Origin of the sequence: Parabacteroides chongii (genome assembly GCF_029581355.1) — a bacterium.
GTDB lineage: Bacteria > Bacteroidota > Bacteroidia > Bacteroidales > Tannerellaceae > Parabacteroides > Parabacteroides chongii.
In genome coordinates this window covers 548,864-606,534 of sequence record NZ_CP120849.1, presented here as the reverse complement: position 1 = coordinate 606,534, position 57,671 = coordinate 548,864, and the positions used below count along the sequence as shown (strand labels likewise).

Below are 57,671 nucleotides of genomic sequence, written 5' to 3'. Positions count from 1 at the left end.
CGGAAGGTGCCCGTGAATGGGAGAAGATACTGGACCCGCGCCCCTGGTTGTACCAGACGCCGGAACAGATCCTGATCAAGGCTTCCAACGGTGCTTCCGATTTCGGTAACAAGTTCGGCCAGCCACTGATCTGCGGTTCGGTACTGACTTTCGAACATGAAGAGAACAATAAAAAATATGGGTACGATAAAGTGATCATGTTGGCAGGCGGTGTTGGTTATGCCAATATGCGCGATGCTTTGAAGGGTGATCCTCAGCCGGGTGAAAAGGTCGTACTGCTGGGTGGTGATAACTACCGTATCGGTATGGGCGGTGGTGCCGTATCTTCTGTAAATACAGGACAGTACACCAGCGGTATCGAGTTGAACGCCGTACAGCGTGCCAACCCGGAAATGCAGAAACGTGTATCGAACGTGATCCGTGCGATTGCCGAATCTGACAACAATCCGGTAATCTCTATTCACGACCACGGTGCAGGCGGTCACCTGAACTGTCTGTCTGAGTTGGTGGAAGCTACCGGCGGACATATCGATATGAGCCAGTTGCCTGTTGGCGACCCTACGCTTTCTGCTAAGGAAATCGTAGGAAACGAGAGCCAGGAACGTATGGGCTTGCTGATGAAGGAAGAAGACGTTGCCCGCGTACGCCGCATTGCCGACCGCGAACGCTCTCCGATGTATGTAGTAGGTGAAACGACCAACGATATGAAATTCGTATTCGAGCAGGCCGACGGTGTGAAACCGATCGACATTAAGCTGGAATATATGTTCGGTAAACCGCCTAGAACAATCATGACAGACCATACAGTGAGCGAAACTTATGCTCCTGTGGTTTACAAAGATTCAGAAATACATCATTACCTGGAAAACGTACTTCAGCTCGAAGCTGTTGCATGTAAAGACTGGTTGACCAACAAGGTAGACCGTTCCGTAACAGGTAAGATCGCCCGTCAGCAGTGTCAGGGTGAATTGCAGTTGCCGTTGAGCGACCTGGGTGCCGTAGCATTGGATTACCGCGGAAAGGCAGGTATCGCTACTTCCATCGGTCATGCTCCGCAGGTAGCAATGGTCGATCCGGCTGCCGGTTCGGTAATGGCTATTGCCGAGTCGTTGACCAATATCGTATTTGCTCCGCTGGCCGATAAGTTGGCCGGTGTTTCTCTGAGTGCCAACTGGATGTGGCCGTGCCGCAACGAAGGCGAAGACGCTCGTCTGTACACCGCTGTTCAGGCTGCTTCTGATTTCGCTTGCGAACTGGGTATCAATATCCCGACAGGTAAAGACTCTTTGTCGATGACACAGAAGTATGGCGACGACAAAGTAATTGCTCCGGGAACAGTTATTATCTCGGCCGGCGCTGAGGTAAGCGATATCCGCAAGATTGTTTCTCCGGTATTAGCTCACGAAAAGAATTCCTACATATATTATATAGACTTCTCGTTCGATACGATGAAGTTGGGCGGTTCTGCTTTTGCACAGGCATTGAACAAGCTGGGTAATGAAGTGCCGACCGTGAAGGATAGCGAATATTTCGCAGATGCGTTCAACGCCGTACAGGATGCGATCGAGAAAGGTCTGATCCTTGCCGGACACGATATTTCTGCCGGTGGTATGATTACTACCCTGCTTGAAATGTGTTTCGCAAACGTAGAAGGCGGTCTGGAAGTCAATCTGGATAAGCTGTCTGAAACAGACATCGTGAAGATCCTGTTCGCTGAAAACCCGGGTATCCTGGTACAGGTGAAGGACAAGAAGGCGTTCGAAAAGCTGATGGAAGAAGCCGGTGTCGGTTTCGCTATCATCGCCAAGCCGACTGCCGAGCGTCATATCCTGGTGGAAAAAGAAGGTGTTCAGTATCACTTCGGCATCGACTATATGCGTGACGTATGGTACGAATCGTCTTACAAGCTGGATATCAAGCAGAGCGGTAGCGTATGTGCAGGTAACCGTTTCGAAAACTATAAGATGCAGCCGCTGGAATTCAAATACGGCAAGAACTTTACCGGTAAGCTGGCTGACTACGGCCTGACTGCCGACCGCAAAGGTAAGAGCGGTATCCGTGCTGCTGTGATCCGTGAAAAGGGTTGCCAGTGCGAACGTGAAACATCTTACGCATTGTATCTGGCCGGTTTCGACGTGAAAGACGTTCACATGACCGACTTGGCTTCGGGACGCGAAACACTGGAAGATGTGAATATGATCGTATTCTGTGGTGGTTTCTCCAACTCCGACGTTTTAGGTTCTGCCAAGGGATGGGCCGGTGGTTTCTTGTATAACGAAAAGGCAAAGAAAGCATTGGATAACTTCTATGCACGTCCCGATACGTTGAGTCTGGGTATCTGTAACGGTTGTCAGTTGATGGCTGAACTGGGTGTGGTTTATCCGGAACACGAAAAGAAACATAAGATGTTGCATAACGACTCTCACAAACTGGAGTCTAACTTTATCTCTGTAGAGATTCCGAAGAACCATTCAGTGATGTTCGGTCCGATGAGCGGACAGAAGCTGGGTATCTGGATCACACACGGAGAAGGAAAGTTCAGCTTCCCTTACGAAGAGAAAGAATATCATATTGCTCTTAAGTACAACTATGAAGGCTATCCTGCCAACCCGAACGGTTCGCCTTGGTCGGTTGCCGGTGTCTGCTCACACGACGGACGCCACATGGCTATGATGCCTCACCTGGAACGTGCTTTGTTCCCATGGCAGTGCGGTTATTATCCTGCTGACCGTAAAGGTGACGAAGTAACTCCGTGGATCGAAGGTTTCGTAAATGCACGCAAGTGGATTGAAGAAAACAAGAAGTAAGAAAAAGAGAAATACTTTATAATAAGAATGAGAGAGTGGATTCCGGTTAGAGGAGTTCACTCTCTTCGTTTTTAACTGGTAATGAATTTACTCAGAGCGTCAGCTCTGTCCTCCCGGGCTTGCCCCGGGACAAAAAAGGTGAAACCTTATTCTATAACTTTTCTATCTCTTCTACCGGCAGCCCTGTACATTTTGCTATATCGGCTTCCCCCATTCCCATACGTTTCATGTTAGCCGCCGCTTGGCGTAGAGCTTCGACCTTTCTGGCTTCCCCTTCGGCAAGTCCTTTAGCCTCACCCTCAGCAAGACCTTCAGCTTTCCCCTCAGCGAGGCCTTCCATGCGGCCTTCCCATTTGGCTGTGTCGAGGACGTCGTTTTGGATCATGATTGTGTCCAGATGTTTATCGTAGGCATGACGTTCCTGTGTAGACATGGAGTAATATTTCAGTTTCTCTCGCGCTTCACGAAGGCCGGGCGCCGTCGTGTCGGGACGGATCGTACCGTCCTTCAGGTACGTGATCCACTCGTCGAGCGGCGTGGTGGCCACTTTGTCGAACTCGTTCACCCGAACCAGAATGTATTCAGGAAAGATCTCGGCAGGCAGGCGGGTAACGACGGCGTCGCGGTCGCGGGTGTTGATACGCAAGCGGTCGCCGGTATGCACGCCGATGAAATGGTTCTGGCCATGGTAGATATAGTCCGATCCCACACCCAGGTCAAAATAGAGGATGCTGATGGAGTAGACTTTCTTTACTTTCTGATAGCCTTCACCCAGCGAGATATGCTCGGTAATGGCTTTGGCTACGCCGTAGAGGATACGTTCGAGGTAATGCACTTCGCGGGTATTCTGGATTTCGACGATGATAATTTCGCCTTTACTGTTCAACGCTTTGATATCGACACGATTGAACTTGTCGTCGGCACTCTCCTGATTGCCTTCGCTTTCGAGTATTTCGAGGATCTTCACCTCTTCACGCAGCATGACGGTCAGGAAACCGTTGAGCACACCGAAGTTAGCCTTTTGGCGCAATAAACGCTTTACGGCCCAGTCAAATCGAATATATCGATCTTGCAACTCTTGTTTTTCAGTCTCTGCCATAGCTTTTGAATCTAATTCTTTCATAATTAAGTGTTTTATGTTAGTAACTTTGCAAATATACATAATTAATATAGGAATATACATCGTTAGTTCACTATTTATCAGATTTGAATATTACTTTTCCATCAAGGGAAAAGTAGGTTCAAAACTTTCTACTTCCGAGCGCGAAGCCCAATTGTCAATTGTCAATTAAAATAATCTCCTTTCTTTTTTGTCCGAAGGAAATAATCTATATCTTTGTCGCACCGCCTGTTATTGGGCGGCGACCAAAATTTATACGCTATGGGAAAGTTTATCAATCCTTTCACCGGATTTTCGGGCAGGAGGTACACAAAGAGTTATTAATCGATTTCTTAAATCAACTGCTGGAAGGCGAACGCCATATCAGCGATATCACCTTCCAAAACCCGATCCTCCAACCGGAAACGATCGAAGATCGGGGAGTGATATTCGATATTCATTGTAAGGATGATAAAGGCGGTTGGTTCGTAGTGGAAATGCAGAACGGAGCCCAGCCCTACTTTTACGACCGGGGTATCTATTACTTATCGCGGGCAATCAGTAACCAGGGGGAGAAGGGTAAAGACTGGAAGTTTAACCTCTGCCCGGTATACGGTATCTTCCTGTTAAACTATAAGATGGGAATGAACTCCAAATTCCGGACAGATGTTATATTGGCAGACCGTGATACCGGACAGATGTTTAGCGACAAGATCCGGCAGGTATATCTGGAGTTGCCCTGGTTCACGAAAGAAGCTGATGATTGCGAAACAGATTTTGAACGTTGGTTATATTTATTAAAGCATATGGATACATTAGACAGAATGCCCTTCAAGGCGCAAAAGGCCGTATTCGACAAACTGCTCGAAGTGGCGGATGTGGCTAATCTGAGCAAGGACGAGCGTGTCTTGTATGACGAAGCCCTGAAGCGTTACCGCGACTATAAGAATACGATCGACTATGCCGAGGAGAGAGGGATAGAAAAAGGACGCAAGGAAGGCGTCTATTCCGTGGCAAAAGCTATGAAAGAGAAAGGTCTTTCTCTCTTGACAATTGCAGAGGTAACCGGCCTCAGCGAGGCGGAGATAAAAGCATTATAATATTCATAATAAATAGGTTACTAAATAAGGCTGCTTCATTCGAGGCAGCCTTGTTTACGTTAGAAATCGGTTCAATTCTTTCTAATCTTGATGCATATTAATCCGCCAACGGGAATATAGTAAAGTCTTGTATGTGGAAATGAACGACACTCATCGGACACTTTCCCTGGAAGGCTTCCATTTTATAGGCTGCTGTGTATCTTGTCGTGTTTATCCCCAAAATCGGGGAATATGTTGCATAAATAGTGCTGTTTTGTTCTATAACCCATGTATTTTGGAAAATTATAAGCGTTTTCTCTTGTTGATTCGAAAAACCTCTTTACCTTTGCAACAGATTCCGTAGCGGGCAGCGGCTCGCGATAAACGGTATCGATTACATATTGTAAGCATTTTACGAAGATTATTCTTGTTCTAAAAATCTGGAAAATTTTTAAGCATAACGGAATAATGGACAGTAAATGCTTGCGCTTATTACGTATAAGTTCACCTACCATTTTTATGGGAGGATTGTTATTATATCGTAAAGGCGCGGGCTGTTGTTCTATTATTGTTATGCGGGCTTTTCCAGATGCCTTAGAGCAAATAATAGACAACGCCCGCGTTTTTTTATGTCCGTTCATAATCATTCGTGGGGTTGTTTCCCTTTCGTAAAATTAGTTGTTGGTTTTTTTACTCTATTTTATAAACAATTAATTTTAAGATTATGAACAAAAAGTTTTCTACGCTACTGGCAGCGTTCCTGGTTGCCGGTTTTTCTTACACGGTAGAAGCGGGGGTGGTGAAGGTGACCGACCCTACAAGTGGAAGATCTTATCTGATCGCCGCAGATGGTTTGAAGGATGTATCGACTAATGCTGTACTTCAGTTATTGCGTTCTACTGATGATATTAAATCAAATGATGCTTCTTCCGCTGCTGTACCGGTTGTATCTAATGATGCTCAGTGGATTTTCTCTGGCTCTCTTTCTTCTTTTACTTTGAAGAATGTAGGGAAGGCTGAATTTATGGAAGATTATAGTTCTACAGCTCGTTTTACAACAAATGGCTATAACTATTCTTATTCAGAAGATCAGATTATTCCGAATGGTGAAACTGCTAAGTCATTGCTCTTGACGACAAATGCTGCTGCAACCTTTACTGCAAAAGCTGCTGCAAATAAGGTTTACTTCTATGCCGTTACCAAAAAAGTAGCAGATGTAACCCTTACCCATTTGAAGTTTAATGGAAAGTGGTTGATTGCAAAGAATGCTACAGATGTAGAATTGGTGGATGATGCTACATTGGAAGCTTATAAAACGGCTAATCCAGAAGCTGCTCAGTGGAAAGTTACATCTGGCGATGGAAAATATGCGTCTGTCTCTCAGACCGGCAAATTCCTTAAGGTTGCTACTGGAGGCGGTTTTGCATTAGATGCTACAGCCCAAGCTACTGTCTTTGAAGAAAACACTGCAGAAGGCTTGTTTGGTGCAACAAGTACTTCTTCCAATGTATTTGAACAATTGATCCAGACAAACACTGGTGTTATTCTGTTAAAAGAGACTCCTGCCGATACAGATGTAAAACTGACACTGGAACGTGCAGAAGTAACTCCTTCTGCCGAAGCTGCTGCTTCTATTACTGTAGATGGTATAACTTATGATTTGACAGAAAGTATTTCTAATGAGTATTATTTATTGACAAGTAAGACTGCTGTCAGTGCTTATTATATTTCTCAGAAAAATGATAATACGGTACCACAGGCTGTAGCAGTATCTGTTGCTCCTGATAAGTATGCTTATTGGAAAATGTCAGGAAATAATGTTGATGGCTATACTTTCAAAAACCAGGCAGGCGTTACTTTAAAGGTGGATGGAGTTTCTTCATTCAAATCAGAGAATGCATATAACAATGGTTTTATTGTTTATGGCTTAGGTACTGATGGAACAACAAAGAACTATTTGAAATTTGTTGTAGGTGGAACATTGTCTCTGGCTTCAGGTGCTACAGGTAATGATAACGTTTTCGGTCTTTACAAACTGGGCGATCTGCCTTTCTCTGCCGGAGAACTGACAACAGCTTACAATACTTACTTCGACCTGTTATTGAAAGATACAGAAAACGGGACAGATGATTTGGAAGGTAATCCGTTTGCTGATTACAATCTGGTGCCGATGATGATTGAAGATGTAAAAGATGCCGTTACAGGTGCACATTTGTATTATGACTTGAAGGAAGCTACAAGCACTGAGACTTCTTACTTATTCAAGAGAAGCGATGGTTTCTATATCGTATTGGATCTGGATAAGACATGGTCGAAAGCCGGTATCAGTAATCATGTAAATCAGGGTGGTTACAAATTCGATATCTTATCAGCTGAAAACATGAATAAGTATATCAACGGTGTAGCTGCAACTGAATTGCAGAATCGTAACCTGGCGTATAAATTCCAGGCAACCCACGCAAATTTACTAAATGATATCAAATCGATTTCTGTTATCGACAAAAATAACAAGTATAACTATCTGGTGACTTTCAATGCAAATGGAAAAACTTACCTGACAGTTAATAATACATTGAAGAATGGTGTTTATGCCGCTCTGCAGAAAAAGACTTTGGTTCATGGTAGCGATAAGGAGAACAATCCGCTGAATGATCGTTATGTAAATATATCATTCGTTAATCACGAATCGATCAAGTATATTACTGAAAACAATTCCAGAGCGATATTGAATGGTAAAGTATTAGGTATGGATCGTCCGGGGGCTAATCCTATGCCGATGGATGCCGCTAAATTCCTGGCAGGCAAACCGGAAGGACAATGGTTTGTTCGTATGACTAACATCGGTAACAAGACTGCCGAAGAATTGAAGAACGGACAGGAACTGGATGCAGACAATGATGTTGCTTTCACATTTGTAAACCGTGAAAATTCGAACGTTACTTACGAGGTTGCTCGTATGTTTGCATTAGGTGACAATAAGTATGCTGTTGAATACAACTACGGTACTTCTTTCAGTCAATATGGTGCAGGCCGTGATACATTGTCTATTACTCCGGTCGATATAGATATGAATGCCCGCCAGATGGATGGTTACAGAGACTACAGTGACGAAGAAATTCTGGATGTGGAATATCGTTTGGCTGTTGCGTCTACAAGTGATGTAAATTACTATGTAACAGAAAATCACGCAGGTCGTCATTTGTTAGGTTTGAGCAAAGACGTAGAAGATGCAACAAACTGGAAGCTGGTACGCATGGATCGTGCACGTCAGATGGATAAAGACGGTTACTTCAAATATGCTACCGACTCTGTTTATGTAGTTAATCATCCGCAGTATTACAAAAACGGTAAATACTATGCAAGCAACGATACGGTTGCCATGGTTGCTTATGCTTTGCAGAATACAGCGAACGGTGAATATATGACTTATGAATCTCCTCAGAAAGAAGACATCTTGTCAATGGTTTGCTGGCCTAACTCTGAAAATTATGTAAAACATTCTACAGACAGAGTTGCTAACGAAGGTTTGTTAAATAGTGTCTTCCGTTTCGTTATTAAAGAAAAGGCTGACGGTAAAGTTAATTTACTGGGTGTAACCGGCTCTGAAACAGGTAATGCTAACTACTTCGTTAATTTGAATAACAAATTGTATGGTGCAACAACCGAAGGTAATGGTGCTGTTCAGGTAGAAGGTGCTTATACACAGATTAACTCTAACGATTTATTTGATATCCAGAAGGTAGAAGCTCCTGAATATCGCAAAAAAGCTCAGGGTGATGTAATTCGTATCTTCCGTGAAGAGAACGATCATGATGTAATGTATGAAAATGCTGAATTCCTGAACTTAGGTAATATCTCCCAGTTGACAGATATGACTCCTGGTTTGTATGTTGATACAGCTTATGTAAGCCGCGGTCATAACAATCGTTATCAGTATCTGCTGGTGGTTAATCCGAAATATGTTCCTGAAGAACCTTGTACAATTCCTGGTCACCCGACTATTCATCCGGATACTACTTATGGTCGCTTCCTGGTTAACTTGATCGACTCTGCTGTTTATACTAACAAGTATGGTGAAATTCATGCTAATAAATTTATTAACGATAAGGAAGCTGATGAAACTTACGTTAAGTTAGGATTTGTTTGGGGATACCGTACAGGTGATAATCTTTACCTGACCGAAGGGCAGAACTTCAAGAAAGTAAAATCTGTTATCGACCTGAACAGCCGTGACTTTAACATCGCCAAGTTTGCATTCCGTTACGTAAATGCTGCTTCTAACGATGAAAACGGAGCATTCAAGATCCAGACTCGTTACGTAGATTACAACTCTGCAATCAAAGTAAAAGATCAGAAAGACCGTCGTGAAAACAACAATGGTTATCTGAAGACTATCAATGGTGTGGTAGTTGTTACTGAAGGTGTTGCTCGTGGTGAAGAATTCAACCTGGCTGCAGAATCATCTGCTCCTGTTGCTAATGAAAACATCGATGCATCTGCTGTATCAGTAATTGCAAAAGAAGGTGCTGTCATCGTTAAGGGTGCCGAAGGTAAGAAAGTTATTATCAGTAACGTACTTGGTCAGACAATTGCTAACACAGTGATCTCTTCCGACAATGCAACAATCTCTGCTCCTGCAGGTGTAGTAGTAGTTGCCGTAGAAGGCGAAGCCGCTGTAAAAGCAATCGTAAAATAAGCAATTTTTTATAATCAAATAATTTTAAATTGACCGCGTATCGTAGGGGCGGTTCGTGAACCGCCCCATGATAATTACCCCGCGAGGGCGAACAAGCGATCAGTATTAATACTAATAATAGTGAAAATAAAGTTCTTCTGTTCTGACTCCTGTGAAGGGTGACGACAGGCAAAACAAGTTTCCTCCGGAAAAGCTCCGGGGGAAACTTTTCTGTTTATCAGCGAATTGTTCTCTTCTTACGGCAACTTCCCGGCTCATTTTAATATTCCGTTGCAACTTTTGAACCGTTGAAATCATCATATAGGTCTGGCTGATCTGACACCTTATGGGACCGATATGCGACTGGGATTGAATATCGGTGTTGCCGGTGAGTATCGTTTCTCGTCGTGTTTTGCGGTTTGGGAGACTCTATGTATGATGATACATCTAACAATGGCGTGATACAAATCAATGTCGGTTGGTATTTTAGTCTGAAATAAGAACTTCACAAAATATTTATTCGATCAAAAGCTTTGAATCCGGACAAAAGCAGTATGTTTACAATGTAAATGCAAATACCGGTGTTTTTAAAAAGATAAAACAATGAAGAAAAGATTAATCTTGTCCGTGCTGCTTACCGCTTTCCTTTGCGGAAGCAGCGCATTTTCCCAGACGAAAGTGATCGCCCATCGCGGCTATTGGGACTGTGAAGGTTCGGCGCAAAATTCTATCACGGCGTTGAATAAGGCACACGAAGTAGGTGTTTATGGTTCGGAGTTCGATGTTTTGATCACAGCAGACGGCATACCTGTTGTCAACCACAATGACAGTATCCAGGGATTCTGTATCGAAACCTCTCTGTATGAAGAGATAAAAGATTTGAAACTAAAAAACGGGGAAGTACTTCCTACCCTGGAAGATTACCTGATACAAGGCAAGCAGAATAAAGGTACGCAACTGATTCTTGAAATAAAGCCTCACAAAAGAGTAGTCAATGAAGACCGGGCGGTAACGGCTATCCTGGCCCTGGTACAGAAATATCAACTGGAAGACCATGTGGAATATATCTCTTTCAGCATGAATATCTGTAAGGAGGTGATCCGTCGTGCTCCGGCTGCACAGGTGGCTTACCTGCGTGGTGAAGTTTCGCCGGCCGATCTGAAAGTCTTAGGATTTACCGGTCTGGATTATCATTATAAGGTATTCGAGAAAAATCCAACCTGGATTCAGGAAGCAAAAAATGCCGGGTTGACCGTCAATGTCTGGACCGTGGATGATCCAGTCGTGATGCAGTCGATGATCGAACAAAATGTAGATTTCATTACGACCGACAAACCGGAACAATTGAAGGAAATAGTAAAGAAAAACAGATAGTATTAGATCATACACATAAAGATCGAACAAATAGCTTTCACCTTTCACGGCTTCCAAATGTTTGTATATCATGAAGTTGTAGTGAAACGTACTCTTTCGTGGAAAAAGCCTTGCAGTTTTCGCCCGCTACACAACGGAAACTGTCCGGATTGCAATGGGAGGCGGATGATGGATAACTGCCGCTGCCGAAAAGGACAGGTCTTTTGAAATGTTAAGACAGGACTTTTGACTTTAAAACAAGGGACTTTTGAAATCAAAAGACCTGTCTTTTTTCTGAAGAAACAGTTTTGTTTGTGTGAAACGGCTACCGTCACTGCAATTTGCTGTTTGTTAGCAAGATACACAAAGGTGACAGGTGAAGGGTATAGAGATCGGAGTGACCAAAGGACTAAAGGAAGGACGTAAAGAAGGCATTTATTCCGTAGCAAGAGCCATGAAAGAGAAAGGTCTTTCTCTCTCTCTTGACTTTAGTCACATCACGGTGTGTGTGAAAATCGGATTTGTGTGTTAATTAGGGCATTTGGTGCTGCTTTTGTCCCATTTGGATAAGATACTTTGATCGGATAATTAAAAAAGCTGAAAGTTTATTTATCATTAGAAAAAGTATTTATATATTTGTAACGATCAAAATATTAGATAGTTAACTATGTGCTGTCGGACCTGCGTCCTATGAAAATCAGGATAACAAGGAGAATTTATATAGAACTTTATTTTAGTATTACTTAAATTATTGATTTATGAGTAAAACAATTACTTCGTTAATTGCCAGTCTGTTGCTGGCTTTCAGTGTTACATCGAATGCATTGGCTCAGATAAATGAGGGAGGGCATAGAACTCTTTTTCGCCCTACTAATGTAATGAGTGCAGAAGATGTTGACAAAGGTGTAAATCATTTCGAAACAGGTAAGTGGTATCAATTGGTAAATGAAGAAGGTAAACTATTGGTACAGTATCGTCATTTGGCTTATGTCGGTGATGCTTCTAATGCATTGATCTTGAGGTTGGAAGAACCGGGTAGTGTTCCTGTCAACTATTCTTTATGGTCAATTAAGGTATCTGAAGATGGGAGTAGTGGGAAAAACTTTGTATTTGTCAATAAAGAAACAAATATGGAATTGGAGTATGGGCATGTAAAGGCTTATACTCAGGAAATGCTTGACAATAGTTACTATGGCGCTAAATCCTATCTTGGCGGTTGTATACAAAATTGGACCTGGTATTCAACAGATAAGCAAGTGGATGATTTTGATTATGCACCTTTATATTCTTATTTCAGTAATCAGGACTCGGTTGTTGTTTTACAAGAGAATATACATTCTTATGGAGGGGAAATCTTGGCCAGAAAGTTCTCAAAAAAGGAGGCCGGTGATAATATGAGCGATATTCTTAGTGATATTGTTAAAGTAAAACCGATCCTGGCAGGAGGTATAATTTTAACTGCCAATCTTGTAAATGAGATGGTGGATTTTCAGTATAGATATCCGTGGTTAGGAGCAACTAATACAGTACAATTTGATGCAACAGTTAGACCAACTGTAGAAAGTCCGTTATTAAGTAATAAATTTGTAGCGGTGGATAACGATGGTAGTTATTTTCCGGGAATAAATAATGAAGATGTAAAGTTAGGGCTTGAAAATAATGAAGGTTGGCAATATGTGAGATTGCAGGTCCCGGGTGAAATGGATGAAGAGGGAGATTATGAATCTTATTCTACTTTATATGTAGGAACTGAATACTATGAGAATAGTAGCAAGGAATTGAAGTTGGAACTTATGAAGGAAGATCTTGATGCTGCTAATATGCCAACTGATATTCCTGGTTTAACGGAGAAAGCCTGGATTGCCCGCTCTCTTTTCAAATTTACTTATTATCCTTCTGAAGATAGTCTGGTGATTGAACCAATGAATGCTTTACAAAGGGATCCGACCAGCAATACGTGGGTAAATGCTGATTATGCATTTAACTCGACCAATAATGACCAGGTAGCCATTAGGGCGGCAACAGGTGATGCTGCTCCTGAACATAACGACACCTACGGACCGGTTGTGATCCGTTTGGCTTATCTGACTGGGGGATCCTCTGTTATCACTGCTAAAAATGCAGAATTAAATGGTGGTTATGAATTCCCCGGTTCTCTGCAAACCCGTTTCATCTTTAAAGATCGTAACTTCGGCTACCTGACACGTACTACGCTGCCGGAAGGGTTGTATTTTATCAAGAGTACGGACAATGGTAAAAATGTTGTAGCAAACTTGCAGGGACGGCTGATGTTCGATGCTTCGGAAGATGATCAGAATTATGACGATATGCCGGCCACAATGTGGGTTATTAAGCAAACAGGCTGTGGAGACAGGGCAACTGTCGCTATTTATAACCGTGAATATGCATTCGATTATACCACTCTGTATGACAGAGATGATCCATCGGTAGACCTCAGGATGGGATATGAGTATGATAACTGGAATATATGCCAGGAAGAGATGCCTGTTTTCGAAGGTCAGTTATATAAAGACAAAGATGGTAATATATTCCTGATCGATGAAAATTATCAGGGATTTGAGAAAACAGGCTGTAGTTACGGTTGTAACTGGATGCTGAATAATCTGGATAACTATAGCTTTATTCCGGTAACGGATGAAGAGGCACTGGCAAGTGAACATCACGGTTACAAGCATCTTGATCAGGAATCACTGCTTTATACGAAATATCGCTTAAATTATAACCTGTTTGCGAACGGTAACCTCTATCTGAATGTTGTAGATAACACATTTATGCCGATAGAGAGCCAGTCTACCACTTATGAGCTGGAAATTGCTCCGGAAGACTTTAAAGCAACTGATTATGAGTTCGGTTACGGTGTGAACATTGCCGGTTTGCCGCAATTGTCACGTACGGCTTATGTGTTGAAAGTCAGTGATAAGAATCTTATTGACAACGATAAGATGTATATTGCTTTGGTGGAAGAGTATGGTAAAACAGCCCATTATCAGCCGATGAGCCGCGATGATATTGAAGCTGGTAAAGGCAAGTTAGGTGTGTTCTATCTGAAAGCCGACCAGCGCAAAGAAGATGAAAAATGTTATATCTTGATTGATATCTTTAATAATAAGGTGAACGATTGTAATGAATGTCCTGATCCAAATCCTGTCCTTCCTAGCAGTATACGCTTACGTAATACTCCGGATCCGGGTGATGAAGACTGTGATGAGTGCGAAGAATGCTACATCCCGAAATATTCTTATGCATTCAATGGCTGGAGACAAGCTCATTGTATAGATGGTGTCGGCAGACTGAGCATTACAAAACTGGATAAGGAGCCGGAAGATCGTTCGTCTGCTTTTGCAGTGATCACTGACAACCGTCCGTTATATATGGATTTGGGTGAAGAAGGTAAGAGTGTCAATATCTTCCGTGGAAGAGGAACAGGTTCTGAATATCTGTTCGAAGATACTAACAACCAGAGCAATGCTCCGCAAGTTGTTAAGGGCTTCGGTTACCTGGGTATGACTGCTGAAAAGATCAAACCGATCGGTGACGGTAAAACAACCGCTCTGTATGCTGATTACGTGGTAAGTTCTACAGACCGTATGCCTCAGTATCTGTTTGTTGTACGTCCGGATTCTGTGAAAGACGGAAAATGGTGTGACGCACACGGATACAATCCGGGCTGTGAGCATGAAGGCGATTATAACGGTTATTTGGCAGGCAGCTTCCTGATCAACCTGACTGACTCTGTTCAGGGCGGAACTAATATGTTGAACAATCCTGACGTTTACAAATGGCAGTCTTACACTCGCCTTGGATTCGTAGAAGGTGTTCACCAGGTAGAAGGAGAAAATGAATATCTGTATATCCTGAAGAACGGTCTGAAGTTGGCTGATCTGAAGAATAAAGACGGTGTTCTTGATCCTCGCGACCTGAATGATGCCAGCAAGTTCGAAAAGAAAGACCTGACAGGCTTGCACAAAAACTATGCATTCTCTCTGCGTTACACGGATGATGACCATAAAGATTTCTTATTGGAATCTAATAAGGAAGGTGTATCACAGGTAGCATCCTTCAAGGGTGCATGGGTGAAGATCCACAACGGAGTTCCAGTATTGGCAGAATACGAAGTCGATAACGGCAATCACCAGGATGATGACGATAAGATGAAAGAACTTATCAACCAGTCTCAGATATTCAATCTGGAAGAAACGGATGATTTTGCAACGTCTAACGATGAGATCTCTGCATCGGAAATCCGTATTGTTGCCGGTAAGTCTTCCGTAACGATCCAAAATGCAGCCGGAAAGGTTGTTTCTATCACGAACGTATTAGGTCAGCCTCTTGCTAAACAGGCTATTGCTTCCGATAATGTGACAATCCCTGCTCCGCAAGGAATTATCATTATCAGCGTGGAAGGAGAAGCTGCTGTTAAAGCAATTGTTCAGTAAAGTATGAACAGGTTATCCTTCTGACACAAGGGATAGGATAGCTTTGGAAAACAATAAAAAAGAAGTCTCCCCGGTTATTTACCGGGGAGACTTTTCTGTTTATCAGCGAATTGTTATCTTCGTGCAAAATTTCTAACATAAACAAATAATAATGAAAAGAACACTGCTAAGTCTTGCTACAGCCGCTTTGTTGTTTACCTCTACGTCTTGTGCTGACAAGACCTGTGCGACAGCGGACAAAGAACTCGCCTTGATCCCCGTGCCACAGGAAATGACTGTCGGTTCGGATTGTTTCACACTGACCCGTAGAGCTGCAATCACGTTGGATACTTCTAACGAAGAGCTGAAAGGTATTGCCCGGTATTTTAATGAGAAGATTGCTCCGGCAGCCGGTTTTGAACTTCCTGTTGAGAAACACGGAAAGATCGAGTTCAAACTTACAGACGATGCTGCATTGGGTGATGAAGGATATCACCTGAAAGTGAAACATGGCGATATTCTCTTGACTGCCAATAAGCCTGCCGGTATTTTCTATGGCGTGCAAACATTGTTGCAGATGCTTCCGGCTGAGATCAAAAGTACGACTGAACAACCTAAAGATAAGAAATGGACGATTCCCTGCGTCGATATTATTGATAAACCTCAATTCGCCTGGCGTGGGATGATGCTGGACGTCAGCCGCCACTGGTTCAATAAAGAAGAAGTCATGAAGTTTATTGATGAACTGGCAGAGTACAAGATGAATGTTTTCCATTGGCACCTGACAGACGACCAGGGATGGCGCCTGGAAATAAAGTCATTGCCGAAACTGACGGAAGTAGGAGCCTGGCGTGCTGACCGTGTAGGCGACTGGTGGGGACGTGAACGTGCGCAAAAAGGAGAAGAAACAACTTACGGAGGCTTTTATACTCAGGAAGATGTGAAGGAAGTACTGGCTTATGCAGCCCAGCGTTTTGTTCGTGTTATTCCGGAAATAGACGTGCCTGGTCATGGGGTTGCCGCTTTGGTCGCCTATCCGGAGCTGGCTTGCATGAAAGCACCGGATGCAGTGAATGTAGGAAATAAATTTTATGGAGAAGATGAGAATACACTTTGTATCGGTAAAGAATCGACTTTCGAGTTTATGGATAAGGTGCTGACGGAAGTGGCGGCACTTTTCCCCGACGAATATATCCACATCGGCGGCGACGAATGCTTTAAAGGTTTCTGGCATAAATGTCCCCGTTGCCAGGCTCGTATGAAAGCGGAGAATCTGAAGAATGAAGAAGAATTGCAAAGTTACTTTATCCACCGGATGGGTGATCTGCTGAAATCGAAAGGAAAGAAACTGGTCGGCTGGGACGAGATACTGGAAGGCGGTCTGGCACCCGATGCCAATGTGATGAGCTGGCGTGGCATGGATGGTGGCATCAAATCGGCTAAAGCTGGTCATCATGTGATCATGACACCGACGCAACATTGTTACCTAGATTTGTATCAGGGAGAGCCTTCTGTAGAACCCGCCACTTATTCCATGTGCCGTCTGACGGATTCGTATAGCTTCAATCCGGTACCGGAAGGCGTTCCGGCTGAAATGGTTCTGGGCGGACAAGGCAACATCTGGGGAGAGGCGATTCCTACTTTCCGTCATGCAGAATATATGGCATGGCCGCGTGGCTGGGCTTTAGCGGAAGTGTTATGGAGCGGTCCGGCACAAACTAACTGGGAGAAATTCTGGCCGCGTGTCGAACGTCATTTCGTACGTGCCGATCAGGCAGGTATCAATTACGCCCGTAGTATGTATAATGCGATTGTCACCCCGTATCTGCAGGATGGCGTGTTGCAGGTGGAACTGAGCAGTGAGATTGCAGGAACCGATATTTACTATACATTCGATAATACGGATCCGGACTGTTTCACTCCGAAATATAGTGAGCCGTTGAGTATCCCGAAGACTGCCAGCAGATTGCGTGTTATCACCTATCTTAACGGTAAGCCGTCCGGCAAGCTGATCTCCCTGACTATAAAAGAGCTGGAGAAGCGTGCCGAGTCTGACAAAAGAACGGGACATGGTAATCTGACTGTTGACTAATAAGGGTTTGGCGAGTCGTTTGTAGTAAGTTTGTAATAGTTTGTTTTCACCTTTGTAACAAGGATGAAACATATGTGAAACAGAAAAGCGTTTTCTTTGCAACCGGAAACAGTGATGTAACACATTTTTCACCGCAACCAACAAAGTCAGGAATGAAGAAAATGAAATTAACGGCGCTTCTCCTGTTGGCGCTTCTCCCCCTTTTTGCGGGAGCACAGAACATGGAACAATTAGAAACCCGCATCGACTCGCTTGCGGAAGAGACAGCGACGCTGGATAAGATAGTGAAAGGGCTGAGCAAGTTTAAAGTCTCAGCCTATATTCAGGGGCAATACCAATATGGACAGGAAGATGCCACCCTGAAAGTCGGCGATAAGAACGAACATGAAGACAAAGGTTTCAACCGCATCGGTATCCGTCGCGGACGACTGAAGTTTGAATACAACGACGGTATCGGTACCGGAGCCGTACAGATCGAAGCGAACGACAAAGGTGTCAGTTTCCGCGACTTGTATATCGGCATCAAAGATCCTTGGACGAAGCGCAGCCAGCTGATGGCGGGTGTTTTCAACCGTCCTTTCGGTTATGAGATCGGTTATTCGACCAGCGGACTGGAATCTCCCGAACGTGCCACGATCATTCAGTACTTTTTCCCGGATGAACGTGACCTGGGAGCCATGCTGACTCTCCGTACTAAAAAGGAAAGTCCTTTGGCTTTCCTTCGTTTGGATGCAGGTCTATTTGCCGGTAACAGTATTAACCGTGAAACCGACAGCCGCAAGGACTTTATCGGTCGCCTGGGTGCAGAGAAAGCAATCGGCAACTGGGGAAAGTGGGGAGCCGGCTTCTCTTATTATAATGGTGGCGTTTACAATCCGACAACGGATGCATATGAGATGGTAGACAAACGCTTCGTCAAGGTAGACAAAGGGGAAACGGGTACGTATATGAAACGTGAATATCTCGGTTTGGATGCCCAGTTCAGCTATCTGAGTTCATGGGGTATGACTACTCTGCGTGCGGAAGGTCTTATCGGTACACAGCCGGGGATTGCCTCCAGCAGTAAGAGTCCCAATACCGGTACGCGTCCGGAAAACCTGCCGGAGAATGCTTTGTTCAAACGCCCGTTCATCGGTTATTTCTTCTACCTGGTGCAGGACATCGGAACTTCTCCGTTCTCTGCCGTGTTCAAGTATGACGTATACGATCCGAACACCAAACTGAAAGGCAACGAGATCGGTCAGGAAAACTCCAATACCTCCAAAACGGACCTGGCACAAAGCACATTCGGTATCGGAGCTCTCTACCGCTTCAACAAACATATCCGCGTACAGGCTTACTACGAATTTAACTTCAACGAGAAAAGCGACTTCGTAAAAGGCTATGAAAAAGACCGCAAGGACAATGTGCTGACGGTTCGTTTGCAGTATAAGTTCTAAAACAGGTCGGAATGTGAACCTGTCCGGACTAATTCCAGTATTTTCAATCCATGATCGATTGAATAAATAAGAAGCCAATCAGGTGTAATATGACACTCTCTGAACCCGGAGTAATCTCCGCTCAGAGAGTGATCTTTGTTTTTAACAGGTAATGCTTCTCCTTTGCTCAGGATGGAGATCACTTCGTTTAACTTAGACTCGTCAAGGTTTCGTTTCCGGGCTAGTTTAAGGTCTTTCAGATATTTCCGGGTAAATTCAATTGCGTACATGCTCACTTTACTTTGTTAAGGTAATCGTTGAAATCGTTGCATTTAATAGTATTCCCTTTTTTTATATCATCCATTGCTTTTCGGGTTTCGGCATTTGGTTCCTCTTTTTTTACTGTAATGTGCTTTATTCCGCGTAGCAAGGAAAGGGCTTTTTTTATATCCGGCAACTTAACCGAATCGTCTAATGTAATAATTAGCTGTGTCATGATAAACTCCTTTCTTTTGTGAATTGCAAATATACGTTTTTGTTTCGGAAAAACAATATCACTCTCATCTTCATACAAATGTAATACCTGTTTCATGTCGTTGAAATACTCTTGTGCTTACTTTGCAGTAAGAAAATTAATTCAATAAGAGTAATGAAAAAGACGATTCTTTTGGCTGCTATGGCCATCGGTTTATTTACAACAAATGTATTTGCACAGAAGATCAAAGGAAGTGATACTTGTCTGCCCGTCAGCCAGACGGAGGCCGAGAATTTTATGAATAAGCATAAAGGCACTAAAGTGACCGTAACGGGTGGCGGCTCGGGTGTCGGTATCTCTGCTCTCATGGAAGGAACGACCGATATTGCGATGTCTTCCCGTAAAATGAAATTCGATGAAAAAGTTCGTCTGCAGGAAGCAAAGAAGAATGCAAAGGAGGTGGTGATCGCTTATGATGCCCTGGCGGTAGTCGTTCATCCTTCCAATAAGGTAGACAACCTGACCCGTGAACAGCTGGAAGGAATCTTCACCGGCAAGATCAAGAACTGGAAAGAAGTAGGCGGAGTCGATATGAAGATCGTTGCCTATTCGCGTGAAACTTCTTCCGGTACCTATGAGTTTTTCAAGGAAAGTGTATTGAAGAACAAGAATTATATGAACGGTATCCTGAGTATGCCCGCGACAGGAGCTATCATCCAGTCGGTAAGCCAGACAAAAGGTGCTATCGGCTACGTCGGACTGGCGTATGTCAATAAAGACGTAAAACCGCTTCATGTCTCTTACGATGCCGGAAAGAATTATGTGGAACCTTCTTTTGCCAATGCAAAGAATAAGACCTATCCGATTGTCCGTCCGTTGTTCTACTATTACGAGGCAAAAAACGAAGGTCCTGTGAAACCGTTCATCGATTATGTATTGTCTGCTGAGGGACAGGAAATTGTGAAGAAAGTGGGTTATATCCCGGTTAAATAGTTTAGTCTTTAAAGGTTTTGCTTTGGTTTTAGTCGTAAAGGACTGATGTTATTGCACAAAAAAGATATACCTGTGCAATAATATTGGTCCTTTTTGCACATCATTTGGTTTATTGTGCTACCTTTGCTGCGTATTTATAAACTATATAAACTTACATGAAGACATTAACAATCGGAGATCTCAAACCCCGTTTCCCAATTATCCAAGGTGGGATGGGCGTAGGAATATCTCTATCCGGCTTAGCCTCGGCCGTTGCAAATGAAGGTGGGATTGGCGTTATCTCCGCAGCCGGTCTCGGACTTTTATATAAGAAATTATCTCCTAATTACACTGAAGCCGGCAATTTGGGCCTGGCTGAAGAGATCCGTAAAGCTCGTGAAAAGGCAAAAGGTATCATCGGTGTAAACGTAATGGTAGCCTTGTCAGACTTTGCCGAACTGGTGAAGACAAGTATCGCCGAAAAGGTGGATATTATCTTCAGTGGTGCAGGTCTGCCGCTCGACTTACCCTCTTTCCTGAAGAAAGACAGTGTGACGAAGCTCGTGCCCATCGTATCGAGTGCACGTGCCGTACGCATCATCTGCGAGAAATGGAAAAACAACTACGACTACCTGCCCGACGCTGTCGTGCTGGAAGGTCCGAAAGCCGGCGGTCACCTCGGTTACAAGGAGAACCAGCTGGAAGACGAACATTTCTCACTGGAAGAGTTACTGCCGCAGGTAGTACACGAAGTTTCTCTCTTCGAAGAGAAATACAACAAGAGTATCCCGGTAATTGCAGCAGGAGGCATTTATACGGGTGAAGATATCAAACGCATGATGGACCTTGGAGCATCGGGCGTTCAATTAGGAACCCGTTTCGTCACGACTACCGAGTGTGATGCTTCCGACGCTTTCAAGGAAAGCTATATTAAAGCGGAAGAGAAGGACATCGAGATCATCAAGAGCCCGGTCGGTATGCCCGGTCGTGCGATCCATTGCAACTTCCTCGAAAAGGTGAAAGCAGGGATCAAGCAACCGAAAGCGTGTCCTTTCAACTGCATCAAGACGTGCGACATTTCGCGAAGTCCTTATTGCATCGTCACGGCTTTGTACAACGCTTTCAAAGGAAACTTTGAGAACGGATATGCCTTTGCCGGAAGCAATGCTTGGAAGACCAGCCGCATCATGTCGGTACGCGAGACGATCAACGAACTGATCAACGAGTGGAAATCGAAAGAATGATTTTTTCTACTTATATGAATATAAAACCCCGGTAGACGTGATGTTTACCGGGGTTTTATTATTTTAAGGGCTGTAACTAATACGACCTTTTTCGCTACCGATGCCGGGTCGAAAGATTCATTTTCATTGTTCTTTCAGCCAGTTGCTCAACCCTTCCTGGTTTTCGGCTGCGGCTTTGACACCAGCATTGGCAGCCTTGCTGAAATATTCGAGTGCTTTCTGATACTCTTTTTTCTTGGCGTAGGCTACACCGAGGTTGTTCCAGGCTTCCGGTGTGTTGATCTTTTGCAGACGTTCGATGCCGGCTTCAGTAGCTCCGCGTTCGATCTCAAGAGCGGCAGTATTCTGCTGTGCAACCGGATCGGTCGGATAGAGGCGTACGGCAATATCGAATACCTCTTTGAATTCCGGGCTGTCTTTCGGGTACGTATTGGCTACCACGAACATTTCGTTCAGACTCAGATACTGAGGTTTCGTCTTGATTACCTGTTTGGCTTCGTTCACATCGAACGGACGGGCAATGTAAGCCAGCGTATAGTCGATACGACGCAGGGCAGGATAATAATCGTCCAGCAACATGCGGTACGTACGTCCTCCGTTCAGGGCTTTGAGCTGTGCCTTACGTTTATTGATGTCGGAGATATCCAGTACTTTCAGGATTTCATCGCGGTCGGACAGGTTGGATGCTTTGATCGTGTTGCGCAAACCGATCCAGTCTTCACCTTCCCAGTTTACCTTCATCAGCGACGGGTTCATATCTTCCTTATCTTTCATGTAAGCGGCAAATGCCTTGGCACGGCTTTCCGACAGTTTCATATTATAGTCGTAGCCGCCTTCCGGTGAAGCATATCCTGTGATATTAAACTCTGTGAACTTCAGGTTCTTGTCGTTACGTACTTCATTGACGATCTTATTTACGCTTTTCAACTCGGCGGCGTTATTCTTGAAGTCATGCAGCAGGACAGATTTGCCCACTTCGAAGTTCAGATAAGCCGAGTGTGTTTCACTACGCTGTTTTACCGGTTCTGCCGGAGGAGTCACATAACTCAGTTCGTAAGTCGGTGCAACTACCGGAGGCAATATGCGTGACGACAGCGGAGTGATATTGCTGGCTACATCACAGGATGCACATCCGGTGGTATTCGCCTGCATCACGAGCGAGGCGTTACGCATCCAGCTTTCGTAAGGTACGGTCAGCGTCATAGGGATCGATTCCACTTCGTTTTTCTTGTGGCGGAAGATCACGGTCGGTGTCTGTGCGAACGGTTCGGCACCGAAAGACATCTCACGGTTGAGTGCCTTCATACGTTTCTTGCCGGTAATGACAAACGGGTCGAACTTGACTGTATTTGCTTTGTCTGCCGATTGAAGCACCGGGGTGATGATTACCATGTTCTGCGATTTCAGGTTCATGTTTGTGAGGTTGGCAGTCGTCGACAATACAACCTCGCTGCCTTCTTTCTTTATTTGCAGGTCGCTGTATGCTATACCGTCCGGGCTAACAGTCTGCGCTTGCATGCTTCCATACGTGGTGCACAACAAAACGGTAGCAATATAAAATAAATTCTTCATTTTACTTACTTGATTTTAGTAGTTGATAAATTAGTGGATAAAATAGATAAAGGAGATAGACGCTTTCGTCACACCCCAGTAATTGTGGTTACCTGTTCGAAGTTTCGGCATGTCTTTGCCTTTTGCGTATTCGTCGTAATGCATACGGGCGTAACCGGCACCGATCTCACCTTCGATACCCCAACGTTTGTTTAGGATCCATTGATGACCGATACTTACTCCGCCGCCATACATATAACCGTCGTATCGATGGTCGCGCAATTTCTTGAACATGTCGAACGGCAGCTTGAATCCGGCTACGTCATATTGTCCGCCCAGTGCGTGAACTCCGATGAACGTTCCGTTGAACTTTTCGCAAGTCCAGAACCGGACACCTGCATGGGCAAGCCAGTGCTTGAATTGTTTGTCGTTACTAAACTCAAATGGGTTGTAACCCGCAGAAAGGTCCATTGTGACCTTTTTTCCCAGTCCTACTTCCAGACCGAGGTTTGGAGTGGCGGTGGCATCGTAGACGATATTATTCTTTAATGCAACATGCTGTGCGCTAGCATATAAAGAAAGGAATAACGTTGCTCCTATTAAAAAGAATTTCTTCATATGATATTCATTATTGGTGATACTCATCAATGTAACATGCATAGATACGCGAAAGTTCGTAGTAGTTAAAAAAAAAGGGTGAATAATTAAGAATAATTAGGGTAAATAGGGGGAGTTGTCTCCGTTATTTCCGTCATTCTTTTAAAGCCCAGTTTGGAAAAACTCCCCAGGAGTATAGAGCCGGATAAATGAGTAGGCACCGGACAAAAAACCGACAGGCATCCGTTCATCAACGGGTGCCTGTCGGTCTTTTAACGGATGCTGGTCGTTTGGATCAGCTATGAGGTCTTTATTTTTTCAATTCAGCAATTCCTACTTCAGAGATGGAAGCATTGCCGGAAGTGATTACGATTCGGATATCACTGGCTGTTGTACCTTTGAACCGGTAGTTTTTCAGCTCGTTGGTCGCTTCAATCTTTCCCGAATAAACGGTCAGGAACTGGCCGCCGCCACTGGAAAGCTGTATCTCGAAAGCGGCATCCGTACTCTTTTCTTTCCATGCGATGGAGATACGGTTGGGAGATGCATTGTTTTCAAGGGCGAATGTAATGGATTCTCCTTTTCCGGCACTCCAGGCGGTTGAAAAATTCTTATCCAGGACCTGTACCGCTGTTTCGGGCGAAGTACTGGCATTCACCGATTTACCAAAACCGGAAGTGGTGGTTACGCCCGAATCGCCTTTTCCATATTTTATCACGCGGATACGTTCATTCAGCCGGATATCTTCTGACGAGGCTCCTACCATAATCTTGAAATCTCCCGGTTCAACCACCCATTGGTTCTCTTTATTATATAACTGTAGTTCGCGGGGATGGAGGATGAAAGTGACTTCTTTGGTTTCTCCCGGTTCCAGCCCGACACGTTCGAATCCGCAAAGTTTCTTTTCGTAGGTCGTTACGGAGCTGAGCAGATCGCGCACATATAATTGGGCAACCTCGTCACCAGCCCTTTTCCCCGTGTTCGTGATTTTGCATTTGACCGTCACTTCCTGGTTTGGAGTGATGACAGCCGGGTGCACAGTGATGTCGGAATATTCAAAAGTAGTATAACTTAGTCCGTAACCGAACGGATAGAGCGGACCGTTTACACGTGACATATTTCCTTTCATACCCGGATTATGCCCGCCGTCTATCTGTGCCGCAGGTTTACTCGGGAAGTTAAATGGTATTTGTCCGACTGTCTTCGGGAAAGTGACGGTCAGTTTACCTCCCGGGTTATAATCTCCGAATAGGGCATCTGCAACGGCTATACCGCCCTGTGAGCCGGGATACCATGCTTCGAGTATGGAAGGAATGAACTTGTCCGCCCAGTTGATTGAAAGCGGACGACCGTTGACCAGTACCAGGATAACCGGTTTTCCGGTGGCTGCTACTGCTTCCAGTAATTCCTGTTGCCGTCCCGGCAGTTCCAGGCTGGAACGTGATTTGTTTTCTCCGCAGGTCCGGGTGCCTCCACCCAGAACTATGACAACGGCATCACTTTTTCGGGCGTTTTCTACGGCGAGGTCGATCTCTTTCTTTTCCTCATCACTGAGCGGGAAACGCATCAGTTCAGACTCCGGCCAGTTTGGGTCTACCAGGTCGCATCCTTTTGTGTATAGAACTTCCGTGCCGGGTTTGACCTTGTTGCGGATGCCATCCAGGACAGTTGTGACTTCTACGGCTAACGGGCCATAATGGGTCAGGGCAAAAGACTTTTCATCGGCATTGGGACCGCAAACGGCTATTTTGCTGATTTTATTCGCATCCAGAGGTAGCAGATTGTCTTTATTCTTCAGTAAGACCAGGGATTCTTTTGAAGCCTGTAAGGCTATTTGCTGATTTTCCGGGCTGTTCACTTCTTTGTCGGCTTGTTTCAGGTCGGTCTGGTAAGGATTGTCGAATAGTCCGACAAGGAACTTAACCCGCAGGATATCACGGACACGGCTGTCGATCGTTTCCATGCTGATAGCTCCCTCTTTGATCAGCTTGCGCAACGGCAGGACATAAGAATCGGGCGAACGGAAGGTACAACGTATGTTCAAACCGGCTTCAACACTTTGAAGAACGGCTTCTTCCATATCTTCTGCCGTATTATGTTTGGAATACAGGTATTCTACGGCATCGCTGTCTGATACCACATAGCCGCGGAATCCCATTTCACCCCGCAGACGGGTTGTCAGCCAGTAATAGCTGCTTTGAACGGGAAAGCCGTCGTAGTCATTGTAAGAACTCATGACTCCTAAGATTCCGGCTTCGCGAATTACCCGTTTGAATGGATAGACATGGATATTTTCGACCTCGCGCGGTGACATCTGCGGATCGACGCGCGACATCCCTTCACGTCCTCCTTTGTTGTTGCTGTAAGCTATATAGTGTTTTGACGTGGCAGCCACCTGATGGTCCTGTTGCATTCCTTTAGCCATCTGGATACCCAGTTCGGCTACCAGATAGGGGCTTTCTCCGTATACTTCTTCATAGCGGCCCCAGCGTTGGTCGCGTCCCACATCCAGGATGGGGGCATAAATATTGGTGTAACCCAGCAGGCGGCCTTCACGTCCGGTGATATAACCGATCTGGCGGATCAGGCTGCGGTTCCAGGTGTGACCCAATCCCAGCTGAGTCGGAAAATTGGTCGCTTTGAAACTTTCAACTCCTCTGATCCCTTCGTTCGTAAAGTCGGTAGGGATACCGAGGCGTGTTTCTTCGATAAAGAAACGCTGTACTTCATTCAAAGCCCATGCGTGGCGTGAAGCCGGCCATACGTATGGATTGTCGGATGGCGGCAATCCCCATTGCTGGAAACCGTTCAGATGTTCGTCGATGGCACCCATGCCGTCTTTCCACAACTGATTTTTCCATTCAGGGGTGGGCAGGTCGTCTTTCAGTACCCGTTTATAGCCGTATAAGGTTACCATCTGGCAGGTTTTCTCTTCGACCGTCATCTGTGACAATAGATCTTCGATACGGTTGTCGAGTGGAGCCGACGGGTCTTCGTAAATGTCTTTCTTGCCATTTTTGTTGAAGTCGATCCAACCTTTATGGTAAATAGCCTTGTTTGTTACTTTGTAAGTGTCCGGGATGCGGATATCTTGTAATGCTTTCTGCTGGGCCTGCAGGCAGGGAACAGCAGAAATCGTGAGACATAACAGCCAGGAAACAGTCGGTTTGTGTATCATGTTCTAATCTTTTAATATGCGTGTTCTGAATTGGTGGATTGCTTTCCGGAAACGGTCTGTCTGTTTCCGGTATCTGGTCTGGGAGGCGACATTTGTATTCTCTTCCGGATCGACGGAATGATCAAACAACATTTCTCCGGCGGACCGGCGTTCTTTGTCGGTCCATTCGGCATAGCTGTAATTACCGTCGACTACATTCGTCCCTTTTCCCCATTGGATAAAGGCAAATGCTTTTCCTTTACTTTCCGGATCTTTCAGAAGCGGGAGAAAACTTTTACCCTGTACCGACTTCGGACAACTTATTTTACATGCCTGGCAGAGGGTAGGATAGATGTCGACAAATTCAACTATGCCGCGGGAAACTCCGTCGGATGTTCCGGGCATACGGACGATCAGGGGAGCCCGTGTGGCATGGTTCATCAGATTGTGCTTTCCCCAGAAAGTATGTTCACCCAAATGCCATCCGTGATCACCCACGAGGACGACGATGGTATTATCGGCCAGTCCCAAATTATCCAGCTCATCCAGAACCAACCCGATCTGTGCGTCGACGAAGCTGACACAGGCATAATAGGCATGCCGCGCTTCACGGTGAAAGTCGTCACTGTCAACATTCCCGGTCTGTGTGTACTGGAAAATCTCACGTGAACTGTACACCTGCTTAGGCAGGTCTTCCGGCAGATAACGGTTGTCGGCTGTAACGATCTCCTCTCGTTTGTATAGATCCCAATATTTCTTAGGTGCGTTAAAAGGGAGATGGGGGCGCCGGAAGCCTACTGCCATGAAAAAAGGTTTGTCACTATTTTGCAGGCGTTGTAAGTCGCTGATAGCTTTGCGGGCGATTTTGTTGTCTTCATACAGACTGTCGGGTACATCAGCCGATTCGCAATACGGTCCCCGGTTGTTTTTGGGGTTCAGGTGCTTGCCTGATTCATCGTTCAGCCATAATTCCCATTTGTTATATTCCGCCCAGTCTTTGCTGTTTGGACTGATAGCCCAGGGTGCCTCGCTCCACGTACCTTCATGATCGTCGGTATTATGGAATACCTTACCGGTGGAGGTGGCGTAATACCCCTGATCCCTGAACGTTTGTGAGATGGGGATAGCCCAGGGAGCGTCTGTCTGTGCGTAGGTGTCGGCATCGATGAAGCGTTCCGGGAATTTGGGATATACACCTGTCAGAAAGCTGGCGCGGGAGGCTCCGCTGACGGGTACATTGCAGTAGGCGTTTGCAAAGACTGTGCTGTTTCGCGCTAACCGGTCGATATTCGGCGTTTTCACTTGTGGAGCTCCGTAGCATCCCAGTTCCGTCCGCAGGTCGTCTACGATCAGGAAAAGCACATTCGGCTTTTTTGCCTGAGCCTGTGCTGCCGCGAGGGCTGCACAGGAGGCGAGTACTATTAATCTGTCTGTCTTCATGGTATTTTATTTTTACCAGTCCGGGTTATTAGGCGCCAGGGCCGGATTCCGTTCGATTTCGAGGCCGGGGATAGGCCATAGATAATCTCTGTCTGCAAATATACGTTTATATTTTTCAGCTCCGGTCAGATCACAGTAAGTAAAGTTAAGTTTTTCTTTGGCTATACCCCATTTAAGGTGGTTCTGTTTTATCTGTTTATATCTTTAAGCTCTACCAGCTTGTTCACAATGGCATAAACCGTTAAGGCGCTGGCACTATGTACCTGTAGTTTACGGGCGATATTTCTCCTGTGCGTAATAACGGTGTGGGTAGAGAGGAAAAGACGGTCGGCAATTTCACGGTTGGTCATGCCTTTGACCACACAGACGACAATCTCTTTTTCGCGGGTACTCAATGTTTGTTGTTCATCCGATTCATCGCCCTCTTCTTTTTTTGTGTGCAGGCGTTCCAGTTTATGCTTCAGTTCGTCGGCACTGTCGAAGATGCTGATCTGATCGTCATAATAACGGGTAAGGGAATGATCCGTGAGTGTATAAAGCAGCGCGAAGCACTTCATATCCGGGCATCCGGTCATCTCCTTTAAATGAGGGATCGTGAAATAACCCGGAATAGAAGGATTGATGATAAGAATATCCGGTTGGTGTGTCCGGAGATCCTCGGTAAGCGATTCGATGGTAGTTATTTCCGATACCTGGATGCGGAGACCTGGCAGGTGTTTCAGTATTGTCTCCAGGCCGCTACGGACAATAGCGGAAGGTTCAGCAATAACGATCTTCAAATAGGCGCTCATAGGTTGTTATTTAATTGTTTTTTCTAATGCAAGTATGGCAGGCATGAAAAGATAGTCTTCCACATGATTGTGGGAAGCCAGGTCCTGTTCCGTAGCAAAGATGTCGAACAAGACGCTGTTCAGTAAATTACTTCCGGGTCCCGGGTAATATTTGATCAGGATATTCTTCAGTTCGACAATTTTCATTTCTATCTGGTCATGCCGTTTCCGGAAGATAGAGATGTTATATTTCGGATCCTTTATCCCTTTCAGCAGGTCACGGACATACGGGAAAACTACTTTTTCTTCATATGACATATGTTTGTTTACCTCTTCGGCATATTCATCGAAGAAACGTTGGATAACGAAAGCAACGTCCTGCGGACATTCGCCGATCGATTCCAGAAGTTTTCTGCGCAGATGCGGAAGACGGAAGTTCAGGAAGTAATCGTGTGCATTATGGAGATAGGTGATCAGTGCCTCAATAGACAGACATTTGTCTACATTCATGACCGGGGCGGATACATCTTGTGTCAGGAAGTTGACGACTGTGAGAAAGGTACAGGCGTCGACACCATTTTGACGGCATACTTCTCCGATATTCTTTTCGCCGAAGCCCAGGGCAATGCCAAAACGGCTCATAACAAGAACCATCGGATAGTTCTCGCATATAAGATCACTCATTTTGTCGGTTTCCCTGTATTTTCCATTTTTATACATAAGCTATAATCGTCCTTTTTTGTTTTGGTGTTTGACTGTTCAAAGATACTTCTTTTTTGTCAGCCAATAGATACGTTATTATTATTCTATATTTGTTAGTGCTTTTTGGTTAGAATGCCGGATACTCCGGTTCATCGACGGCAACGACTGCCAGGCATTCTATTTCAACCAACCATCCGGATCGGCATACCGGGGCACGGACGATCAGGTGAGGCATGTTCCGATGATGGGTTTCCATATACTGTTTAACGCGGGCGAAATCGCCGGTATCCCGTATATAGACGATGGCCTGCATGATATCGTTCTGGTCGGCACCTGCTTCGTTGAGCAGGGCGGTGATATTTTCGATCATGCGTTCGGATTGTTTGATCACATCCCCCGGATGGACGATTTCGCCATACCGGTCGATGCTAGCCGTACCGGATACGAAGACATGGCGGCGGTCGCCATAGGTGATGGCAACGCCTCTTTCAAAAGTCACTCCGTATTCATAAGTCCGGCTCAGATGGTCGGGGGCATATAAGTATTGGATTTGTTCCCGCCCGATACCCGATACGGCATACGTATCCATGGTAACGAACACATTCGTGTCCTGATAACGGCCTTCAATGCCGGTACTGGCTATAAAATGAGTATTTTCCGTCAAGTTCTGTGTCGCGAATACCTCCTTGCGGGCTTTGACTACGCCCGGATAATTCACGTCGACGTTCTGTACGAATATCCAGGTCCGTATGCAGTTATTGGCTAGCGTGCAGTTGGCTGCTGTCAGTTGCATGATATAATCGCGGAAAATAAGGCGTGTCTGATATTCCGAATTGGCAGCCCGGTTGCATAGGTTGGCACCGAACAATTGGCGGTAACTGCCGTGACATGCTTCAAACAGATTACTGGGAAGAACCTGTGTCTGTACGCCTGTCTGGAGCCATGCCCAAAGAGCTATTTTGGTCCCGTTCACGGGAGCCTGCTGTACGATGGATAAAGCACAATACGGATTGGAGCGTTCCTGTTCCATTAACAAGGCGGTTTGATTGGTAACGTCACTCATAAAGTAACGGCGGAATACCGCTGTCGGGTTACCCGGAAGTTCTTCGACACATTGGGTGTATGCCTGTAACAGATTATTTAATTGGGTAGGATAATCTTCCATATAATCTGTCTGCTGGAAGATGACATGATATTCCGTGATTCCCTTTTTAGTTTCGAATGAGGTGATCTGTACTTCTGTTTTGTTGTATTGTTTTATTGTTAACTCCATGGTATCTGATATCTATTATTGTTTCTTTTTCCAAAGATACAGTATATCAGTCTGAAGCCAAATTTTGGAGTGTGAAAAGAAAATAAAACTGATTTGTCATGCTTTTTTTATTTCATTCAGTTCGACCAGTTTGTTCACAATGGCATATACAGTCAGACCGCTGGCACTGTGGACCTGCAGTTTCCGGGCGATATTCCGCCGGTGCGTGATCACGGTGTGGGTGGATAGATATAAACGGTCGGCGATTTCCCGGTTCGTCATACCTTTGACAACACAGACAACGATCTCTTTTTCCCTCGAACTGAGTGTCTGCTGTTCTTCCTCCTCTTCTTGCGGCTCAGTAGATGCTTCTTCCGCATTCAGCCGCTCCAGCTTATGTTTCAGTTCGTCGGGACTGTCATAAATATTGATCAGGTCGTCATACGGGCGGAGCATGGCTTGATCGGTCGCCATGCAGGCGATAGCCAGGCATTTCATTTCGGTGCAACCGCACTCTTCTTTCAGATGCTGTATCCCGAAATAGCCGGGAAGTGAAGGGTTGATGATCAGTACTTCCGGCCGGTGCATGCGGAGGCTTTCCACCAGGCATTCAGCCGTAGCTATTTCCGTCAGCTGGATATGCAACCCGGGCAACCGTTTCAGGATGGTAATCAATCCGCAACGGATAATGGAGGAAGGTTCTGCAACAGCTATTTTAAAGTTAGTGCTCATAAAGCAACGGTCATTTGATTGTTTTTTCAATGGCTAGTACAGCGGGAACGAAGAGGTAATCTTCTACCCGGTTATGAGAGGCCAGATCTTGTTCGGTGGCAAAGATGTCGAACAGGACACTGTTCAGCAGGTAATTGTCGGGTCCGGGATAGTATTTGAGCAGGATATTTTTGAGCTCCACGATCTTCATCTCTATCTGGTCGTGCCGTTTGCGGAAGATACTGATATTGTATTTGGTATCTTTCATCCCTTCCAACAGGTTGCGGACGTAAGGGAAGACGATCTTTTCTTCGTACGACATGTGTTTATGGACCTCGTAAACATAATCGTCGAAGAATTTGGTGATAGCGAAAGCGATGTCACCCGGGCAGCCGGTAATTGCTTCCGTCAGTTTGCGGCGGATATGAGGCAGCCGGAAGTTCAGGAAATAATCGTGCGCATTATGCAGATAGGTGATCAGCGACCCGAGAGAAAGGCAGTTGTTGATCTCGTTGATCGTGCCTGAAATCTCTTCCGAGAGAAAATTGACAACGGTAAGGAACGTGCAGCAATCCACCTCGTTCTGCCGGCATACATCCCCGATGTTTTTCTCCCCGAATCCCAGGTCGATACCGAAGCGGCTCATTACGAGAACCATGGGATAGTTCTCGCAAATCAAGTCGCTCATTTTATCTGTCTCTTTGTATTTTCCTTGTTTATACATGTTGTTGTATTTATGGTGTTTTATTTATAAACAGGGGTATTGCGGAAGGTCTGCCGGAATAACGGCAATACATTCCGTCTCGATCAGCCATCCCGGACGACATACCGGTGCCAGTACGATCAGGTGCGGCATATCCGGGTGATGGGTGCGGATATAACGGTTTACTTCCTCGTAATCTGCCGGGTCGCGGAGATAGACGATAGCCTGCATGATATCGGCTACGGAAGCTCCGGCCTCCTGCAACAGGACGTTGATGTTTTCCATCATCCGTTCGGTCTGTTTCAATATATCTCCGGGGTGAACGATCTCTCCCCGGTTGTCGATACTGGCTGTTCCCGACAGGAATATCTGTTTCCTGTCGCCGTACGAAACGGCTGTGCCCCGTTCAAAAGTGACGCCATATTCATAGGTCGGATTTAAATGGGTAGGGGCATAGAGGAATTGTATCTGTTCCGGTTGCAGGCCGTCTACTGTATAGGCATCCATCTGCACCAGCACTTCCGGGTCGGCGTGACGGCCTTCTATCCCGGTACTGGTTATATAATGTGTTTTCTCCGTCAGGTTCTGGGTGATGAAAACTTCCTTGCGGGCTTTTACGACACCTGCATAGTTTACATCTACATTCTGTACGAAGAACCAGGTACGGATGCAGTCGGCAGCCAGCGTACAATGCTGTTCGGTCAGTTGCAACACATAATCGTTCAATAACAGGCGGGTCTGGTATTCAGAGGTAGCCGCCTTATTGTGTGCACCGCCGGTCCAGAGGTGGCGATACTTATTATGAGATGCTTCGAACATACCGGAATTGTAGGTTTCTGTAGTCATATCGGTTTGCATATAAGCCCATAGTGCTATTTTAGTACCGTTTAGCGGAGCTTGTTGCACAATCGATAATGCACAAAACGGGTTTTCGCATTCCCGTTCCATCAACCGTTCCGTCTGATTCGCCGCATCACTCAGGAAATACCGGCGGAATATAGCAACGGCTTTACCGGCTTCTTCTTTTGTTACTGTTTCGTATGCTTTTTGTAATTTATCCAGCTGTTCTGTAAACGGCAATGAAGGGGTGGTAACGGAAAATAGTATATGATATTCCGTTACCCCTCCCTTGCCTTCAAAAGAACAAATTTGAGCGTGTATAAAATCTTGTTCGTATGTTTTTGTTTTGAATGCCATAATTATAAATTTATTCTTGGGCTCCCCTTTCGATCCAACTCTTCAAAAGAGAAATCTTTTCGGGTGAACCGGATAACAAATCATTATGATAATGGTTGCTCGCCCCTTCTGTCAGTACATCCATGATGAAGCTGTTATCTGCATCGCCTGGCTTTACAAGCATTTTCCCTTCATTCGAAGAGTTCGCTTTTATATTGACCAAAGCACTGTAACTTTTTCCTTCAGTCAGATATAGACCATCTGCAGCACTGGCCCCGGCCCCATGACAGCCGGTACAGCTAGCATCAAAAATGCTTTTTTGTATGCCATTGAATAAACTCGCATTGACCGTACCTATATCCAGCTTTAGCGTATCGGATGAATCCGTAAAATCCGTTTGATAGAAACTGACAATACGCTTTCTCAGTTTATTGATAACACAAACTTCTATCTGGTTGACTTCGTTTGAAATGCCTTTTAAAATAAGGTCCATCGAACCATCGTCTGCGGTTTTCACTGTTTTGGCGACCGCAGCATATTCATCATCCTTTTTAAATCCGGCGACAACAATCGTATAATCGCTGGGCCAGGTTTGAACGCCCAGGATAATAGCTGTAACCCTGGCTATGCCTCCCTCTATCTCTACGTGTCTGCCCTCGTCGTAAATTTTGCCGTCATCGCAGGAAGCGAAAAGACAAGAGAATAGTAGCGCATTGATTATGAATGAAAAAAACTTTCTATTCATGGTGTGACAATTAGAATGTATATTGAAGCAAAACTGTTCCTGAATGCATAGCTAACCCTAGATCATCGTTATCACGATCAAGCTGTGTGTCATGTCCCGTACGTCCGATGAACTGATACATTGCCTGTAATTTCAGATTACATCCAGTAAAGAAATAGTTGAATCCGACTGCGGGCATATTCAGGAAACCGTTTGTGTCAACTCCGTTGCGGTTAAAGAAATCGTAGCGGGCCGTCGCTTGCAGGCGATTGGTTAAAAAATAACCGCCTTGTACATATCCGCCCAGATAGTTATAACTTTCATCTATTTTCTGTCGTTTGGTGAAACCAACGTTCATATAATAGAGCTCCGCTCCCAGATAAAGACGGTTTTTCAACATGGCAAATTCTGCACCGGCACGGTAATCGTTTGTACTTTCATTTTCGCTTTCTACATTTAAAGATGTTGATAGGCCGAATAATATTTTATCTTCTTTCAGACGATTGGGGTTTCCTTGATTAGACGGCATAACACCTTTTGGCATGTAAGTAATACGTCCGGCATATAATAAAGAAGGGATATGCCAATCATCGCTGAATGTTTTTGAAGCCACGTTTACGGAGCTGCCTGTACCATTAAATATACCTACTTCATAGCCGAATTTTTCTTTGATTAATCCGTGGACTTCTACACCCAGGTCAAAACCTGTGCCGATGTTGGGAGTTACGGCATTCAGTGAATAGGGCAGAATGACAGGTGCTGTCAGTGAAACAGGAAGAGTAGGCATCAGTGTCTCTCCTAATGTTGTCAGATAAGCATGCGCGAACGGTGTTTTGAACTTACCCACGCGTATGGCAAAGCTTTCTTTGAGTTTTACGTCAAACCAAGCCTGTTGCAGAATACCACCTCCGCTTGCGGCTGCATTGATAGACAGGTTGAATGTAACCATATTGAACGCTTTTCCTGTAAAACCGAGAATGGCGTATGGGATGGAAAAACCGGAATTTGCAATGTTGTCTTGATTATAAGCAGGATCCAAACCTTCATCATCGTAATAATTGATATTTGCACTGGTTTGAACGAGCATATAAGGCTTAAAAACGAAATCGCCTTTTTTAGTACCGATAGTGAAACCTTCTTTGCCGGACAAAGATACCACCCCGTTTTCCGTATCTTCTTCGTGCTGGGCCAGTACTGTTAATGGTAAGAACAGTAATGTAATGATTGTAGTTATTAGTTGTTTCATCTTTGTTGTCTTGCTATTATAATGAATTGATAAATGTGATTAACGCATCACGGTCTTCTTTACTCATTTTCTTGAATAAATTCTTGGATGCCTCTCCTTCACCTCCGTGCCACATGATGGCTTCAACCAGGTTGCGGGCACGTCCGTCATGGAGATAGTAAGTATGTCCGTTGACTGTTTCTTGAAGGCCGATTCCCCATAAAGGAGTGGTACGCCATTCATTGCCGCGTGCCAGGCCGCTGACATAGTTGTCGTTCAGTCCAACTCCCATAATCTCAGATCCCATGTCATGCAATAGAAAGTCGGAATACGGATGGATGGTTTGTCCTCCCAGCCAGGGTAATTGTGTCCCATTCAATAAGGCGGCACCGCGTGTCTTGGTGTGCAGCGTTGTTACGTGGCATAGGTGACATTTGGCTTCGTAGAATTTTTGTTCTCCTTTGATTACCTGCGGATCATTGACGTTTCTTCGGGCCGGAACACCCAGGGCATGCAGATAAAGGTCCACATTTTCCATCTCTTCTGTCGAGACATCCAGTTGATCATACGAAAGGCCCATCATGCTTCCCTGATCCATTTGTATCTGTCCTTCGCAGATCTCTTCCGGATAACGACTGTTTGTTACACCCATATCGCTGGAAAAACCGAGTTCGATGGTCAAGTCTGCGTGCTGTGCCTTATTGCCGGACAGGCCCAGACGCATGACGCCTCGTTCGGAAATATAGTTGCAACGGCCGCTGATTCCATATTCAGGATAATTACTTTTTGCAGCAAGTGCTTCGATCTCTGTCGGATCGAGTGCCATCATCTGCCCCATGCCGACATGGCGTAAAGGAATACGTACGGTACAGAACAGATCCTTTGGAGCGATACTGTCGGCATACCATTCTGAAATCGAATATTCAGGTTTACATAACTCGTATGTTTCGCCATCAGGAAACGAGAACGTTTCGTATGTATATTCAACGGAAAGTTTACCTTCCGGCTTTACGCCATATATGGCCTGGTCGTGCAATACACGGCCGTAGTTTTTGAATTGTGCCCCGTTTCTTTTGGCGATATAAACCAGCATGGAAGAAAATCCGTAGCTTCCGGAGCCTCCTTCGCTCCATAATGTCGGCTTGGTTCGTCCGGCATTACGATGGCAGCTTCCACAGGAATAACCCGCATACACCGGGCCGAGGCCACCACCTGTGCCGTTACTACTCGTGCGTACGTCGTCATACAATCTATCTCCATTATTAAACCGGGTCGAATATTTACCTGATACCCAGTCTGCTTCTGTGTCGTATGCTACGGATGAATTGAGGAAGATAGTCGAAGTTCCGGCTGAGAGCGCATAATTATTAGGAACTTCTACATCATCCATATCTATCCCTTCTTTTTCGCAGGAACAGAGTGGAGCTAGGAACAACAGAGGAAAAAACAGATGTCGAAATTTCATATTGATTTTTCTTTATTTTTGATCAGATCTTATTCGTTTGAAATCCATTGTCAAACGTTCCAAAGCCTTGGAGTAGCCAGGTCGCATAACCGGGCTACTTCAAGGCATTATAGTAATAGTGAAAAAGATTCACCTGGTTATTTTTTTAGTTGTTTACTTTACGCGGTTTTCCGTCTTTAAACAATAGGTATTCCAAGGTGTGATAACCACGTACATTCTGTGCAGCTTCTACCGAAGCACTGTCGTCGTCTTCATCCCATTCCATTTTGTCGAAGTTACCTGATTCCAGGATACTAACAATCATATTCTGGTCTAAAGGCCAGCTATCCATGTTAGGATCAAGACCCTCTGTGTCAACCGGACCGAACAGGAAGCCTTCGCTCTTTTCCCATGGTTCGCGAGCAACAAGCCATGCTTCGCTGGCTGCATCGAAATTGCTATTGCTCGGACTATTCTTGAACTGTTTAACAGCTTCGAACAAGGCTGCATTCTTTTCCATCAACGATTTGTAGGTCGGCAACACTACGTAGTCTGTGTATTGAACCAGGATTGCTTCCAGCTTGCTGTCGTTCGGTGTATTTTCATAGGCAGCACGTACGGCAGCTTTTACTTCTTTCAGAATATTTTCCAATGAAAGACAAGCTTCCTGAGCGGCTAATGCTTCATCACTGTTGATGTTGTTGCGGAAAGGCTGCGGGATATTCTGGATAGCTTCGGCTGTCGCATGGATGGCGTCATTCAACTTCTTGTTCATATCGGCATCCATTGCCTCAACCAATTTATAAATAGAGCTTGTCTGAATATCATTTTGGTCGTTTGCATCGTTGGCAGAAACCGTTCCGTAATAAGAGTTACGGATTGACCAGATGTTATTGGTATAGTCGTCGCGTGAATGCCAGCTATACCATGATTCTACGGCATAAAGTGCACCTTCTTTATCTCCTGAATTATATTTGTCAAGAGGGTCACCAATCTTTGCACTACCTACTTCGTTGGCGATTTCGGCGCATTTGTCGAAAATCTGTTCGATACCGTTCAATGCCGTTTTGATGCTTGTCTCGCCTCCGATATTATGTTTCTTGAATGCTTCTGCATAAGGACCAGCCCCTTTGTAGTCTTCATTCCAATATTTATATAAATTGGCAGCATCATTTTTAAGCAAGCTGGCAACGTTATACATGTAATTACCCCATGCCTCCGCATTTTCAGCAGAGTAGTCAAGATCTGTCGGTGTTTCCGTTTGAGGATCGTCGTCATCGTTTGAGCAAGCACTGAATGTCAGGGCTATACTTAACATAAATGCAGCAAATGATAAAAACTTCTTTTTCATTTTCTTCTGTTATTAAAATAGATTTATATTATTTCATTCTTTATTTGTTGATGAACCAGCCTACATAAGCAACTGCTAAACTGAACTCGTTTTCGCTGTTGTATTTTCCTCCGCCGATTTTGCGTGTTGTATAATCAGCTTTAACAACCAGGTTGGGGAGTGCATACCAGTTAACTCCGGCAGTCCACATACTTACTTTATCACGAAGGTCCATGGTCTGTTTACCTTCGCCCTTCTCTTGCGGATTGTAATATTCGTAACGCGCAAACGGATAAATTACCGGGACTTTCTTATTCTCTTTGAAGATAGAGCGAAGGTTAACGCCGACTTCGCCGGCATAGCTGACTGCATTTTTAGCAACCGGGGTAAGACGGCTGTAAGGAGATGTATTACTTTGTGTACCTATTTTGCCGGAAAGAGCTTCGGCATTGCTTAAGCTTCCGTAAATCAGATTTCCCCGGGCTGTTACATACTTGTTTTTGTACTGAAGGTCTGCCGTGTAAATGCGTAGCGGACTTTTTCCTATACTGACAAATGTGTGCGGTTTATCAGAGTTTGCACCTACGTTGTTACAATAATAGAATGAGGCTCCGACTCTTAATCCGGGAACGCCTTCGTAATTTAAACGACCTACGTAAGCAGGAGAAGTAAAGTTGTCTGTTTCGAAAATACCTTGTTTGCCTCCTGCAACCCATTCGTCGCGCGAGAATCCGCAGGCATTTAATCCGGCAACAACCAACGCTTCATAACTGAAGCGAGTATAATCCCTACCGAATGTACCGAACACTTCGATACCGTTTTCATGCCATGTGGAGGGGATAAGCGTTGCTTCTCCTTCAGGGCGGGATGTACCGAAGAAGTTGATAGGTTCATGATGCGCGTTCGTTAAACCGACCGGAACGATAATATGTCCCACCCGGACATTGAATGCGGGGTGGATTAACCGTGTGATATGAAACTGTTCCAGTGCCACTTCGCCACCTTTTTCGACTTCAGTTTCATATTCTCCGTTTTCTGTATTTTCAAGTTCATAAGCAGTACCTGTACCACCCGCTTCGAATTCAATTTCTGCCCCTAATATCCATTTAGGATTAAATTTATAGTCGAAAGCTACAACGAAACGAGGGATAGAGATTGAGTTTCTGTTTGTTTTTGCATTTCCATTATTCCCTCCGTAAAAGCGGTTGATACCATAATCCATAAAATTCGCTAGGATTTCACCATAACCGCCAAATCTAAATTTATCATAACCGCTGGCATAAATCTTTGCCGATTCATCTGCCGCTGTTGACTCTTCGTTGCTCTGTGCAAAGGCTGTTGCACAGGATCCAAGTAGAGTGATAGCCAACAAATTTGTTAATTTTCTCATTGCCTTTTGAAATTTTTGGCAAAATTAGGGCGGTTAAAAAGTATGCGCAATCGCGTATAGTAGGTATTAATTACCCGATGCTACCTATTTGTGGGTATTGTGTGGTGTTTTACTGGAAAAATGCTGTAAAATCCCTATTAATGGTTAGAGATGAGTAAGTTTTACATATATATAGGTATTGCAGGTACTTTTATATGACTTTACCTTTGCATCATCAATTAAGTTTTACTATTAGTATAATCGTCCTGACCGAAACCGAAATTGTTGATTTTTATGTACACCTATTATTTATAAGGTAAATACCCAAATGAAAGGGATTTTTTATTGGTTATTCCTTTCATATAAAAGATGAGTCATTCTGTGAAGAATGGCTCTTTTTTTATTTACAACAGATACCCATTCTTTTCTTATTCTTTATATCTTTGTTTTCTAAAAACTAATCGTTCGATAGCCGTTCTTTATTCATTCGACTAATATCGAACGAATAGATGACAGCCGTTGAACGAGTAGAGAACGGCTATCGAACGATTAGTTTTTAGTGAGAAAAGAATTTGTTACTTTAAAATAATACCATATAATCTATGAGCGCACAATATGATCTGTATGAAACGCCTTCACCTAAAGGGAAGGAGGACAAGAAATCACTGCATGCCCGCATTTATCCTAAAAAAACGTATACGCGTGAAGAGTTTATTAGACATGTGGCTGCCTATGAACATTTGCCGAAAAATGTGTTGACCGGAGCACTTGATGCCATTGTTGACGACTTACGTTATCTGCTTGCTGAGGGCAACATCGTGGAAGTGGGCGAGCTTGGCTTTTTTAGTACTTCGCTGAAGTGTCTGCAGGAAACGGATGACGAGGAAGAAAAAATCAGGGCGGAATCAGTCACCTTCCAAAACGTACATCTAAGGCTCAGCAGCGAGTTTCGCAAAAAGATCAGCAGTGAGATGAAGCTGGAACGTGTGCATTCCCTTTCGCGAAAGAAGAAGAAAATCACCTCTACTGTGGAAGAAAGAAAGGAAAAGCTGGTGTCTTTTCTCAAAATAAATATCTGTATCACCCGAAAGGAATATATTCAGCTGAGCCAACTGACTTCTTACGGCGCTATGAATGAGCTGAATGATTTCATTAGCCGGGGAGTGCTTCGCCGGCGTGGCTCAGGCAAGTCTGTGGTATATGTTGCCGGCGAGAATCTGGATATTCTTTAATATAACACAGAATAGGTAGCCGGCACCTCTTTTTTTACTCAGTAATAGGTATTGTGCACTTTTGCGGGCTGCCCTATCTTTGCAATGTAAAAAGAAAGTAACACTATTAGTATAATCGCTATATCAAAACCTTTTTGCTAATTATGTAAGCATATAAGATGATTAAACGTTATGTCGGAATGTTTTTATTGGTTGTTTCCGACATAAAAAAGGAGCTTTCCTGTGAAGGACGGTTCCTTTTTTATTTCTTATTCGAACAATCAGTCATCCGACAGCAAACGAAGATATCACGACATCTTCGATCAGCATAATCGCTAATGACGGTGCCGTAATTGTTAAGGGTACTGAAGGCAAGAATGTAGTAATCACGAATGTACTTGGTCTGACAATTGCTAACACAGTCATTACATCGTTTTGAAGCTACATTTTTCGTAGTTTTGTGGTAAAGAGTAAATGAAATGAGAATACAACGTAGGAAGGTGATTGATGAAAATAACATTTGGAGTAACCATGCAGAATTGAAGCAAGACTTCCCTTCCGCTGACTATGTAGGAGAAGGTAGATATGTGTTTAATATAAAAGGTAACAATTACAGAATGGTAGTTATGTTTAAAATTCAAGTCACCTCTTATTGTATCAATAGAAAAAGAGTTGAAGAAGCGTTCTTTAAAACAACGCCAGGCAGCTGCTTACTTAGATGTAAAAGAATCTACTTTTAGCCAGATAATGACAGGGAAACGTCCTATTTCTATGCGAATGGCAAAACGTTTGTATGAGAGATTAAATATTGATCCGGTATTGATAATGAAGTTTGCGTAAGGGAGAACAAAAACGGACAAAACAAGATAGGGTTAGCGATCAGCTGGCGGATAACAACAAAGGCTCTCATTAATTTTTTAAGGTCACAATTTGTGATCTTAAAGATTCATATTCATCTTTTTTTGTATTATTTATCATACCATGCCCAGTGATACCTAAAACAAGCGATACACCCTAGTTATAGGGCCTTTTTAGTAACTATTTGTAGTGATTTTGGCTGTTTGGGAGACATCCAGGTTGTACAATAGTTTTTAGTCACCTATAAAAGCAGTACCTTTGCATCGAAATTAAAACCGAAGTAAACAAAGATAGGTATGAAGTTTGAAAACGAGAACTGGGCGCAGTTCAAAGGCGAAATTTGGAAAAGAGAGATTAATGTAAGGGATTTTATCCAGAACAATTATAAACCTTATGAAGGGGATGATTCTTTCCTGAAGGGCTCCTCGGATAAGACGAAGAAAGTTTGGGATAAACTGACCGAAATGTTTAAGGTAGAAAGGGAGAAGGGTGTTTACGACGCTGAAACAAAATATCCTCAAGGCATAGATACTTACGGACCAGGTTATATTGACAAAGAAAACGAAGTAATTGTCGGCCTGCAAACCGATGCCCCTCTGAAACGCGGTATTTTCCCGAAAGGTGGTATTCGCATGGTGGAAAACAGCCTGGAAGCTTACGGCTACAAGCTGGATCCGATGACAAAAGAAATCTTCACAAAATATAGAAAGACGCACAACGAAGGCGTTTTCTCTGCTTATACGGATGAAATGATTGCAGCACGTCGCTCCGCTATCATCACCGGACTGCCGGATGCTTACGGACGCGGACGTATCATCGGTGACTACCGCCGCGTAGCATTGTATGGTACTGCCATCCTGATTGAAGAGAAAAAGAACTATCTGAAAAGACTCGATATTCAGGAACTGACGGAAGAGATTATCCAGAGCCGTGAGGAGATATCCGAACAGATCAAGGCTCTGAAAGCCTTCGAAAAGATGTGTGCCGGCTATGGTTTCGATGTGACTAAACCAGCAAAGGATGCACGCGAAGCCGTTCAGTTTGTCTATCTGGCTTACCTGGCTGCTGTAAAAGACCAGGATGGTGCGGCTATGTCGTTGGGACGTACTTCTACTTTCCTCGATATTTATATTGACAAAGATCTCCGTGAAGGTAAACTGACGGAAGAAGAAGCACAGGAGTTGATCGACCAGTTCATTATCAAACTGCGTATTGTCCGCTTCCTGCGTACCCCGGAATATAACGATCTGTTCTCCGGTGATCCGGTTTGGGTGACTGAATCTTTAGGCGGGCAGGGTGTCGACGGCCGTTCTTTGGTAACAAAGACATCTTACCGTTACCTGCATACATTATACAACCTCGGTCCGGCTCCGGAACCCAACCTGACAGTGCTGTGGTTTAACAATGCTCCCGAAAACTGGAAACGTTTCTGTGCAAAGGTTTCTATCGATACTTCTGCTATCCAGTATGAGAACGACGATCTGATGCGTCCGGATTATGGCGATGATTATGGTATTGCCTGCTGTGTATCTCCGATGAAGATCGGTAAACAGATGCAGTATTTCGGTGCACGTGCCAACCTGGCTAAATGTTTGCTGTACGCGATCAATGGAGGACGTGACGAACGTTCGGGCGTACAGGTGGCTCCGAGATTCGAGCCGATCACCAGCGAATACCTCGATTACAACGAAGTAATGGAGAAATACGAACAGATGATGCGCTGGCTGGCGAAAGTATATGTCAATGCTCTGAAGATCATTCATTATATGCACGATAAGTATGCTTACGAAGCATTCGAGATGGGCTTGCACGACGGTCATGTGGAACGTATCCGCGCGACAGGTATTGCCGGTCTTTCTATCGTTGCAGACTCGTTGGCGGCTATCCGCGATACGAAAGTGAAGGTGATCCGTGATGAACGCGGACTGGCTGTCGGCTTTGAACGTGAAGGCGATTATGTTCCTTTCGGAAATAACGATGACCGTACGGACAGTATTGCCGTAGATATTACTGAAATGTTCATGGAATATCTGCGCCAGCACCAGACATACCGTAATGCTACTCCGACACAGTCTATCCTGACCATTACTTCCAATGTGGTCTATGGTAAGAAGACAGGGGCTACTCCTGACGGGCGTGAAGGCGGTACGCCGTTTGCTCCGGGTGCCAACCCGATGAACGGACGCGATACCAAGGGGGCGATCGCAGCGCTGGCTTCTGTTGCCAAGTTGCCGTTCCAGCATGCACATGACGGCATCTCTTATACGTTTGCCGTTTCTCCTGCTACTTTAGGTAAAGAACGTGATACCCAGATCGCCAATATGGTTGGTTTGCTGGACGGTTACTTTACTCCGGACGGCGGACAACATCTGAACGTAAACGTATTCGACAAGGAATTGCTGCTCGACGCAATGGATCATCCTGAAAAGTATCCGCAGCTGACCATCCGTGTTTCCGGTTATGCCGTAAACTTCGTGAAGCTGACACGCGAACAGCAGTTAGACGTAATTTCAAGAACAATCAATCACTCACTTTAGCAATTAACAATTGACAGTTGACAATTGACAATTAAAAAGGGTTTTACGTATCCTTTAATTGTCCATTGTCCATTGTCCATTGTCAATTAGATAGTTATGAAGGGGAAAATTCATTCTTTAGAAAGTTTCGGGACAGTCGATGGCCCCGGTATTCGTTTTGTTGTTTTTATGCAAGGGTGTCCGCTTCGTTGCCTCTATTGCCATAACCCGGATACCTGGGATAGCAGGGGAGAAGCTAAATACCTGTTGACACCGGAAGAACTACTTGCCGAAGTCTTACGTTACAAGAATTTTATAGCTAAAGGAGGGGTGACTGTCACAGGGGGAGAACCTTTGTTGCAGGCAGAGTTCCTTACTGCTTTTTTCCGTCTTTGCCGGGAAGCCGGCATCCATACGGCACTGGATACCTCCGGTTATGTCTGTATACCGAAAGCATTGGAGGTTTTGGAATATACAGACCTTGTCCTGTTGGATATAAAAACGATCGATCCCGAATTACATCCTCGGTTGACGGCTGTAAAACTGGATAATACATTACGCTTTCTGGATGAACTGGAGAAACGGGATGTTCCTGTATGGATCCGTCACGTCATCGTTCCCGGATGGACGGATAATGACGAAGCCTTGGGTAAACTGGCGGAATATATCAGCCGTTATAAAGTGGTACGGAAAGCCGAACTGTTACCTTACCATACAATGGGTGCTTACAAATACGAAGCACAAGGGATGGAGTACAAATTAAAAGACGTAGAACCTCTGTCTGCCGAACGTCTGGCAAATGCAAAAGAGATATTTAAGAAACAGGGTATAACCGTGTAACCCTATTCAATCCGTTCCCTGTGAATTTTTGCCGATAGGAAGAACATAGTTTTGTCCCATATTGTTACTCAAATAAAAGTAAGAACGAATATGGAACAACATCATCACGACCATCATCATCATGAAATAACCTCTTTGAATAAAGCCTTTATCATCGGTATTACCTTGAACCTGGCGTTTGTTGTAGCCGAGTTTGCAGCGGGTTTCTGGTATAATTCGCTGGGGTTGCTGTCTGATGCCGGACATAACCTGGGCGATGTTGCCAGCCTCGTACTGGCTATGCTGGCTTTCCGGCTGGCAAAGGTACATCCGACCGCCAGTTATACTTATGGATATAAAAAAAGTACGGTACTGGTCTCCCTACTGAATGCGGTCATTCTGTTGGTCGCTGTCGGTATCATTATAGCTGAGAGTATAACGAAGCTGCTTCATCCCCGTCCGGTGGAAGGAGATGCTATCGCCTGGGTTGCCGGGATCGGTGTCGTTATCAATGCGGTTACGGCGTGGCTTTTTATGAAAGATAAGGATAAGGACCTGAATGTGAAAGGGGCTTATCTGCATATGGCAGCGGATGCGCTGGTGTCTGTCGGTGTCGTTATTTCCGGGATTGTCATTGCACATACCGGCTGGTACATCATCGACCCGGTGATCGGGCTGGTCATCGCTTTGGTCATTATCTATTCTACCTGGGGATTGCTGCGCGACAGCCTGCGTCTTTCGCTGGACGGTGTTCCTTCCGGAACGGATATCGAAAAGGTCGAAAAAGCCATGCACGCCGTGGAAGGTGTGAGAGGGGTCCATCACCTGCATATTTGGGCGATCAGTACGACTGAAACAGCCTTGACCGCCCATGTTTCGATCGACGATCTTTCAGAAATGGAACGTATCAAACAGGAACTAAAACATGAGTTGCAGCATGTCGGCATACATCATGCCACCCTGGAGTTCGAGACCTCGGAAATCAAGGGTGAAAACCTCTGCTGGCCAGATTGACTCTTCTTGTTAATAACTCTGAAATGCTGATACTCAAAGATTTTGTCTATGAGTGCATAAAACCTTTCGATTGGATTTTTTGTTCTTACCTCGAATCGGCAACTTATCTTTGCATCAGAAACAAAACAAAATAGTAATAACGATTAAAATAAAAATTCTATGGAACCTATTATCAATTCACAAGCACCCGAGTTCAAAGTACAGGCATACCACAATGGTAAGTTCGAAACTGTAAGCAGCGACGATATCAAAGGCAAATGGGCAATTTTCTTTTTCTACCCGGCTGACTTTACTTTCGTTTGTCCGACTGAGTTGGTAGATATGGCTGACAAATATGACCAGTTCCAGGCTATGGGCGTAGAGGTTTACTCTGTAAGTACAGATTCACACTTCGTACACAAAGCATGGCACGATGCTTCTGAAACGATCCGTAAGATCAAATATCCGATGTTGGCTGACCCGACAGGCGTATTGAGCCGTGCATTCGGTGTCATGATCGAAGAAGACGGTATGGCTTACCGCGGTACATTCCTGGTTAATCCGGAAGGAAAGATCAAACTGGCTGAAATCAACGATAACGGTATCGGTCGTAATGCAGACGAACTGCTTCGTAAAGTAGAAGCAGCTCAGTTCATCGCTGAACACCCGAGTGAAGTTTGTCCTGCCAAATGGAAAAAAGGCGGCGAAACATTGAAACCGAGCATCGATCTGGTCGGTAAGATCTAAGAAAAGCGAAAGCTTTTCTTAATTGAAAATTGAGAATTGAAAATTGAAAATGAGTCTTTGGTACAAGGTTTTCAATTCTCAGTTCTCAATTCTTTTTTCAGGGATTAATTTTCAATTTTCAATTTTCAACTTTCAATTTTCAATTAATATGTTAGATGCATCAATGAAAAATCAGTTATCCGGCATTTTCGGCGGATTAACGAACGAATATATTTTTGACGTGCGGGTTTTTCCTGAACACGAAAGCCGCAAGGAACTGTTGGAACTGCTGAACGATGTAGCAGATTGTTCCGATAAAATCTCTGTACAGGTAGCCGATGGCGACGGTTTGGAATTTTCCTTGTTGAAGAACGGTGAGAAAACCGGGATAAAGTTCCGCGGTGTTCCTAACGGACACGAATTTACGTCTCTCCTGCTGGCACTTCTGAATAGCGACGGCAAAGGTAAAAATATCCCCGACGAAAGTATCTGCAACCGTGTGAAAGCTCTGAACGGTCCGGTCAAACTGACTACCTATGTCTCTCTGACCTGTACCAATTGTCCGGACGTTGTGCAGGCTTTGAACGCAATGGCTACACTGAATCCGGAGATCACGCATGAGATGGTAGACGGGGCGATCAACCAGGAAGAAGTGGAAGCCATGAAAGTGCAGGGTGTCCCTTCTGTTTTTGCCGACGGCAAACTGATCCATGTGGGACGGGGTGATTTCGGTGAACTGCTCGGTAAGCTGGAAGCTCAGTACGGCGTGAAGGAAACAGACTTGCCTGTTGTTGAAAAGAACTACGATGTGATCATTGTGGGCGGTGGTCCGGCTGGTAGTGCGGCTGCCATCTATACGGTGCGTAAAGGCTTGAAAGTAGCCGTTGTTGCAGATCGTATCGGTGGTCAGGTGAAGGAAACGGTGGGTATTGAGAATATGATATCTGTTCCTCAGACCACTGGTCAGCAACTGGCGCTCGACCTGATGTCGCATATGAAAGATTATCCGATCGACATCCTCGAACATCGCCGTGTGGAGAATGTGACAATAGAGGGCCGTGATAAGATATTAACGACTTCTACCGGCGAGAAATTGATTGCTCCTGCCGTGATTGTGGCAACCGGAGCGAGCTGGCGTCGTCTGAATATCCCTGGTGAAGCGGAATATATCGGACGTGGTGTCGCTTTTTGTCCGCATTGTGACGGACCGTTCTATAAAGGGAAGCATGTCGCTGTAGTGGGTGGCGGTAATTCCGGTATCGAGGCGGCTATCGACCTGGCTGGTATCTGCTCGAAGGTAACAGTGTTGGAATTTGCCGATACGCTGAAAGCCGACCAGGTATTGCAGGATAAACTTAGAAGCCTGCCCAATGTGGAGATATTCATGAATTCACAAACTATGGAAGTATTGGGGAACGGTGAGAAGGTAACCGGTATCCGTGTCAAGGACCGTCAGACGGATGAAGTACGTACGATTGAGTTGGATGGTATATTCGTTCAGATAGGTTTGGCTGCTAATAGCGGTGCTTTCCGTGAGGTAGTGGATACGAACCGTCCGGGTGAGATCGTGATCGATAACCATTGCCGTACCAGTGTGCCGGGTATCTATGCGGCAGGCGATGTTTCAACTGTGCCTTACAAACAGATTATCATTTCGATGGGCGAAGGGGCGAAAGCGGCACTGACTGCTTTCGAAGACCGGATGCGCGGCATGTTGTAACGTAACGGTATATATTATAAAAAGAGACCCTCAAGCTATGGACTGAGGGTCTCTTTTTTTTATAAGGACTTGGCAGGATATAAGGCTTCCCACCATTCCGGTTGTTCTTTCAGCCATTTGGCGAACCAGGCGTAGATTGTATTGTTCCACTCGGCACGTTTCTTATAGTCGAAAATCTGATGATTTTGTCCTGTCACTTGTATAAAGGCGGTTTCCTTACCCAGTAGTTTCAGGGCGGTAAACATCTGGATACTTTCTCCGACAGGCACATTCGTATCGACGGAGCCATGCAGGAACAGGAGCGGAGTATTGATCTTATCTGCATGGAACAACGGACTTTGTTCTACATATATATCGCGGGCATTCCAGGGGTAACTGTTTGCCGTTGCCAGCGAACTGTATGAATAGCCCCAGTAACCTTCTCCCCAATAACTTGTAATGTCGCTGATACCGGCATGTGAGATAGCTGCGGCGAAGATATCTGTTTTTGTTTGCAGGTACTGTGTCATGAAACCTCCGTAAGAAGCACCGATACAACCGATCTTCTTGGCATCGACGAAATTATGTTCTGCACAGAACTTCTTTGTCCCTTCGATAATCTCATCACCGGTACGTTTCCCCCAGGCGTTGACGTGGCGTGCTGAGAACTCCTGTCCGAAACCGGTTGCTCCGCTGGGCTGGATAATATAAACGATATAGCCCAATGCAGCATATGCATGTGACGGATAACGGTTTTCCAGCGAACGTTCTGTCGGGCTTGTTCCACCGTAATAGTTGACGATCAGCGGATATTTTTTGTTCGGATCGAAATGAGGAGGCAGGTAGTAACGTCCGTAAATCGTATCACCGGCAGCAGCTTTAAAATTCCAGTCACGAACTTCTCCCAGCGTGATATCTTTGAGTATGTCTTTGGAAAGGTCTTTCAGGCAGACAGTCGTGTTCTTTTTCAGGTTTACTGAGTAAAGACGTTGCGAATTGGAAGCACTTTCTCCGTAATAGACCAGCTCGGGAGCTGATTCGGCTAGTGTGAAATCAGAGAGTATATCTTCTTTTAGCGGGATCGGCTTGATCTTGCCGGTGGACGGATTGAGGACATACAGGCGAACGCAATCTTTGTCTTCTCCCTGCAGATAGATTTGCTTGTCATGTCTGTTCCAGGTAAAATACTGAATGGATGGGTTAAAGTCCTTGCTGACGGGAGATACCTGTTTACTGCCTAAATCATAAATGAACAGTTGACCGTCGGCAGTGTTGGATGTTTGTCCCGGTGCGATATTCAGCCCGATGCCGTCAAAGGCTTCCCCTGAACCTTCGATAGCCAGTAGCTTTCCGTCCGGAGAGAAAGTGGCGCGGCCGATAAACGGATCTTTTAGCAACGCTTCCGTTTCCATCGTTTGCAGGTCCATGCGATAAAGGGTGGTGATGCTGAACGGGCGTTTGGTCAGTGTGCGCTCCTGGCTTGTGAATAGCAGGTAACGGCCATCCTGTGAAATATCATTGAGCGAAGTGGAGTTATGCCCGTAAGTCAGGCGTTCGAAAACTCCTGTCGCCAGATCGTATTTGTGGAGGAAGGAACGGTTGCGCCATCCCGGTTGACGGTCGTCGGGGACCAGTATCTCTTCCATATCCTTATCTTTTTTAGGACCTTCCTCAGATACGGTAAACAGCAGATACTCTTCGGTCGGGGAGAATATGAACCATCCGTCAGGCAAGTTGGAGGAAAGTACATTTTCTGTTTTGGTTACAGGATCGATACTTACCAGTTCTTTGCCCTGCAAGCCGTTACGTGTATAGTAGAGGAGGTTGCTTTGCGGCATCCAGCTGTAATCGTTGGAACTGCTTTCGATCAGGACCTGTCCGCTGGCCCGGTCGGTAACCTGCTGGAATGATTCGGTTTTACCTCCGGGAAAAGTGGTCTGGTAAGCTGTCAGCAGATATTTCCCGTCCGGAGAGAGGCTGACGGAACGCATGCGTGTCCCGTCGAACACATCGCTGATGGTATATCTTTTTTCCGGATCAGTCGTAGCCGTAACAACCGCTTCTGCTTCCGTTTCGAAAGTGACTTTCAGAGAATCTGTTTTATCTTTTTCCGACAGGTATTTGATCACGACTTCATAGCGGTGAGGTTCCAGAGTCAGTGCAATCTTTCCATCTGCGGGAGTCTGCTTTTCATTATTTATATAGACTTCGTAGGTTTCCGGTCCTTTTATCTGCAAAGACCCTTTTACATATCGGTCGCTGTTCAGATAGAAAGAAGCCAGTCCGATATGGCAAGCCTGACTAGTACCCGGCAACATACTTTCCCCGTTGGTATCTGTCTCCAGGAATTGTGCGCTTTGGCGGACATTACTGAACGGAATGGCTGTTTTCAATAATTCTTTTTCTGTGAATTTCTTGCTGTTTACGTCGAGGCTGTCTTGCAGGAACGGCTTTTTAACTTCATAAGGGCCGGCATATCTGAACTGTTTCACAATCACCTCTTCGGCAAACAGATTATAGCAGGAACAGATCGCCGCCAAAAGTAACATGTTTTTTCTCATGGCGAATAAAATTAGATATTTGGTGCAAAGGTATTTATTCCTTGGATGATTTTAAACAAAAAAGCCGATTAAAGGTTGCATCGAAATGATGTAATCCTTTAACCGGCCTTGTATTGGTGTTTTTATATTCTATTGAATACTGATTTCGTCAACGAACAGATAAGCAGGATTGCCTGCACCACCATGCCATGCAGGCAGTTTGTCGCTCTTGATGATCACTTCTACATAACGGGCTTTTACCGGTGCAAAGGTAACTTCCTGCGGGTAGATGCCGTCTTTGTCCGATTGCTTTAATGAAGGAATTGTTTTGGACACTACTTCCTTGAAGTTCTTGCCGTCTTCGGAAACCTTGACGGTAACTCCGGCAGCCCCCATGATCCAATCGCCTTTTACCACATTGGTATTGAAGGATACTTTGCTGATTTCAACCGGCTGTTTCAGGTCGATCGCCGCATCCAGGTCTTTTCCCTGGAAGCCCAACCAGCGGCCAGTCTTGTAGTTGCTGTCGCCGATCAGGCCGTCTGCCATTTCGGGACCGCCTTTGAACTCATATCCTTTGCTCGGTGCAACGCGCAACGTAACCGGCTTTGCAGTCGATTTGCTGAACGTGATCTTTTCAGAGAATACGCGGCTGTTACCTGCAGGACGTACTACAACGGCTTTTATCGTCGCATTTTCCTTGATCTTTACAGGTGCTTCGTATTTATTGCTTGCGCTTGTCGGCTCGCTGCCGTCCAGTGTGTAATAAATATCGCCGTCGCCCATGGTCGACAGGTTGACAACGATCTCGCCGTTTTCCGTATCGGTCGTAAATTCGGCATGGATGTCGAAAATATTCTTGGCGTAATTGTATCCCAGGCGGTCATACAGTTTAGTCATGCGTACCAGGCGGGGCAGGAAACTCTGATATTCCTTCTTGCTCGGGTCTGTCCACTGCACTTCTGCCAGAGCAGCCATACGCGGCATGACCATATATTCAACCTGTGAGAAAGTCGGGATATATTCAGTCCAGAGATTAGCCTGTACGCCGATCACATATTTCTTATATTCATCCGGGATACCGGCAGTCGGTTCCAGTGAATAAACCCGTTCCAGCGGCAGGTAACCACCGATAGCCATCGGTTCGTTTTCCGTATCGGTAGACTGGTAATAGTCGAAATAAAGATACGTATTCGGGGTCATGATCACATTGTGGTGTTGTTTGGCTGCTTCGATACCGCCATCCACGCCACGCCAGCTCATAACCGTAGCATTCGGTGCCAGTCCGCCTTCCAGAATCTCATCCCAACCGATGATATGACGGCCTTTGCTTTCCACGAATTTTTCCATCTGCGAGATTATAGAGCTCTGCAAATATTCTTCCGCACTGTGCTTCTTGTCTCCTTTGATGCCTTCCGCCTTGATTCTTGCCTGACATTTCGGACAGGTTTTCCAACGTACTTTCGGGCATTCATCACCGCCGACATGGATGTATTCGGAGGGGAACAGGTCGATCACTTCTGAGAGCACATCTTCCAGGAACTGCATGGACTTGGGGTTTCCGGCACAGATCACATCGTCAGAAATTCCCCACTGCTGCCATACATCATACGGACCGCCCGTACAACCCAGTTCCGGATAAGTAGCCAATGCAGCCTGCTGGTGTCCCGGCAGGTCGATTTCAGGGATAATCGTGATAAAACGTTGCTGGGCATAAGCGATCACGTCACGGATTTCGTCCTGTGTATAGAAGCCGCCGTAAGGTTTGCCGTCATATTCTCCGGTGTTATGTCCGATCACGGTCTGTTTGCGCTGGGAACCGATTTTTGTCAGTTCCGGATATTTCTTGATCTCGATACGCCAGCCCTGGTCGTCTGTCAGATGCCAGTGGAATGTATTCATATTGTGCAGAGCCAGTATGTCGATATACTTTTTTATTGAATCCACTGTGAAGAAATGACGGGAAACGTCGAGATGCATGCCGCGGTAGGCAAAACGGGGATAATCGTTGATCGTTACAGACGGCAGTTCGATATTCATTCCTTCGGCAACAGCCGGGATCGACTTGCGCAAGGTCTGTATGCCGTAGAACACTCCGGCTTCGCTGGCACCAGCCAGTTCGATACCTTCGGGAGTGACTGTCAGACGGTAACCTTCCGGGTTGGAAATGCTTTTGTCTATCGAAAGATGGATCGGTTTCGAGCCTTTTGCCGTAACGACTTTCGGAGCATAACCGGTTGCTTCTTTAATATAAGCAGCCAGAAATTCGCCAGCCTGTTTCAGCAGATCATTCCCTTCCGGATAGACAATCGATGTAGAAGGTGTTAACACAAAAGAGCCTCCATTGATCATGGATACTTCCTGGGGCAGGGGAATAATCCCGTAATCGCCTTTAGCGACTTTTCCATCGGAACAGGCCATCATTCCGGCAAAAGCTGCACAAAGCAGCGTCAGTTTGCTTAGTTTATTCATGCGTTGTATAAAGTTATAAATGATAATGTCTTTTTCTTGTATTTATGATCTGTCTTAGATATTGTTCCCAAAGATAGTAATTTATTTTATTTCTGATATAAATTAGCTTGTTAATCGGTACTGTTATTGTATTTCTATCGTTTTATCTTTCTTGAAGAAATCGTTTATTTTCTTTACTGTACTACATTTAGTATAAGCATCGTGACAATAAATGAGTGCTTGTCCTTCACGGGCTGCTTCTTCCAGTATGCGTATTTTTTCCTGATAAGATGTAACGGGAAAAGTGTCATAGGCTGAAATCCAATCCGGGGAAACGCTTGCTGCCAGGGGAATCACATCGCCTATGAAGACAAAGGTTTGTTCCGGCATCCGGATATAAGGAGCGATCTGTCCCGGTGTGTGTCCGTCGAAAAGACGCAGGTCGATACCCGGACAAAGTTCCGTGTCTGTATCGATGAGGCGTAACAGCCCGTTATCGGCTATCGCCTGCATGTTCTCTATAAAATAAGAATCTTTTTCCAGAGCGTTCGGATGGAGGAAATTTTCCCACTGTTTGCGGCTGACCCAGTAAGTGGCGTTGGGAAACGCCGGGAGTATTTCTCCCGTTTCTTCATTTTTCAGGGTCGAATAGCCGCAGTGGTCAAAATGCAGATGGGTAAGTACTACATCCGTCACCTGTCCGGCCGTGATACCTCTTTTCTGCAATTCTTCCCCCAGGTCAACCAGGTCGAAGAAATTATAATAGCTTAACTGCTTCAAATGCTTGGTGCCTGCTCCGTTGTCTACGAGGATCACTTTTTCAGGAATGTTTGATATTAGCAGGCTCCTCATTGCCAGGACACAGCCGTTCGTGTCGTTGCTTGGATAGCGCCGGCTCCATGCGGTTTTCGGAATAGCTCCGAACATGGCTCCGCCATCTGCGTAAAAGTAACCTGTATCGATTATCTGTATATTCATTTCACTTTTTTTGTGTCAAATATAAGCCTATTTTTTCTATTACTGGTATGGTGAACCTTGATGAAATTGTGTACATTTGCGACAAAATCTAAGCGATGCGAAAAGTTCATTTAATCTCCGTAACCGAACCTCTTGTGCTTGACCTGGCTTTGGCTATTCATGAGAAGGGATATGAAGTGAGTGTTTCCGGTGATGGTATGACGGAAGAAGTGATAGCGAAGCTGCACACTGCTGGTTGTACATGTCATGGAAACGGATGGTTTCCGGAGAGATTAACAAAGGATAATAATTTTGTCGTTTTGGGCGCCACTGTCAAGCAGGATAATCCGGAACTGATAAAAGCTAAGGAATTAGGGTTATTGATTCTCTCTATACCTGAATTCATATTTCAGCGGACCAAAGAGAAAACTCGGGTAGTCGTTGCGGGAAGCCGCGGAAAGAAAACGGTTATCTCGATGATCATTTATGCCCTCCAGCGGCAGAAGATGGTTTTCGATTATGCCCTGACCAGCGAAATCCCTTTGTTGCCGAATCGTGTGCATATGAGCTACGAGGCGCGTATTGCCCTGATAGAAGGCGATGAACATGTTACATCGGCATTGGAGAAACGTTTCCAGCTGGAGTTTTTCCGTCCTCACATCGCGATACTGACCAATCTGGCCTGGACACCGGAAACGGATCACGCCAGCCCGGATGCCTATTACGATACATTCAGGAATTTTACGACCTTGATCGAACGGGAAGGGAAGCTGATCTATTTCGAGGGGGATCCGGCTGTGAAACAGTTGGCTGAAGAGGTGCGTGAAGACATTACCGCTATCTCTTACGGTGCGCATCCTGTGATCGAAAAGGACGGTGCCACTTTCCTCCAGACCCGTTACGGCGAATTTCCGATACAGGTCCCGGACAGTTATTTCCTGACGAATCTGAATGCTGCACGCCTGGCATGCCGCCAGTTAGGTGTTAAAGATGCTGATTTTTATCGGGCGATATCCGAATATAGTGTATCTTTGTAGCTATGATTGTAGCGAAACAAAAAAGAAAAGAAAATATAGCCGAGTATTTGTTGTACATGTGGCAGGTGGAAGACCTGATACGTGCCAATCAGTTTGATCTCGATTCGATCCGCCGGACGGTGATTGCCCAATATGACCAGCCGGAAGAGGTGAAAGAGGAGATTGCCAAATGGTATGAGGAACTGATCGATATGATGCGTAGCGAGGGTGTCATGGAAAAAGGACATATCCAGCTGAACAAGAACGTGATCATAGCCCTGACCGACCTGCACCTGCGGCTGTTGAAGTCGCCTAAAGAGATGATCTACGGGGCGGCTTATTATAAAACGCTTCCTTATATAGTACAGCTCCGAGCAAAGTCCGGGGGGGAAGACTTGCCGGAACTGGAGACCTGTTTTAATGCAATCTATGGTTATCTGCTTCTTCGTATGCAGGGGAAAACCGTCAGTCCGGAAACACAGGAAGCGATTAAACAGATCAGTTCTTTCCTGGCTCTTTTAGCCGAGAAGTATCGTGAAGATATGAACGGAGAATTGAAATTAGAAGATTAACGAAATGAAAACAGTATTAGTAACCGGTGCCAACGGGCAGCTGGGCAATTCTATTCGCCTGCTGGCAGAGAACCATCCGGGATATAATTTCCTTTTTACGGATGTCGATACGTTGGACATTACGAATCCTGCTGCTGTGCGGGGGATGATAAAGGATAATCAGGTTGATTTTGTATTAAACTGCGCTGCCTATACGGCAGTCGAGAAGGCGGAAGAGGAGGAAGCCCTGTGCCGCCGTATCAATGCTTTTGCTGTCGGTGTGCTGGGAAAAGCGGCACATGAAGCCGGAGCAAAGATGATCCATGTCTCTACCGATTATGTTTTCAGCGGAACAAGCTACCGTCCTTATGTGGAGACAGACGTTACTTGTCCGATTTCCACTTACGGGCGGACCAAGTTGGCCGGTGAAGAGATCCTGCAGGAAGTTTGTCCGGATGCAGTTATTATCCGTACGGCATGGCTTTATTCTGAGTTCGGCTCTAATTTCGTAAAGACCGTACTTCGTTTGGGTAAGGAGCGTGACCAATTAGGCTTTGTCTTCGACCAGATCGGAACGCCGACCTATGCGGGTGATTTGGCTGCTGCGATTTTGGCAGTGGTAACAGCCGATGAGCGGAATGCTTTCGTGCCGGGAATCTACCATTTCTCGAACGAGGGTGTTTGTAGTTGGTACGATTTCACGGTAAAAATCCTGCAGATTGCCGGAATCGATTGTCATGTATTGCCGATCGAAACGAAAGATTATCCGACAAAGGCAGTACGCCCGCCTTATAGCGTGCTGAATAAGAAGAAGATAAAAACAACCTACGGTATCACTATCCCGCATTGGGAAGAGAGTCTTCGCCTCTGTATGGAGAAACTTTAGGGTGTTGATAACCCTGTTGATATGTTGAGAAGTATGTTGATAACTCTGTTCATAACCCTGTTTGAAATAAAATAAACGATATAAAAATGAGTCAGTATTCAGAAGAGATTAAAAGAAGAAGAACGTTTGCTATTGTCAGCCACCCGGATGCCGGTAAGACCACATTAACGGAAAAACTGCTGTTGTTCGGTGGTGCGATCCATGTGGCGGGTGCCGTAAAATCCAATAAGATTAAGAAGACGGCAACCTCCGACTGGATGGAAATAGAAAAACAACGTGGAATCTCCGTTGCAACCTCTGTGATGGCTTTCGACTATGAGAATCATAAAGTAAATATCCTCGATACACCCGGTCACCAGGATTTCGCCGAAGATACGTTCCGTACATTGACTGCCGTAGACAGTGTTATTATCGTAATCGACATCGCCAAAGGTGTGGAAGCACAGACCCGTAAGTTGATGGAAGTCTGCCGTATGCGTAAAACGCCGGTGATCGTGTTTGTCAACAAGATGGACCGTGACGGTAAGGATCCTTTCGACCTTTTGGATGAGATTGAAGAAGAATTGCATATCAACGTGCGTCCTTTGAGCTGGCCGATCGACATGGGACAGCGTTTCAAAGGGGTATATAATATATATGAACAGAAA

41 protein-coding genes and 2 pseudogenes (2 of these 43 running past the window's edge) are annotated in these 57,671 nt (G+C 45.1%); 22 read left to right on the top strand and 21 right to left on the bottom strand.

Going from position 1 to position 57,671, the window contains the following annotated elements:
- Nucleotides 1-2,807 carry the 3' portion of a phosphoribosylformylglycinamidine synthase gene (gene purL, locus P3L47_RS02685; RefSeq protein WP_277782592.1) on the top strand. 883 nt of this gene lie to the left of the window's left edge, so only the last 2,807 of its 3,690 coding nucleotides appear in the window; the start codon falls outside the window, past its left edge; the stop codon is at nt 2,805-2,807.
- A 151-nt stretch (nt 2,808-2,958) separates the two neighbouring features.
- On the opposite strand, the gene P3L47_RS02680 is transcribed toward purL, so the two are convergent.
- Entirely contained in the window at nt 2,959-3,930 is a 972-nt protein-coding gene (locus P3L47_RS02680; RefSeq protein ID WP_277782591.1) for an Rpn family recombination-promoting nuclease/putative transposase, read from the bottom strand.
- Between the two features lie 258 nt (nt 3,931-4,188).
- On the opposite strand from P3L47_RS02680, the pseudogene P3L47_RS02675 reads away from it, so the two are divergent.
- The 6 genes and pseudogenes from P3L47_RS02675 (at nt 4,189) to P3L47_RS02650 (ending at nt 18,980) form a co-directional block, all read left to right on the top strand.
- Nucleotides 4,189-5,006 (top strand): annotated as a pseudogene (locus tag P3L47_RS02675) (Rpn family recombination-promoting nuclease/putative transposase).
- Between the two features lie 703 nt (nt 5,007-5,709).
- Nucleotides 5,710-9,681 carry a DUF6383 domain-containing protein gene (locus P3L47_RS02670; RefSeq protein WP_277782590.1) on the top strand — a complete coding sequence of 1,324 codons (3,972 nt, stop codon included), beginning with the start codon at nt 5,710-5,712 and terminating at the stop codon, nt 9,679-9,681.
- A 582-nt stretch (nt 9,682-10,263) separates the two neighbouring features.
- Nucleotides 10,264-11,034 carry a glycerophosphodiester phosphodiesterase family protein gene (locus P3L47_RS02665; protein WP_277782589.1) on the top strand — a complete coding sequence of 257 codons (771 nt, stop codon included), beginning with the start codon at nt 10,264-10,266 and terminating at the stop codon, nt 11,032-11,034.
- A gap of 737 nt (nt 11,035-11,771) precedes the next feature.
- Nucleotides 11,772-15,470 (top strand): DUF6383 domain-containing protein, encoded by a 3,699-nt coding sequence (locus P3L47_RS02660; RefSeq protein ID WP_277782588.1) that lies wholly within the window; start codon nt 11,772-11,774, stop codon nt 15,468-15,470.
- A 151-nt stretch (nt 15,471-15,621) separates the two neighbouring features.
- The gene (locus P3L47_RS02655; protein ID WP_277782587.1) at nt 15,622-17,541 is read left to right on the top strand and encodes a beta-N-acetylhexosaminidase; all 1,920 of its coding nucleotides are present in this window, start codon (nt 15,622-15,624) and stop codon (nt 17,539-17,541) included.
- 152 nt (nt 17,542-17,693) lie between these two features.
- Nucleotides 17,694-18,980, top strand: a complete 1,287-nt coding sequence (locus tag P3L47_RS02650; protein ID WP_277782586.1) for a hypothetical protein — start codon at nt 17,694-17,696, stop codon at nt 18,978-18,980.
- Here the strand turns inward: P3L47_RS02650 and P3L47_RS02645 are convergent.
- The gene (locus P3L47_RS02645) at nt 18,977-19,249 is read right to left on the bottom strand and encodes a type II toxin-antitoxin system YafQ family toxin (RefSeq protein ID WP_122363746.1); all 273 of its coding nucleotides are present in this window, start codon (nt 19,247-19,249) and stop codon (nt 18,977-18,979) included. The genes P3L47_RS02650 and P3L47_RS02645 overlap by 4 nt on opposite strands.
- A 2-nt stretch (nt 19,250-19,251) precedes the next feature.
- Nucleotides 19,252-19,551, bottom strand: a complete 300-nt coding sequence (locus tag P3L47_RS02640; protein ID WP_147383024.1) for a hypothetical protein — start codon at nt 19,549-19,551, stop codon at nt 19,252-19,254.
- A 57-nt stretch (nt 19,552-19,608) separates the two neighbouring features.
- Between P3L47_RS02640 and P3L47_RS02635 the strand changes: the two genes are divergently transcribed.
- Together P3L47_RS02635 and P3L47_RS02630 are read left to right on the top strand one after the other, a co-directional pair.
- Nucleotides 19,609-20,427 carry a phosphate ABC transporter substrate-binding protein gene (locus P3L47_RS02635; RefSeq protein WP_277782585.1) on the top strand — a complete coding sequence of 273 codons (819 nt, stop codon included), beginning with the start codon at nt 19,609-19,611 and terminating at the stop codon, nt 20,425-20,427.
- 155 nt (nt 20,428-20,582) lie between these two features.
- Nucleotides 20,583-21,650, top strand: a complete 1,068-nt coding sequence (locus tag P3L47_RS02630) for an NAD(P)H-dependent flavin oxidoreductase (RefSeq protein WP_277782584.1) — start codon at nt 20,583-20,585, stop codon at nt 21,648-21,650.
- A 123-nt stretch (nt 21,651-21,773) separates the two neighbouring features.
- On the opposite strand, the gene P3L47_RS02625 is transcribed toward P3L47_RS02630, so the two are convergent.
- The 15 genes from P3L47_RS02625 to P3L47_RS02555 all read right to left on the bottom strand — a co-directional run bounded on the left by P3L47_RS02625 (nt 21,774) and on the right by P3L47_RS02555 (nt 39,822).
- On the bottom strand, nt 21,774-23,222 hold the full coding sequence (locus P3L47_RS02625; protein ID WP_277782583.1) for a DUF3868 domain-containing protein: 1,449 nt from the start codon (nt 23,220-23,222) through the stop codon (nt 21,774-21,776).
- Nucleotides 23,223-23,252: 30 nt separating this feature from the next.
- Nucleotides 23,253-23,819, bottom strand: a complete 567-nt coding sequence (locus P3L47_RS02620) for a DUF3575 domain-containing protein (protein ID WP_122363795.1) — start codon at nt 23,817-23,819, stop codon at nt 23,253-23,255.
- A gap of 289 nt (nt 23,820-24,108) precedes the next feature.
- Nucleotides 24,109-26,976 carry a beta-glucosidase gene (locus tag P3L47_RS02615; protein ID WP_427910530.1) on the bottom strand — a complete coding sequence of 956 codons (2,868 nt, stop codon included), beginning with the start codon at nt 26,974-26,976 and terminating at the stop codon, nt 24,109-24,111.
- A gap of 3 nt (nt 26,977-26,979) precedes the next feature.
- The gene (locus P3L47_RS02610; protein ID WP_277782582.1) at nt 26,980-28,395 is read right to left on the bottom strand and encodes a sulfatase; all 1,416 of its coding nucleotides are present in this window, start codon (nt 28,393-28,395) and stop codon (nt 26,980-26,982) included.
- A gap of 188 nt (nt 28,396-28,583) precedes the next feature.
- Nucleotides 28,584-29,186: a response regulator transcription factor gene (locus P3L47_RS02605; RefSeq protein WP_122363751.1), complete on the bottom strand. Its 603-nt coding sequence runs from the start codon at nt 29,184-29,186 to the stop codon at nt 28,584-28,586.
- Nucleotides 29,187-29,192: 6 nt separating this feature from the next.
- Nucleotides 29,193-29,885, bottom strand: a complete 693-nt coding sequence (locus tag P3L47_RS02600; protein WP_277782581.1) for a hemerythrin domain-containing protein — start codon at nt 29,883-29,885, stop codon at nt 29,193-29,195.
- Nucleotides 29,886-29,994: 109 nt separating this feature from the next.
- Nucleotides 29,995-31,140: a Rid family hydrolase gene (locus P3L47_RS02595; RefSeq protein WP_277782580.1), complete on the bottom strand. Its 1,146-nt coding sequence runs from the start codon at nt 31,138-31,140 to the stop codon at nt 29,995-29,997.
- Between the two features lie 96 nt (nt 31,141-31,236).
- Nucleotides 31,237-31,851 carry a response regulator transcription factor gene (locus P3L47_RS02590; RefSeq protein WP_277782579.1) on the bottom strand — a complete coding sequence of 205 codons (615 nt, stop codon included), beginning with the start codon at nt 31,849-31,851 and terminating at the stop codon, nt 31,237-31,239.
- 10 nt (nt 31,852-31,861) lie between these two features.
- Nucleotides 31,862-32,554, bottom strand: coding sequence for a hemerythrin domain-containing protein (locus tag P3L47_RS02585; protein ID WP_277782578.1), 693 nt, complete (start codon nt 32,552-32,554; stop codon nt 31,862-31,864).
- A gap of 24 nt (nt 32,555-32,578) precedes the next feature.
- Nucleotides 32,579-33,730, bottom strand: a complete 1,152-nt coding sequence (locus P3L47_RS02580; RefSeq protein ID WP_277782577.1) for a Rid family hydrolase — start codon at nt 33,728-33,730, stop codon at nt 32,579-32,581.
- Between the two features lie 10 nt (nt 33,731-33,740).
- Nucleotides 33,741-34,454 carry a hypothetical protein gene (locus P3L47_RS02575; RefSeq protein WP_277782576.1) on the bottom strand — a complete coding sequence of 238 codons (714 nt, stop codon included), beginning with the start codon at nt 34,452-34,454 and terminating at the stop codon, nt 33,741-33,743.
- Nucleotides 34,455-34,464: 10 nt separating this feature from the next.
- Nucleotides 34,465-35,679, bottom strand: a complete 1,215-nt coding sequence (locus P3L47_RS02570) for a porin (protein ID WP_277782575.1) — start codon at nt 35,677-35,679, stop codon at nt 34,465-34,467.
- Between the two features lie 16 nt (nt 35,680-35,695).
- The gene (locus P3L47_RS02565) at nt 35,696-37,123 is read right to left on the bottom strand and encodes a di-heme oxidoredictase family protein (RefSeq protein WP_165359828.1); all 1,428 of its coding nucleotides are present in this window, start codon (nt 37,121-37,123) and stop codon (nt 35,696-35,698) included.
- Nucleotides 37,124-37,268: 145 nt separating this feature from the next.
- Nucleotides 37,269-38,453: an imelysin family protein gene (locus tag P3L47_RS02560; RefSeq protein WP_122363760.1), complete on the bottom strand. Its 1,185-nt coding sequence runs from the start codon at nt 38,451-38,453 to the stop codon at nt 37,269-37,271.
- Between the two features lie 40 nt (nt 38,454-38,493).
- Nucleotides 38,494-39,822: a porin gene (locus tag P3L47_RS02555; RefSeq protein ID WP_277782574.1), complete on the bottom strand. Its 1,329-nt coding sequence runs from the start codon at nt 39,820-39,822 to the stop codon at nt 38,494-38,496.
- A gap of 581 nt (nt 39,823-40,403) precedes the next feature.
- Between P3L47_RS02555 and P3L47_RS02550 the strand changes: the two genes are divergently transcribed.
- From P3L47_RS02550 to ahpF, 9 genes and pseudogenes are all read left to right on the top strand, one after another.
- Nucleotides 40,404-41,033 carry an HU family DNA-binding protein gene (locus P3L47_RS02550; protein ID WP_122363762.1) on the top strand — a complete coding sequence of 210 codons (630 nt, stop codon included), beginning with the start codon at nt 40,404-40,406 and terminating at the stop codon, nt 41,031-41,033.
- Between the two features lie 250 nt (nt 41,034-41,283).
- Complete coding sequence (locus P3L47_RS23745; protein ID WP_427910564.1) at nt 41,284-41,451, top strand: DUF6383 domain-containing protein; 168 nt, start codon at nt 41,284-41,286, stop codon at nt 41,449-41,451.
- A 103-nt stretch (nt 41,452-41,554) separates the two neighbouring features.
- Nucleotides 41,555-41,656, top strand: a pseudogene (locus P3L47_RS23740) (type II toxin-antitoxin system HigB family toxin); the annotation flags it as partial.
- A gap of 28 nt (nt 41,657-41,684) precedes the next feature.
- Nucleotides 41,685-41,852, top strand: a complete 168-nt coding sequence (locus P3L47_RS02540; RefSeq protein WP_277782573.1) for a helix-turn-helix domain-containing protein — start codon at nt 41,685-41,687, stop codon at nt 41,850-41,852.
- Between the two features lie 314 nt (nt 41,853-42,166).
- Complete coding sequence (gene pflB / locus P3L47_RS02535) at nt 42,167-44,407, top strand: formate C-acetyltransferase (protein WP_277782572.1); 2,241 nt, start codon at nt 42,167-42,169, stop codon at nt 44,405-44,407.
- 96 nt (nt 44,408-44,503) lie between these two features.
- On the top strand, nt 44,504-45,226 hold the full coding sequence (gene pflA, locus P3L47_RS02530; protein WP_277782571.1) for a pyruvate formate-lyase-activating protein: 723 nt from the start codon (nt 44,504-44,506) through the stop codon (nt 45,224-45,226).
- A gap of 90 nt (nt 45,227-45,316) precedes the next feature.
- Nucleotides 45,317-46,219 (top strand): cation diffusion facilitator family transporter, encoded by a 903-nt coding sequence (locus tag P3L47_RS02525; protein WP_277782570.1) that lies wholly within the window; start codon nt 45,317-45,319, stop codon nt 46,217-46,219.
- 159 nt (nt 46,220-46,378) lie between these two features.
- Nucleotides 46,379-46,945 (top strand): alkyl hydroperoxide reductase subunit C, encoded by a 567-nt coding sequence (ahpC, locus tag P3L47_RS02520; protein WP_122355897.1) that lies wholly within the window; start codon nt 46,379-46,381, stop codon nt 46,943-46,945.
- A gap of 148 nt (nt 46,946-47,093) precedes the next feature.
- A complete protein-coding gene (gene ahpF / locus P3L47_RS02515; protein ID WP_277782569.1) occupies nt 47,094-48,644 on the top strand; it encodes an alkyl hydroperoxide reductase subunit F in 1,551 nt (516 codons plus the stop codon).
- A 59-nt stretch (nt 48,645-48,703) separates the two neighbouring features.
- On the opposite strand, the gene P3L47_RS02510 is transcribed toward ahpF, so the two are convergent.
- The 3 genes from P3L47_RS02510 to P3L47_RS02500 form a co-directional block, all read right to left on the bottom strand.
- Nucleotides 48,704-51,184 (bottom strand): S9 family peptidase, encoded by a 2,481-nt coding sequence (locus tag P3L47_RS02510; RefSeq protein ID WP_277782568.1) that lies wholly within the window; start codon nt 51,182-51,184, stop codon nt 48,704-48,706.
- A 129-nt stretch (nt 51,185-51,313) separates the two neighbouring features.
- Nucleotides 51,314-53,635, bottom strand: coding sequence for a glycoside hydrolase family 20 protein (locus tag P3L47_RS02505; protein ID WP_277782567.1), 2,322 nt, complete (start codon nt 53,633-53,635; stop codon nt 51,314-51,316).
- Between the two features lie 123 nt (nt 53,636-53,758).
- Nucleotides 53,759-54,592, bottom strand: a complete 834-nt coding sequence (locus P3L47_RS02500; protein ID WP_122363769.1) for an MBL fold metallo-hydrolase — start codon at nt 54,590-54,592, stop codon at nt 53,759-53,761.
- A gap of 95 nt (nt 54,593-54,687) precedes the next feature.
- Between P3L47_RS02500 and P3L47_RS02495 the strand changes: the two genes are divergently transcribed.
- The 4 genes from P3L47_RS02495 to P3L47_RS02480 all read left to right on the top strand — a co-directional run.
- Complete coding sequence (locus tag P3L47_RS02495) at nt 54,688-55,608, top strand: Mur ligase family protein (RefSeq protein ID WP_122363770.1); 921 nt, start codon at nt 54,688-54,690, stop codon at nt 55,606-55,608.
- Nucleotides 55,609-55,610: 2 nt separating this feature from the next.
- Nucleotides 55,611-56,159 (top strand): DUF4924 family protein, encoded by a 549-nt coding sequence (locus tag P3L47_RS02490; protein WP_122363771.1) that lies wholly within the window; start codon nt 55,611-55,613, stop codon nt 56,157-56,159.
- Nucleotides 56,160-56,163: 4 nt separating this feature from the next.
- Nucleotides 56,164-57,024 (top strand): dTDP-4-dehydrorhamnose reductase, encoded by an 861-nt coding sequence (rfbD, locus tag P3L47_RS02485; RefSeq protein WP_277782566.1) that lies wholly within the window; start codon nt 56,164-56,166, stop codon nt 57,022-57,024.
- 86 nt (nt 57,025-57,110) lie between these two features.
- Nucleotides 57,111-57,671: the beginning of a peptide chain release factor 3 gene (locus P3L47_RS02480; RefSeq protein WP_122363773.1), read on the top strand. It continues 1,020 nt past the right edge of the window; 561 of the gene's 1,581 nt are visible here — the first part of the coding sequence; its start codon is at nt 57,111-57,113; its stop codon lies off the right edge, out of view.

Excerpts from the sequence above, each read along its gene's own strand:
- P3L47_RS02680 (WP_277782591.1), bottom strand. The coding sequence starts at position 3,930 with ATGAAAGAATTAGATTCAAAAGCTATGGCAGAGACTGAAAAACAAGAG.
- P3L47_RS02670 (WP_277782590.1), top strand. The coding sequence starts at position 5,710 with ATGAACAAAAAGTTTTCTACGCTACTGGCAGCGTTCCTGGTTGCCGGT.
- P3L47_RS02665 (WP_277782589.1), top strand. The coding sequence starts at position 10,264 with ATGAAGAAAAGATTAATCTTGTCCGTGCTGCTTACCGCTTTCCTTTGC.
- P3L47_RS02660 (WP_277782588.1), top strand. The coding sequence starts at position 11,772 with ATGAGTAAAACAATTACTTCGTTAATTGCCAGTCTGTTGCTGGCTTTC.
- P3L47_RS02655 (WP_277782587.1), top strand. The coding sequence starts at position 15,622 with ATGAAAAGAACACTGCTAAGTCTTGCTACAGCCGCTTTGTTGTTTACC.
- P3L47_RS02650 (WP_277782586.1), top strand. The coding sequence starts at position 17,694 with ATGAAGAAAATGAAATTAACGGCGCTTCTCCTGTTGGCGCTTCTCCCC.
- P3L47_RS02645 (WP_122363746.1), bottom strand. The coding sequence starts at position 19,249 with ATGTACGCAATTGAATTTACCCGGAAATATCTGAAAGACCTTAAACTA.
- P3L47_RS02640 (WP_147383024.1), bottom strand. The coding sequence starts at position 19,551 with ATGAAACAGGTATTACATTTGTATGAAGATGAGAGTGATATTGTTTTT.
- P3L47_RS02635 (WP_277782585.1), top strand. The coding sequence starts at position 19,609 with ATGAAAAAGACGATTCTTTTGGCTGCTATGGCCATCGGTTTATTTACA.
- P3L47_RS02630 (WP_277782584.1), top strand. The coding sequence starts at position 20,583 with ATGAAGACATTAACAATCGGAGATCTCAAACCCCGTTTCCCAATTATC.
- P3L47_RS02625 (WP_277782583.1), bottom strand. The coding sequence starts at position 23,222 with ATGAAGAATTTATTTTATATTGCTACCGTTTTGTTGTGCACCACGTAT.
- P3L47_RS02620 (WP_122363795.1), bottom strand. The coding sequence starts at position 23,819 with ATGAAGAAATTCTTTTTAATAGGAGCAACGTTATTCCTTTCTTTATAT.
- P3L47_RS02615 (WP_427910530.1), bottom strand. The coding sequence starts at position 26,976 with ATGATACACAAACCGACTGTTTCCTGGCTGTTATGTCTCACGATTTCT.
- P3L47_RS02610 (WP_277782582.1), bottom strand. The coding sequence starts at position 28,395 with ATGAAGACAGACAGATTAATAGTACTCGCCTCCTGTGCAGCCCTCGCG.
- P3L47_RS02605 (WP_122363751.1), bottom strand. The coding sequence starts at position 29,186 with ATGAGCGCCTATTTGAAGATCGTTATTGCTGAACCTTCCGCTATTGTC.
- P3L47_RS02600 (WP_277782581.1), bottom strand. The coding sequence starts at position 29,885 with ATGTATAAAAATGGAAAATACAGGGAAACCGACAAAATGAGTGATCTT.
- P3L47_RS02595 (WP_277782580.1), bottom strand. The coding sequence starts at position 31,140 with ATGGAGTTAACAATAAAACAATACAACAAAACAGAAGTACAGATCACC.
- P3L47_RS02590 (WP_277782579.1), bottom strand. The coding sequence starts at position 31,851 with ATGAGCACTAACTTTAAAATAGCTGTTGCAGAACCTTCCTCCATTATC.
- P3L47_RS02585 (WP_277782578.1), bottom strand. The coding sequence starts at position 32,554 with ATGTATAAACAAGGAAAATACAAAGAGACAGATAAAATGAGCGACTTG.
- P3L47_RS02580 (WP_277782577.1), bottom strand. The coding sequence starts at position 33,730 with ATGGCATTCAAAACAAAAACATACGAACAAGATTTTATACACGCTCAA.
- P3L47_RS02575 (WP_277782576.1), bottom strand. The coding sequence starts at position 34,454 with ATGAATAGAAAGTTTTTTTCATTCATAATCAATGCGCTACTATTCTCT.
- P3L47_RS02570 (WP_277782575.1), bottom strand. The coding sequence starts at position 35,679 with ATGAAACAACTAATAACTACAATCATTACATTACTGTTCTTACCATTA.
- P3L47_RS02565 (WP_165359828.1), bottom strand. The coding sequence starts at position 37,123 with ATGAAATTTCGACATCTGTTTTTTCCTCTGTTGTTCCTAGCTCCACTC.
- P3L47_RS02560 (WP_122363760.1), bottom strand. The coding sequence starts at position 38,453 with ATGAAAAAGAAGTTTTTATCATTTGCTGCATTTATGTTAAGTATAGCC.
- P3L47_RS02555 (WP_277782574.1), bottom strand. The coding sequence starts at position 39,822 with ATGAGAAAATTAACAAATTTGTTGGCTATCACTCTACTTGGATCCTGT.
- P3L47_RS02550 (WP_122363762.1), top strand. The coding sequence starts at position 40,404 with ATGAGCGCACAATATGATCTGTATGAAACGCCTTCACCTAAAGGGAAG.
- pflB (WP_277782572.1), top strand. The coding sequence starts at position 42,167 with ATGAAGTTTGAAAACGAGAACTGGGCGCAGTTCAAAGGCGAAATTTGG.
- pflA (WP_277782571.1), top strand. The coding sequence starts at position 44,504 with ATGAAGGGGAAAATTCATTCTTTAGAAAGTTTCGGGACAGTCGATGGC.
- P3L47_RS02525 (WP_277782570.1), top strand. The coding sequence starts at position 45,317 with ATGGAACAACATCATCACGACCATCATCATCATGAAATAACCTCTTTG.
- ahpC (WP_122355897.1), top strand. The coding sequence starts at position 46,379 with ATGGAACCTATTATCAATTCACAAGCACCCGAGTTCAAAGTACAGGCA.
- ahpF (WP_277782569.1), top strand. The coding sequence starts at position 47,094 with ATGTTAGATGCATCAATGAAAAATCAGTTATCCGGCATTTTCGGCGGA.
- P3L47_RS02510 (WP_277782568.1), bottom strand. The coding sequence starts at position 51,184 with ATGAGAAAAAACATGTTACTTTTGGCGGCGATCTGTTCCTGCTATAAT.
- P3L47_RS02505 (WP_277782567.1), bottom strand. The coding sequence starts at position 53,635 with ATGAATAAACTAAGCAAACTGACGCTGCTTTGTGCAGCTTTTGCCGGA.
- P3L47_RS02500 (WP_122363769.1), bottom strand. The coding sequence starts at position 54,592 with ATGAATATACAGATAATCGATACAGGTTACTTTTACGCAGATGGCGGA.
- P3L47_RS02495 (WP_122363770.1), top strand. The coding sequence starts at position 54,688 with ATGCGAAAAGTTCATTTAATCTCCGTAACCGAACCTCTTGTGCTTGAC.
- P3L47_RS02490 (WP_122363771.1), top strand. The coding sequence starts at position 55,611 with ATGATTGTAGCGAAACAAAAAAGAAAAGAAAATATAGCCGAGTATTTG.
- rfbD (WP_277782566.1), top strand. The coding sequence starts at position 56,164 with ATGAAAACAGTATTAGTAACCGGTGCCAACGGGCAGCTGGGCAATTCT.